The organism is Sphingomonas sp. Leaf10 (assembly GCF_001421245.1).
GTDB lineage: Bacteria > Pseudomonadota > Alphaproteobacteria > Sphingomonadales > Sphingomonadaceae > Sphingomonas.
Window position 1 is genome coordinate 48,069 of sequence record NZ_LMKE01000031.1, and the last position, 55,504, is coordinate 103,572.

56 protein-coding genes (1 of these 56 running past the window's edge) are annotated in these 55,504 nt (G+C 67.3%); 22 read left to right on the forward strand and 34 right to left on the reverse strand.

Translation table 11 applies throughout. The features are described from left to right. Positions 1-35: 35 nt before the first annotated feature. Both hmgA and ASE59_RS15505 read left to right on the forward strand, forming a co-directional pair. Positions 36-1,319: a homogentisate 1,2-dioxygenase gene (hmgA, locus tag ASE59_RS15500; protein ID WP_056458276.1), complete on the forward strand. Its 1,284-nt coding sequence runs from the start codon at positions 36-38 to the stop codon at positions 1,317-1,319. After that, positions 1,316-1,675: a Rieske (2Fe-2S) protein gene (locus ASE59_RS15505; protein WP_056458279.1), complete on the forward strand. Its 360-nt coding sequence runs from the start codon at positions 1,316-1,318 to the stop codon at positions 1,673-1,675. Before hmgA ends, ASE59_RS15505 begins: the two co-directional genes overlap by 4 nt. Here the strand turns inward: ASE59_RS15505 and ASE59_RS15510 are convergent, their stop codons facing one another. From ASE59_RS15510 to coxB, 4 genes are read right to left on the reverse strand one after another with little or no spacing between them, the layout of a single operon-like run. Further along, positions 1,676-2,707, reverse strand: a complete 1,032-nt coding sequence (locus ASE59_RS15510) for a patatin-like phospholipase family protein (protein WP_056458281.1) — start codon at positions 2,705-2,707, stop codon at positions 1,676-1,678. 53 nt (positions 2,708-2,760) lie between these two features. Beyond that, positions 2,761-3,075 (reverse strand): hypothetical protein, encoded by a 315-nt coding sequence (locus ASE59_RS15515; RefSeq protein WP_056458283.1) that lies wholly within the window; start codon positions 3,073-3,075, stop codon positions 2,761-2,763. Beyond that, the gene (ctaD, locus tag ASE59_RS15520) at positions 3,072-5,525 is read right to left on the reverse strand and encodes a cytochrome c oxidase subunit I (protein ID WP_056458288.1); all 2,454 of its coding nucleotides are present in this window, start codon (positions 5,523-5,525) and stop codon (positions 3,072-3,074) included. The genes ASE59_RS15515 and ctaD overlap by 4 nt, the downstream gene beginning before the upstream one ends. Then, positions 5,522-6,151, reverse strand: a complete 630-nt coding sequence (gene coxB / locus ASE59_RS15525; protein WP_235515810.1) for a cytochrome c oxidase subunit II — start codon at positions 6,149-6,151, stop codon at positions 5,522-5,524. Before coxB ends, ctaD begins: the two co-directional genes overlap by 4 nt. A gap of 42 nt (positions 6,152-6,193) precedes the next feature. On the opposite strand from coxB, the gene ASE59_RS20415 reads away from it, so the two are divergent. Next, positions 6,194-6,712, forward strand: coding sequence for a DUF2231 domain-containing protein (locus ASE59_RS20415; RefSeq protein ID WP_056458681.1), 519 nt, complete (start codon positions 6,194-6,196; stop codon positions 6,710-6,712). On the opposite strand, the gene ASE59_RS15535 is transcribed toward ASE59_RS20415, so the two are convergent. Then, positions 6,682-7,173 (reverse strand): CopD family protein, encoded by a 492-nt coding sequence (locus ASE59_RS15535; protein WP_056458291.1) that lies wholly within the window; start codon positions 7,171-7,173, stop codon positions 6,682-6,684. The genes ASE59_RS20415 and ASE59_RS15535 overlap by 31 nt on opposite strands. Continuing rightward, positions 7,170-7,886: a cytochrome c oxidase assembly protein gene (locus ASE59_RS15540; RefSeq protein ID WP_056458293.1), complete on the reverse strand. Its 717-nt coding sequence runs from the start codon at positions 7,884-7,886 to the stop codon at positions 7,170-7,172. The genes ASE59_RS15535 and ASE59_RS15540 overlap by 4 nt, the downstream gene beginning before the upstream one ends. 158 nt (positions 7,887-8,044) lie before the next feature. Between ASE59_RS15540 and ASE59_RS15545 the strand changes: the two genes are divergently transcribed. Next, a complete protein-coding gene (locus ASE59_RS15545) occupies positions 8,045-8,662 on the forward strand; it encodes a YbhB/YbcL family Raf kinase inhibitor-like protein (protein WP_056458297.1) in 618 nt (205 codons plus the stop codon). A 118-nt stretch (positions 8,663-8,780) separates the two neighbouring features. Here the strand turns inward: ASE59_RS15545 and ribH are convergent, their stop codons facing one another. From ribH to ASE59_RS15580, 7 genes are all read right to left on the reverse strand, one after another. After that, the gene (gene ribH, locus ASE59_RS15550) at positions 8,781-9,203 is read right to left on the reverse strand and encodes a 6,7-dimethyl-8-ribityllumazine synthase (RefSeq protein WP_056458300.1); all 423 of its coding nucleotides are present in this window, start codon (positions 9,201-9,203) and stop codon (positions 8,781-8,783) included. Position 9,204: 1 nt separating this feature from the next. After that, positions 9,205-10,335 carry a 3,4-dihydroxy-2-butanone-4-phosphate synthase gene (gene ribB / locus ASE59_RS15555; RefSeq protein ID WP_056458303.1) on the reverse strand — a complete coding sequence of 377 codons (1,131 nt, stop codon included), beginning with the start codon at positions 10,333-10,335 and terminating at the stop codon, positions 9,205-9,207. Further along, positions 10,322-10,927 carry a riboflavin synthase gene (locus ASE59_RS15560; protein WP_056458306.1) on the reverse strand — a complete coding sequence of 202 codons (606 nt, stop codon included), beginning with the start codon at positions 10,925-10,927 and terminating at the stop codon, positions 10,322-10,324. The genes ribB and ASE59_RS15560 overlap by 14 nt, the downstream gene beginning before the upstream one ends. Before the next feature lie 153 nt (positions 10,928-11,080). Next, entirely contained in the window at positions 11,081-12,034 is a 954-nt protein-coding gene (gene ribD, locus ASE59_RS15565) for a bifunctional diaminohydroxyphosphoribosylaminopyrimidine deaminase/5-amino-6-(5-phosphoribosylamino)uracil reductase RibD (RefSeq protein ID WP_056458309.1), read from the reverse strand. Positions 12,035-12,060: 26 nt separating this feature from the next. Then, on the reverse strand, positions 12,061-12,408 hold the full coding sequence (locus ASE59_RS15570) for a hypothetical protein (protein ID WP_056458312.1): 348 nt from the start codon (positions 12,406-12,408) through the stop codon (positions 12,061-12,063). Between the two features lie 232 nt (positions 12,409-12,640). Continuing rightward, a complete protein-coding gene (locus tag ASE59_RS15575; protein ID WP_056458315.1) occupies positions 12,641-13,312 on the reverse strand; it encodes a TonB family protein in 672 nt (223 codons plus the stop codon). 91 nt (positions 13,313-13,403) lie between these two features. After that, positions 13,404-14,723, reverse strand: a complete 1,320-nt coding sequence (locus ASE59_RS15580; protein WP_056458318.1) for a glutamate--tRNA ligase — start codon at positions 14,721-14,723, stop codon at positions 13,404-13,406. Between the two features lie 119 nt (positions 14,724-14,842). Between ASE59_RS15580 and ASE59_RS15585 the strand changes: the two genes are divergently transcribed. After that, positions 14,843-15,778, forward strand: a complete 936-nt coding sequence (locus tag ASE59_RS15585) for a ribose-phosphate pyrophosphokinase (protein ID WP_056458326.1) — start codon at positions 14,843-14,845, stop codon at positions 15,776-15,778. Between the two features lie 27 nt (positions 15,779-15,805). Here ASE59_RS15585 and ASE59_RS15590 read toward each other — a convergent pair whose 3' ends face one another. From ASE59_RS15590 to ASE59_RS15610, 5 genes are all read right to left on the reverse strand, one after another. Further along, positions 15,806-16,306, reverse strand: coding sequence for a DUF962 domain-containing protein (locus tag ASE59_RS15590; protein ID WP_056458327.1), 501 nt, complete (start codon positions 16,304-16,306; stop codon positions 15,806-15,808). A gap of 213 nt (positions 16,307-16,519) precedes the next feature. Continuing rightward, the gene (locus ASE59_RS15595; RefSeq protein ID WP_056458329.1) at positions 16,520-17,599 is read right to left on the reverse strand and encodes a hypothetical protein; all 1,080 of its coding nucleotides are present in this window, start codon (positions 17,597-17,599) and stop codon (positions 16,520-16,522) included. A 159-nt stretch (positions 17,600-17,758) separates the two neighbouring features. Continuing rightward, entirely contained in the window at positions 17,759-18,505 is a 747-nt protein-coding gene (locus tag ASE59_RS15600; protein WP_235515811.1) for a sulfite exporter TauE/SafE family protein, read from the reverse strand. Positions 18,506-18,509: 4 nt separating this feature from the next. Beyond that, positions 18,510-18,899, reverse strand: a complete 390-nt coding sequence (locus ASE59_RS15605; RefSeq protein ID WP_056458331.1) for a hypothetical protein — start codon at positions 18,897-18,899, stop codon at positions 18,510-18,512. After that, positions 18,896-19,420, reverse strand: coding sequence for a sterol desaturase family protein (locus ASE59_RS15610; RefSeq protein WP_056458687.1), 525 nt, complete (start codon positions 19,418-19,420; stop codon positions 18,896-18,898). Before ASE59_RS15610 ends, ASE59_RS15605 begins: the two co-directional genes overlap by 4 nt. A gap of 228 nt (positions 19,421-19,648) precedes the next feature. On the opposite strand from ASE59_RS15610, the gene sucC reads away from it, so the two are divergent. The 3 genes from sucC (at position 19,649) to ASE59_RS15625 (ending at position 22,728) form a co-directional block, all read left to right on the forward strand. Continuing rightward, a complete protein-coding gene (sucC, locus tag ASE59_RS15615; protein WP_056458333.1) occupies positions 19,649-20,848 on the forward strand; it encodes an ADP-forming succinate--CoA ligase subunit beta in 1,200 nt (399 codons plus the stop codon). A 204-nt stretch (positions 20,849-21,052) separates the two neighbouring features. Further along, positions 21,053-21,802: an electron transfer flavoprotein subunit beta/FixA family protein gene (locus tag ASE59_RS15620; RefSeq protein ID WP_056458335.1), complete on the forward strand. Its 750-nt coding sequence runs from the start codon at positions 21,053-21,055 to the stop codon at positions 21,800-21,802. Further along, on the forward strand, positions 21,799-22,728 hold the full coding sequence (locus tag ASE59_RS15625) for an electron transfer flavoprotein subunit alpha/FixB family protein (protein ID WP_056458337.1): 930 nt from the start codon (positions 21,799-21,801) through the stop codon (positions 22,726-22,728). The genes ASE59_RS15620 and ASE59_RS15625 overlap by 4 nt, the downstream gene beginning before the upstream one ends. A 363-nt stretch (positions 22,729-23,091) precedes the next feature. On the opposite strand, the gene ASE59_RS15630 is transcribed toward ASE59_RS15625, so the two are convergent. Continuing rightward, entirely contained in the window at positions 23,092-23,610 is a 519-nt protein-coding gene (locus ASE59_RS15630) for a hypothetical protein (RefSeq protein ID WP_156360119.1), read from the reverse strand. Positions 23,611-23,704: 94 nt separating this feature from the next. On the opposite strand from ASE59_RS15630, the gene ASE59_RS15635 reads away from it, so the two are divergent. Further along, positions 23,705-24,934: a dipeptidase gene (locus tag ASE59_RS15635; RefSeq protein WP_056458341.1), complete on the forward strand. Its 1,230-nt coding sequence runs from the start codon at positions 23,705-23,707 to the stop codon at positions 24,932-24,934. Positions 24,935-24,950: 16 nt separating this feature from the next. Here the strand turns inward: ASE59_RS15635 and dapD are convergent, their stop codons facing one another. The 3 genes from dapD to mnmA form a co-directional block, all read right to left on the reverse strand. Continuing rightward, positions 24,951-25,769, reverse strand: a complete 819-nt coding sequence (dapD, locus tag ASE59_RS15640; protein ID WP_056458344.1) for a 2,3,4,5-tetrahydropyridine-2,6-dicarboxylate N-succinyltransferase — start codon at positions 25,767-25,769, stop codon at positions 24,951-24,953. Then, entirely contained in the window at positions 25,766-26,428 is a 663-nt protein-coding gene (locus tag ASE59_RS15645) for a pyrimidine 5'-nucleotidase (RefSeq protein ID WP_056458347.1), read from the reverse strand. Before ASE59_RS15645 ends, dapD begins: the two co-directional genes overlap by 4 nt. A gap of 180 nt (positions 26,429-26,608) precedes the next feature. Further along, positions 26,609-27,703, reverse strand: a complete 1,095-nt coding sequence (gene mnmA, locus ASE59_RS15650; RefSeq protein ID WP_056458350.1) for a tRNA 2-thiouridine(34) synthase MnmA — start codon at positions 27,701-27,703, stop codon at positions 26,609-26,611. Positions 27,704-27,815: 112 nt separating this feature from the next. Between mnmA and ASE59_RS15655 the strand changes: the two genes are divergently transcribed. The 3 genes from ASE59_RS15655 (at position 27,816) to ASE59_RS15665 (ending at position 28,849) form a co-directional block, all read left to right on the forward strand. Continuing rightward, positions 27,816-28,085 (forward strand): hypothetical protein, encoded by a 270-nt coding sequence (locus tag ASE59_RS15655; protein WP_200913309.1) that lies wholly within the window; start codon positions 27,816-27,818, stop codon positions 28,083-28,085. 100 nt (positions 28,086-28,185) lie between these two features. Then, on the forward strand, positions 28,186-28,488 hold the full coding sequence (locus ASE59_RS15660) for a DUF1153 domain-containing protein (protein ID WP_056458351.1): 303 nt from the start codon (positions 28,186-28,188) through the stop codon (positions 28,486-28,488). A 109-nt stretch (positions 28,489-28,597) separates the two neighbouring features. Further along, positions 28,598-28,849 carry a GlsB/YeaQ/YmgE family stress response membrane protein gene (locus tag ASE59_RS15665; protein ID WP_056458690.1) on the forward strand — a complete coding sequence of 84 codons (252 nt, stop codon included), beginning with the start codon at positions 28,598-28,600 and terminating at the stop codon, positions 28,847-28,849. Between the two features lie 104 nt (positions 28,850-28,953). Here ASE59_RS15665 and ASE59_RS15670 read toward each other — a convergent pair whose 3' ends face one another. Together ASE59_RS15670 and msrA are read right to left on the reverse strand one after the other, a co-directional pair. Then, positions 28,954-30,924, reverse strand: a complete 1,971-nt coding sequence (locus ASE59_RS15670) for a GAF domain-containing protein (protein ID WP_056458354.1) — start codon at positions 30,922-30,924, stop codon at positions 28,954-28,956. A 144-nt stretch (positions 30,925-31,068) separates the two neighbouring features. After that, complete coding sequence (gene msrA / locus ASE59_RS15675) at positions 31,069-31,611, reverse strand: peptide-methionine (S)-S-oxide reductase MsrA (RefSeq protein WP_056458357.1); 543 nt, start codon at positions 31,609-31,611, stop codon at positions 31,069-31,071. A gap of 66 nt (positions 31,612-31,677) precedes the next feature. On the opposite strand from msrA, the gene galE reads away from it, so the two are divergent. Then, positions 31,678-32,679, forward strand: a complete 1,002-nt coding sequence (galE, locus tag ASE59_RS15680) for a UDP-glucose 4-epimerase GalE (RefSeq protein ID WP_056458360.1) — start codon at positions 31,678-31,680, stop codon at positions 32,677-32,679. Here galE and ligD read toward each other — a convergent pair whose 3' ends face one another. Together ligD and ASE59_RS15690 are read right to left on the reverse strand one after the other, a co-directional pair. Then, on the reverse strand, positions 32,680-35,088 hold the full coding sequence (gene ligD / locus ASE59_RS15685) for a DNA ligase D (protein ID WP_056458364.1): 2,409 nt from the start codon (positions 35,086-35,088) through the stop codon (positions 32,680-32,682). Between the two features lies 1 nt (position 35,089). Then, positions 35,090-36,004: a Ku protein gene (locus ASE59_RS15690; RefSeq protein WP_056458366.1), complete on the reverse strand. Its 915-nt coding sequence runs from the start codon at positions 36,002-36,004 to the stop codon at positions 35,090-35,092. A 206-nt stretch (positions 36,005-36,210) separates the two neighbouring features. Between ASE59_RS15690 and pdxH the strand changes: the two genes are divergently transcribed. From pdxH to ASE59_RS15710, 4 genes are all read left to right on the forward strand, one after another. Further along, the gene (gene pdxH / locus ASE59_RS15695; protein WP_056458693.1) at positions 36,211-36,786 is read left to right on the forward strand and encodes a pyridoxamine 5'-phosphate oxidase; all 576 of its coding nucleotides are present in this window, start codon (positions 36,211-36,213) and stop codon (positions 36,784-36,786) included. After that, positions 36,783-37,739: a cation diffusion facilitator family transporter gene (locus tag ASE59_RS15700; protein WP_056458369.1), complete on the forward strand. Its 957-nt coding sequence runs from the start codon at positions 36,783-36,785 to the stop codon at positions 37,737-37,739. The genes pdxH and ASE59_RS15700 overlap by 4 nt, the downstream gene beginning before the upstream one ends. After that, complete coding sequence (locus ASE59_RS15705; protein ID WP_082458507.1) at positions 37,739-38,521, forward strand: PhzF family phenazine biosynthesis protein; 783 nt, start codon at positions 37,739-37,741, stop codon at positions 38,519-38,521. Before ASE59_RS15700 ends, ASE59_RS15705 begins: the two co-directional genes overlap by 1 nt. A gap of 66 nt (positions 38,522-38,587) precedes the next feature. Next, complete coding sequence (locus ASE59_RS15710; protein ID WP_056458376.1) at positions 38,588-39,574, forward strand: LLM class flavin-dependent oxidoreductase; 987 nt, start codon at positions 38,588-38,590, stop codon at positions 39,572-39,574. A 153-nt stretch (positions 39,575-39,727) separates the two neighbouring features. Here the strand turns inward: ASE59_RS15710 and ASE59_RS15715 are convergent, their stop codons facing one another. From ASE59_RS15715 to ASE59_RS15725, 3 genes are read right to left on the reverse strand one after another with little or no spacing between them, the layout of a single operon-like run. After that, positions 39,728-41,113: a sensor histidine kinase gene (locus ASE59_RS15715; protein WP_056458379.1), complete on the reverse strand. Its 1,386-nt coding sequence runs from the start codon at positions 41,111-41,113 to the stop codon at positions 39,728-39,730. Between the two features lie 10 nt (positions 41,114-41,123). Beyond that, positions 41,124-41,813, reverse strand: a complete 690-nt coding sequence (locus ASE59_RS15720) for a response regulator transcription factor (RefSeq protein ID WP_056458383.1) — start codon at positions 41,811-41,813, stop codon at positions 41,124-41,126. 18 nt (positions 41,814-41,831) lie between these two features. Next, positions 41,832-42,134, reverse strand: a complete 303-nt coding sequence (locus tag ASE59_RS15725; protein ID WP_056458386.1) for a PepSY domain-containing protein — start codon at positions 42,132-42,134, stop codon at positions 41,832-41,834. A gap of 98 nt (positions 42,135-42,232) precedes the next feature. Between ASE59_RS15725 and ASE59_RS15730 the strand changes: the two genes are divergently transcribed. Beyond that, complete coding sequence (locus tag ASE59_RS15730; protein WP_056458389.1) at positions 42,233-44,002, forward strand: ATP-binding cassette domain-containing protein; 1,770 nt, start codon at positions 42,233-42,235, stop codon at positions 44,000-44,002. Positions 44,003-44,300: 298 nt separating this feature from the next. Here the strand turns inward: ASE59_RS15730 and ASE59_RS15735 are convergent, their stop codons facing one another. Genes ASE59_RS15735 through ASE59_RS15755 form a run of 5 tightly spaced genes read right to left on the reverse strand, consistent with a single transcriptional unit; the run spans position 44,301 to position 51,962 of the window. After that, positions 44,301-45,110, reverse strand: coding sequence for a DUF815 domain-containing protein (locus ASE59_RS15735; RefSeq protein WP_056458392.1), 810 nt, complete (start codon positions 45,108-45,110; stop codon positions 44,301-44,303). A gap of 20 nt (positions 45,111-45,130) precedes the next feature. After that, complete coding sequence (locus ASE59_RS15740; RefSeq protein ID WP_156360120.1) at positions 45,131-47,185, reverse strand: tetratricopeptide repeat protein; 2,055 nt, start codon at positions 47,183-47,185, stop codon at positions 45,131-45,133. After that, the gene (gene prsR, locus ASE59_RS15745) at positions 47,169-48,524 is read right to left on the reverse strand and encodes a PEP-CTERM-box response regulator transcription factor (RefSeq protein ID WP_056458395.1); all 1,356 of its coding nucleotides are present in this window, start codon (positions 48,522-48,524) and stop codon (positions 47,169-47,171) included. Before prsR ends, ASE59_RS15740 begins: the two co-directional genes overlap by 17 nt. Then, positions 48,521-50,569, reverse strand: a complete 2,049-nt coding sequence (gene prsK / locus ASE59_RS15750) for an XrtA/PEP-CTERM system histidine kinase PrsK (RefSeq protein WP_056458398.1) — start codon at positions 50,567-50,569, stop codon at positions 48,521-48,523. The genes prsR and prsK overlap by 4 nt, the downstream gene beginning before the upstream one ends. A 4-nt stretch (positions 50,570-50,573) precedes the next feature. After that, entirely contained in the window at positions 50,574-51,962 is a 1,389-nt protein-coding gene (locus ASE59_RS15755) for a TIGR03013 family XrtA/PEP-CTERM system glycosyltransferase (RefSeq protein ID WP_056458401.1), read from the reverse strand. A gap of 179 nt (positions 51,963-52,141) precedes the next feature. On the opposite strand from ASE59_RS15755, the gene ASE59_RS15760 reads away from it, so the two are divergent. The 4 genes from ASE59_RS15760 to ung form a co-directional block, all read left to right on the forward strand. Further along, a complete protein-coding gene (locus ASE59_RS15760) occupies positions 52,142-53,197 on the forward strand; it encodes a mannose-1-phosphate guanylyltransferase/mannose-6-phosphate isomerase (RefSeq protein WP_082458508.1) in 1,056 nt (351 codons plus the stop codon). 127 nt (positions 53,198-53,324) lie between these two features. Continuing rightward, positions 53,325-54,761: a S41 family peptidase gene (locus ASE59_RS15765; RefSeq protein ID WP_082458511.1), complete on the forward strand. Its 1,437-nt coding sequence runs from the start codon at positions 53,325-53,327 to the stop codon at positions 54,759-54,761. A 41-nt stretch (positions 54,762-54,802) separates the two neighbouring features. Further along, on the forward strand, positions 54,803-55,111 hold the full coding sequence (locus ASE59_RS15770) for an alkylphosphonate utilization protein (RefSeq protein WP_056458406.1): 309 nt from the start codon (positions 54,803-54,805) through the stop codon (positions 55,109-55,111). Continuing rightward, on the forward strand, positions 55,108-55,504 hold the 5' portion of the coding sequence (ung, locus tag ASE59_RS15775; RefSeq protein WP_082458509.1) for a uracil-DNA glycosylase. 332 nt of this gene lie beyond the right edge of the window; only the first 397 of its 729 coding nucleotides appear in the window; it begins with the start codon at positions 55,108-55,110; its stop codon lies beyond the right edge, outside the window. The genes ASE59_RS15770 and ung overlap by 4 nt, the downstream gene beginning before the upstream one ends.

Sequence of the window (55,504 nt, forward strand, 5' to 3'; positions counted from 1 at the left end):
CCCTCCCCGTTTCGGGGAGGATTGATGAGGTGACCATGACCTACCACCCCGGTTTCGCCAACCACATCGCCACCGAAGCCGTACCGCACGCGCTGCCGATCGGCCGCAACAGCCCACAGCATGTCCCGTTCGGCCTGTATGCCGAGCAACTGTCCGGCACCGCCTTCACCGCGCCGCGCGCCGAGAACCGGCGCTCGTGGCTTTACCGCCTCCGCCCCACCGCCAATCACGTCGCCTTCGTGCCCTATGCCGGCGCAAACCGTCTCGAAACCGCCCCGCTCGCCGGCCCGCCGCCCAGCCCCAACCGTCTGCGCTGGGACCCGCTGCCGCTGCCGACCGTACCGACCGACTGGGTCGACGGCCTCGTCACCTATGGCGCGACCGGCGACGTCGCCGCGCAAAGCGGCGTCGGCATTCACCTCTATGCCGCGAACAGCGACATGGAGCGCGCCTTCTTCTCGGCCGATGGCGAATTGCTGATCGTGCCCCAGCAGGGTGCCCTCGCGATCGACACCGAACTCGGCCGAATCGACCTCGGCCCGCTGCAGATCGCGCTGATCCCGCGCGGGGTCCGGTTCCGCATCAAACTGCGCGACGGAACGGCACGCGGCTATGTCTGCGAAAACTACGGCAGCCTCTTCCGCCTGCCCGATCTCGGCCCGATCGGCGCCAACGGACTCGCCAACCCCCGCGACTTCGAAACGCCGTCCGCCTGGTTCGAAGACCGCGACACCCCGTGCGAGGTCATCCAGAAGTTTCAGGGCGGGTTGTGGACCACCACCCTCGACCACAGCCCGTTCGACGTCGTCGCGTGGCACGGCAATTTGGCGCCGTGCCGCTACGACCTGACCCGCTTCAACACCATCAACACCGTCAGTTTCGACCATCCCGATCCGTCGATCTTCACCGTGCTGACCAGCCCCAGCGACACGCCGGGCACCGCCAATTGCGACTTCGTGATCTTCCCCCCGCGCTGGATGGTTGCCGAGGATACGTTCCGTCCGCCATGGTTCCACCGCAACGTCATGAGCGAGTTCATGGGCCTCATCACCGGCGCCTATGATGCGAAGGAGGGCGGGTTCGCGCCGGGCGGCGCGTCGCTGCACAACCAGATGAACGGCCACGGCCCCGATCAGGCAAGCTATGACAAGGCGGTCGCCGCCGACCTGAAACCGCACAAGATCGCCGACACGATGGCGTTCATGTTCGAAACCCGCCACGTCGTGAAACCCAGCCGCTGGGCAATGGCATCGCCGACCATGCAGCTCGATTACGACGACGTCTGGACCGGCTTCGCGAAGGCGCGCCTGCCCGAATGAGCGACGCCCGCGTCTTCGCCACCCCGGCGGGGGTGAAGCTTGGGGCCTTGACCGACGTCGCCGATGGCCGCGCGCGCAACTACGTGCTGCAACTGCGTGCCGGGCGGTTCCACGGCTTCGTCGTGCGGCGTGGCGAAACGGTGGTCGGCTATGTCGATCGCTGCCCGCATATGGGCCTGCCGCTCGCGCAAACGCTCGACGCTTATCTGACGCCCGATGGCAACGCGATCACCTGTAGCTGGCATGCCGCGCTGTTCAGGATCGACGATGGCAAATGCCTTGGCGGCCCCTGCCCCGGCCAGTCGCTGACGCCGTGGCCGGTAACGGTCGACAACGGCGCGATCATCACCGCGTGATTACGCCGCCACCGCTTCGGGCAGTTCGGTCAGCGTCGATCGCTGTCCCAGCCGCGCGCCATGTTCGGTCAGCCACGCATCGGCGGTCGCACGACCCAGTTCGCGCAACTGCTCCAGCTGCGACCGGCGCGTATCGCTCTTGCCGGTCGGTCCGCGCTCGGACAGCGCCGGTGCCGCCTCCATCAGATGCAGATTGGTCCGTGCCAGCGCCGTGAAATTCTCGTCGATCGGCGGCGCACGCCGTGCGATCGCCTGCACCTCGGTCAGCGCCTTCAGGTCGCGCAACAGGCAGGCGTTGAACCCGATATCGCTCATCCGCGCCATCACCTCGACCAGAGTGTCGGGTGTCTCGCGGGTGGCGAACGGCGTGATCTGTACGATCAGCATGTCGGTCTGACCATGCCCACCGAAGATCAACGGCTCCAGCGCCGGATTGGCCGAAAACCCGCCATCCCAATAGCATTCGCCATCGATCGTGACCGGTCCGAACAGCTCGGGCAGGCAGGCCGACGCCATCAGCGCGTCGAGCGTGATCTCGTCATTATGGAACAGCCGCGCCGCCCCGGTCGCAACCCGCGTTGCCGCGATCGACAGCGGGATCGCGTGCCGCGCGGTCAGCGCCGTCAGATCGAGGCTGTCACCGACCACCCGTCGCAGCGCACGCATGTCGCGCAGGCCCGGCGATAACGGTGCGATATAGCGGCTGACCAGCTTGCTCAATTCCAGCGAGCGACGCAGCAACGGCTCGAACGCCGGCATCATCCAGAAATCGGTATCGAACGCCTGCAACGGCGAATTGCGCGACACGCTGTCCCACAGCCGCGCCAGCGCGTCCTTCGCCCCCTGCCGCCCGTCGATCGCCATGCCGCTGACCAGCGCCGCGCCGTTCAGCGCGCCTGCCGACGCGCCGCTGACCGCGACGATCGACAAATCCTCCTCCAGCAGCCGTTCGAGCACGCCCCAGCCATAGGCGCCATGCGCACCACCGCCCTGCAGCGCGAGCGCAAGTCGGGGTCGATTGGATGCGGCCATGTCTATCTCCGTTGAATTCCGTATGTTGCAACGCAGCAGATACGTTTCGTATCCTATAGACAGGTTGGCAGCGTCACGATCGGCAGTCCGGTGACGATGATCGCCGCAACCCCGACCCAGCCGAGCACCACACCGATCTGGTCGGTCGGCGCGTCGCTCCGCGTCCGGTACAGCCATCCGGTCAGCGCGATGCCCGCCGCTACCCCGCCGATCCATGCGATCGACAGCACCAGCCGCTGCACACTGATCGGCCCGACCATCGTCGTCGCCCACACACCGGCACACCCGATGCCATGCAGGCCATACAGCACGCAGAACGCCACCGCCCAATGCGTCAGCCCGGCGGTCATCCTCAGCAACGCGATCATGCGAACCATCCGGGCAACGCCACGACCAGCATCGCTACCACGCCGCTGCCCGCCGCATGATCGCTCCACAATCGTACGATGCGCGGCTCGCCCTGCCGCGCCCCGCCGATAAAGCCGGCCTTCGCCCGCGCGCGCAGGAACGCCAGCATCACTCCGGCCAGCGCGGCATGGAAGATCGCATAGGCCGCCACCGTCGCCCCGGTCGCGGCATAGGCATGGGTCGCTGGTCCGGGCAGCCGCACCGCCACCAGCAGGATTATCGCCGCTACGATCGCAACCTGCCCGGCCAGTGCCCCCGCCCATCGCCCCCGACGCATCGCGACGACGGCGATCGCCGCCCCGGCCAGCGCCAGCACCAGCTCGAACGGCGCTCGCGCCACCCGCACCGGCGGCGGCCAGTCGGGCGCGACCGTCCACAAAAACGCATAGCCGAACAACAGCGAAGCAAAGAGCGTCGCGCTGGCCGACAGCGCGAACACGCTGCCCCACCAGCCGGTCGTGCCCGTAACCTCGCTTGCGATCGGCAGCATCGCTCCACCGGGTCCGGCCGGCAACGGGCCGAAATCGCGCCGCTGTCCGTTGCTCCACGCCCAGCGCCAGCCGAGAAAGACGACCGCGATCAGGAACACCGGTGCGACCGGGTAAAGCCCGAACAGCATCGACAGGAAAAACCCGCCGAGCACCGCTGCGGTCGTGATCGGCAGCCAGCTATTGGACGGCAGGATCGCGACGTGATCGGGTGCCCCGCTGACCATGTCGACGGCCATCGTCTCGCGCCAGCCATGCCGGGCATGGCCCAGCCACCCCTCGCCCCGCGCCAGTTCTACCGCTAGGTTCGGCCGGTCCTCGACCGGATCGCGCCCGGCGACGCGTGGCAGGCTGGCGAAATTATAGGCGGTGGGCGGGGTCGGCATCGCCCATTCCAGCGTCGACGCGTTCCACGGATTGCGGCGATGGAAGCGGCCGAGCCAGATCTGCAACCCGACATCGATCGCGAACAATGCGAAGCCGAACGCCATCAGGAAGCTGCCGACCGACGACAACAGGTTCAGCCACGTCCACCCCATCTCGGCCGGATAGGTATCGATCCGCCGCGGCATCCCCAGCAATCCGGTCAGGTGCATCAGGAAGAAGGTCATGTTGAAGCCGACGAAGATCAGCCAGAACGCCGCCTCGCCCAGCCGCATCACCCGCCCGCGCCCGGTGAAATGCGGCAGCCAGTAATAGGCGGCGGCCAGCATCGGGAACACGAACCCGCCGACCAGCACGTAATGCAGGTGCGCGGTCACGAACGCGGTGTCGTGCGCCTGCGCGTCGAACGGCACCACCGCCAGCATGACCCCGGTCAGCCCGCCCAGCACGAACACGATGAAGAACCCGATCAGATACAGCATCGGCAGTTTCAGCTGCGGCCGCCCCGCCCATAACGTACCGAGCCATGCGAAGATCTGCACCGCCGTCGGGATCGCGACCAAAGTCGACGCGGCGGAAAAGAAGCCCAGCGCCATGTGCGGGATGCCGGTCGTGAACATGTGGTGGACCCACAGCCCGAAGCTTAGGAACGCCAGCGCCATGACCGCTGCGACCAGCGCGCCGTACCCCAGTATCTTGGTCCGGGCCATGACCGGCAGGATCGTCGACACTGCGCCTGCGGCGGGCAAAAAGATGATGTAGACTTCGGGGTGCCCGAACAGCCAGAACAGATGCTGCCACAATAGAGGCGACCCACCCAGTTGCGGATCGTAGAACGGCCAGCCGAACGCCCGCTCGACCTCCAGCAGGATCGACCCCAGGATCAGCGGCGGGAATCCGAACAGCATCATGCCGGCGGTCGCCAGCATATACCATGCGAACAGCGGCATCTGGTCTAGCCGCATACCCGGCGCGCGCAGCTTCAGGATCGACACCGCGATCTCGATCGCCGCGCACATCGCCGAAATCTCGACGAAGGTGACGCCCAGCAACCAGACGTCGGAATTGATGCCCGGCGTATAGGTCCGCCCCGACAGCGGCGGGTACAGGAACCATCCGGCATCGGGCGCGACCCCGGCCAGCATCGCGACGATCAGGATGCTGCCGCCGAACACATAACACCACCATCCCAGCGCGGAGAGCCGTGGATAGGCGAGATCGCGGGCGCCCAGCATCTTGGGGAGCAGGTACATCGCCAGCCCTTCGAACATCGGGATGGCGAACAGGAACATCATGATGCTGCCATGCATCGTGAACAGCTGGTTATAGACCGCCGGCCCCACGAACGCGCTGTGCGGCGTGGCAAGCTGCGCCCGGATCAGCATCGCCAGCACGCCGCCGACCGCGAAGAAGAAGAACGCGCCGAGGATGAAGCGCCGCCCCATGTCCGAATGGTTGACCGATCGCAGCTGCCCGCGCAGCCCCGGTTCGGTCCGCCAGATCGCGGTCAGTTCATGATGGAGTTTTAGCGCCTTCATCGATCCTGCCCCAGCGCCGCCCAACCGGCGGCATCATGCGCGATCACCGTAAAGCCATGCTCCCGGTGGCCGGTGCCGCAATATTCGGCGCATTCGCCGCGATAGGTGCCGGGCCGCGCCGCGGCGATCCGCAACCGGTTGGTATGTCCCGGTATCGCGTCCATCTTGCCGGCCAAGCGCGGCACCCAGAAACTGTGGATGACGTCGGTCGCGGTGATGACCAGATCGACCGGGCGCCCGGCGGGGATGTGCAGCACCCCTTGCGTCACCTGCCCGCCCGGATGACGGAACGCCCACGCATAGCGCCGCGCCTCTACACCGATCGTCACGGTATCGGGCGCGGGCGTCGGCAGGATGCGCCCGCCCAGGAACAGCGCGTAGCCGAGCAGCGCCAGCAGCACCGCACTCGGCATCACCAGCCCCAGCCCGATGATCCAGCGCCGCTCGACCACCTCCCGCTTGCTGTGCCGCCGCACCATTGCCAGCGCAAGCAATGCGAAGACCAACCCCGCAAGCAGCACCGCCCCCGCCAGCATCACCCACCACAAGGTCGCGACCGATGCCGCATGCGGCCCGGCGGGATCGAGCACCGACAACGGCCCGGCGCAACCACCGGCGGCCAGCACCGTTGTCCCCCCGACGATAAAACGCCGCAGGGGGAATGCCGCATGACCGAACCGGATGCCGTGGTCGACGAACGACTGGTCGACCCGATCCGCGCCAATCCGGCGTTCCACCGCACCGAATCGAAGGTCGCGGTCGCCGGCCACCCGATCCATGCGATGCTCGTAGCCTTTCCGGTGGCGCTGACCGCCTGCACCTTCGGCGCCGATGCCATTTACTGGTGGACCGGCGACGGCTTCTGGGCGCGTGCCGCCTTGTGGGCGTCGGGAGCGGGGTTCCTGCTCGGCGTATTGGCCGGAGTTGCCGGGACCGTCGAACTGCTCGCCGTCCCCGGCATCCGTGCGCGCGCCGCCAGCTGGACGCATTTCGTGATCGCGGTCATGCTGCTCTCGATCCTCGGTGCGAACTGGGGCTATCGCCTGACCACGGGCTATGAGACGGCGGTGCTGCCCTACGGCATCCTCCTGTCGCTGTTCGCGCTCGGCTTCACCGGGTTCACCGGCTGGCATGGCGGCAAGTTGGTGTTCGAATATCAAGTCGGGGTCGCCTCCAGGGGGAGTTGACGTTCCTGCGGCGCCTTAAGCCATGCCGGGACCAGATCGGGGATCACCGGCTTGCCCAGCACCAGCGTCAGCACCACAGCCATCGTTGCCAGCGTCACGACCAGCAGCGGCTTGGACGAGGGCGGCGCATATTCGCCGCGCCGCTCGCTCATCAGCACCACGACATGGCCGGTCAGCGCGTGGACGACGACCAGCAGCCCGACCGCGACCAGCTTCGCGAACATCCACGGCTCGAACACCCCGCGCAGGAAGATCAGCGCGGTCCCCGCGGCGATGGCGATGACCGCGGCGGGCGTGACGATACGGGTATAGCCATAATGCGTGATCCGCCGCAGCCGCGCATAATCGGCCTGCCGCTCGCCCACGTCATGCTTCGACAGCACCAGCGGCAGCGCGATCAGCCCCGCGCACCACAGGATCAGCGCGGCGATATGCAGTCCCTTGACCCAGGTCAGGATCATGCCGCCGCCCGCCCGGTCGCAAAGCCCTGCCAGCGCCGCACCGCCTGCGCCGCCGCCGCGACCGCATAGGGCGCCATGCCCGGCACCCACATGATCAGCCCGGCCATCTGCTGGTCGGTTAGCGGCCCGATCCCGAACGGGAACGTCGTCGCCAGATGCGATTCGTACAGCGGCCGCCCGGCAAAGGTCAGCAGCGCGCCCAGAAATCCCATCTGCACCGCGCCACCGGCGATACCCGCCACCGCCTCCATCGCCGATGCCCGCCGGATCGACGCCCAATAGGCCCAGCTACTCGCCAGCAACGTCGCCTGCATCAGCCAATAGACACCGACATGCGCCAGCGCCGCATCGTACAGCGCCGGCAAATGCCACGCCCACAACACCGCCGTCGACAGCGGCAGCGTCACCGCCACCCGCCCACGCACCGGCCACGCCATCGCCAGCAACGGCGCGGCAACCCCAATCAGCAACAGATGATGCACCGCCCGCACCGAAAACAGCGCGACGCTCAAGGCACAGAGCGGCGAGACGAACGTGATCGCCAGCACCGCGACACCCGCCAGCCCGGCACCACGCCGCCCGACCGGCAGACGCATGGCCAAGGCCGCCGCAACCAGCAGCAGCACGATCAACACCGGATCGCCATTCCACCGCCCCAGCCAGTCACCGGCCACGGGCGCGGACCCGCAGTAACTTCGCCACCAGTCGATCATCGCCACCCTTATCGATTGGTCGGTTTTTTCCTGTCCCCGCTTGCCAACGCATCAACCGGCCGGATCGCCGCATCCGGGATACGATTTATAGGCGCGCCGCGGACCCCTCCGGCGGTCTCACCGGTTATCGACTGGGACACCGCGACGAAAGGACCATCATGCTCGAACATGTTCCGGGTTGGCTCGGCGCCCTGCTGCACAATGTCCGCGCCGGCGCGTCGAAGCTGACGATCGTCGATCCGGCGCTGGGCAGCTTCGCCAGCCTCGACCTTGCCAGCCTCGCCTTTGCCGACGGACAGCGCCTGCCCGAACGCTTCACCGCCGATGGCGAGGGATCATCGCCGCCGCTCCACTGGCGCGGCGTGCCAGCGGACGCAACCTCGTTGGCGCTGATCGTCGAAGACCCCGACGCGCCCTCGACCCAGCCGCTGGTCCACGCGATCCTGTGGGACATCGCGCCGGGCGACGGCCAGCTTGCCGAAGGCGCGATCCGCCCCGATGGCGACGGTGACGCGGTCCACGGCGATGTCGGCCGCAACAGCTATCTTCGCGAAGGCTGGCTGCCGCCCGATCCTCCCACCGGCCATGGCGAGCATCGCTACGCGTTCCAGCTCTTCGCGCTGAAGGACGCCCCGCATCTCGACCCCAATCCCGGTCGCAGCGCGGTGGTGGAGGCGATAGCGGGCCGGGTGCTGGCCGCAGGGCTGCTCACCGGCGTCTATTCGCGCGGTGAACCGGCGGAGGTAGGGCCGGTCGGAGGCGTGGTACCAATCTAGGCCGGATCGACATTCACGCGAAACGCGACGAATTGCTCCCCTCCCTGGAAGGGAGGGGATAGGCTGAATGTCGATTGGGCCTAAAATCCTCCCCGCGGAGCGGGGAGGAGCTACATCGTCAAACCGAAAACCGCTCGCGCAATTCGAGCATCGCCAGCGCCGCCTTGGCCGCCTCGCCACCCTTGTCCTTTTCGTCGCGCCGGGCGCGGGTCAGCGCCTGCGCCTCGTTCTCGACGGTCAGGATGCCGTTGCCGACCGGCACACCCTCCAGCGACAGGTTCATGATCCCGCGCGCGCTCTCGTTCGACACCACCTCGAAATGATAGGTTTCGCCGCGGATGATGACGCCCAGCGCGACGAACGCGTCATAGGTTTCGGCGGCATCGGCGATGGCGATCGCGCCGGGCACTTCCAGCGCGCCGGGAACGGTCACCGTCTCATGTTCATGTCCCGCCGCCTCGATCGCCGCCCGCGCGCCTTCCAGCAGCAAATCGTTCAGATGGTCATAGAACCGCGCCTCGACGATCAATACCTTCGCCATATCAATTCTCCGTGATCGGCCGTTCGCCGACGATCTTCAGCCCATATCCGTCGAGTCCCACCAGCGTATGGTGGGTGTTGGTCAGCAGCACCATGTCCTCGACGCCCAGTTCGTTGAGGATCATCGCGCCGACACCATAGTCGCGCAGTTCCTCCATGTCGGGCACCGGCGCACCGCTGCGCGCATGGATCGCCAGCGTCAGCCCATCGGGGCGCGGCCGGTTGATGACGACGACGACGCCAGCACCTTCCTCGCCGATGATCCGCATCGACTGTCGCAGCAGCCCGCCCCGGTCGCCGCCCTCGCCAAACAGGTCGGCGAACGGCGACAGCGCGTGCATCCTGACCAACGTCGGCTTGCCCGGATCGATCAGCCCCTTGACCAATGCGACCTGCTCGCTGCCCGTCGCCTTGTTCCAGAAGGTCATGGCGCGCCATTCGCCGCCCCATTCGCTGTCGAACACCGTCTCCGCGCGCTTTTCGACCAGATGGTCGTGACGTCGGCGATAGGCGATCAGGTCGCGGATCGTCCCGATCTTCAACCCGTGCAGCTGCGAAAAGCCGACCAGGTCGTCCATCCGCGCCATCGTCCCGTCCTCGTTCATGATCTCGCAGATCACGCCCGAGGGGTTGAGGCCGGCCAGCCGCGACACGTCGACCGCCGCCTCGGTATGGCCCGCGCGCACCAGCACGCCGCCCTCGCGCGCGACCAGCGGGAACACATGGCCCGGCGTCACGATCTCCGACGCTTCCTTCGAGGCATCGATCGCGACCGCGATCGTCCGCGCGCGATCGGCGGCGGAGATACCGGTCGTCACCCCCTCACGCGCTTCGATCGAGACGGTGAAGGCGGTTTCGTGCCGCGTGCCGTTGTTGCGCGCCATCAGGTCGAGGCCCAGCTGCTCGACCCGCGCCCTGGTCATGGCGAGGCAGATCAGCCCCCGCCCGTGCCGCGCCATGAAATTGACCGCATCGGGCGTCGCCATCTGCGCCGGGATGACCAGATCGCCTTCATTCTCGCGGTCTTCGTCGTCAACCAGGATGAACATCCGCCCGTTGCGGGCCTCGTCGATGATCTCTTCGGGGGACGACAGGAATGCGTGGCGGAGACCCGCCAGTTCAGCGTTGGCCACGGACTTGTTCCATTCGCATCAGATAACGGGCGAGCACGTCGATCTCGATATTGACCGACTGCCCTTGCGTGAGGGTCCCAAGCGTCGTGACCGCCTGGGTATGGGGGATCAGGTTGACGGTGAAGCGGGTGCCTTGTCGGTCGTCGACGACGTCGTTGACGGTCAGCGACACGCCGTCGATCGTCACCGACCCCTTGGTCGCGACGAACGGACTGAGCGCACGATCGATCGCGAACGTCACGCGCGTCGAATCGTGATCGGCGGTGACATCGACTACCTGCCCGACGCCGTCGACATGGCCGGTGACGATATGCCCGCCCAGCTCGTCGCCCAGCTTCAATGCCCGTTCGAGGTTCAGCGGACGTCCCGCGACCCATTGATCGGCGGTGCGCGACACCGTTTCGCCCGACACGTCGACCGCGAACCAGCCCGGCCCCTTCTCGACCACGGTCAGGCACACCCCCGAGCACGCGATCGACGCGCCCATGTCGATGGTGGCCGTGTCATAGGCGCAACCGATCCGTACGCGCAGGTCGCCCGGCCCGTCGATCGATTCGATGCGCCCTACGTCGCTGACTATCCCGGTGAACACGTTTCGCTCCTTCTCCCGGATCGATCGATATCTAGCCCAACCACGTCGTCGTTCCCGCGCAGGCGGGAATCCATAGCCGCTGACGGTTCGGCACTTTCCCCGTCGACAGCGTGTATGGATCCCCGCCTGCGCGGGGATGACGATCGGGCCAGCCTATCGCTCGATCCTGACGCGCTCGTAGACCTCCAACCGGTCGCTGCCAAGCATCCGGGCGTCGTACAGCCGCCAGCGCCCATGCGCCGCCGCCAGATCGGGCAGCCCGATATCGGGCAGCGTCCGCCCATGGCCGATCAGGATCGGCGCACGGTACAGCAGCAGCCGGTCGACCGCATCGGCGCGCAGGAACGCCGCCGCCGTCGCCGCCCCACCCTCGACCAGCACATGGTCGCCCGGCAGGTCGCCCAGCGCCTCGACGCCGGCGATCATCGTGAACCCGTCCAGCGCCGCGCAATCCGCCGACAGCACCACCCGCTGCGGACTACGCCCGCCCAGACCGGCCAACCGCACGTCCAGCTTCGGCCGGTCGATCTCCGCCGTGCCGCGCCCGACCAGAATCGCCTCGTGACGGCTGCGCTCCAGATGACCGTGCGCGCGCGCCTGTGGTCCGGTGATCCACTGGCTCTGCCCATCGGCACGCGACACCGCCCCGTCCAGGGACATCGCCAGTTTCAGCGTCACGAACGGCCGCCCCAGCGCGCGCCGGGTCAGAAACCCCGCCATCGCCCGCGCCGCTTCCTCGCCGCGCACGCCGGCCACCACCTCGATCCCCGCCGCCCGTAACCGGGCGATCCCCTGCCCGTTGGTCCGCGGATCGGGATCGGTCAGGCCGATCACCACGCGCGCCACGCCGCTAGCTACCAGCAAATCCGAACAGGCTGGCCCTCGCGCCGAAACATGCGCGCACGGCTCCAGCGTGACATAGGCGGTCGCCCCCCCCGCCTGGTTGCCCGCCTGTGCCAGCGCAGCGGCCTCGGCATGCGGCCGCCCGCCCGCCCGGGTCCAGCCGCGCCCGACCACCCGGCCCTCCGCCACGATCACGCATCCGACATTGGGATTGGGCGCGGTGCTCCCTCGAGTCCGCGCCGACAGCGTCAGCGCCGCGCCCATCCAGCGCGCATCGTCGGCAGGCTGGTTCAGATGCCCCAGCTTTTCAGCTTGTCGTCGATCTTCTTCCACTCGGCCTGCCGCTTGGCGCGTTCGCGTTCGAACTCGGCCTCGGCGGCTTCCTGCTTGGCCTGATCGATCTTCTGCTGCGCGATGATCTCCGCATCGGTGCGGTTCGCCGGCCAGCTTTCGACATAGATGATGTTCGGCTTGTACGCCCGTTCGAAATAGGAATCGTGGACGAACGCCCAGCCGATCACCAGCACGACGCAGATCGACGCCAGCAGGAACCACCATTCATGCTTTTCGCGGGAGCGGGCAAAATTCGCGAAATCGCGAATCGCGTGGATCGGCGAGAAGAGATGGCGGAGCTTCACGGGGGTCAAGATAGGCGTGGGGGCGTCCGATCGCCAGCCCCCGGCGCTGTGTCCCAAGAAGGATGATTCACGCGAAGGCGCGGAGACGCGAAGGGGTCGCGCCTGCGGCGACCCGATGCGCGTCAGCGGCCTCGCTCCCTTTGGCAACCAACGAAACGGTCTCCCGCTCGCGAAAGGGTTCGCCCGGAACGCACCCCCTCCGCGCCTCCGCGTGAACCAATTCTTCTAGCCTTCAGCTATCCTGCATTGTGAACCGCACCGTCATCTGCCGCCAGCTTTCGACCGCCACCCCGTCGCGCGTCGCCGGGCGGAACCGCCATTTCGATAAGGCGCGCTTCCTGGTCGCCTCGAAGAACGCGTCGCTGGTCGACCGCACCGGTTCGATCGCGCTCACCCGGCCGTTGCTGCCGACCAGCACGCGGACGACAACCACCCCGTCGCGACCGATATTACGTTCGAACGCCGGATAGTCGGGCTGGAAATCGCCGCGATAGCGCGGGTCGACGCTGGCCTCGACCAGCACCGGCAGCGGCGTCGCAACCGTTACCGGCGTGCCCGTCCCGACCCCGCTGGGCGTCGTCGGCAGCGGCACCGGCGGGGGCGGCGCGGGGGGGATCACGTCGGTGCTCTCGATCGCCGGCCCCGGCACCGGATAGGGCGCGGGCGGCACGACCGGCAACGGCGCGGGCGCGGGATCGGTGACGACCCGCTCGTCCGGCTTCACCTCATCGATCGGCGGCGGCGGCGGGTCGATCGGGATGGCTTCGGTCTCGAGCGGCTTGTCGACCGGCCCGCGCATGACGGTCGTCGCCGTCATCATCGCCAGCGCCAGCAGGCCGCCATTGATCGCAATCGCTACCCCCAAGCCCACCGGGCTCAGGCCACGTTGTCCCTGATATGCCATGCCACCGTCCCTTCGATTCGTATCTCCTGCCGTCCAGTCGGCTCGTGCGATGAGATACCCTATCGAGGGGCCTGTAAAGCTGACGTGCGCGTCAGCTCCGCAGCCGTTCGACCGCGCGCTCGCGTCCGATCAGCGGCAACAGCGCCGCCATGTCCGGCCCATGATCCATCCCCGTCAGCGCGCGGCGCAGCGGCAGGAACAGCGCCTTGCCCTTGCGCCCGGTCTCGGCCTTCAGCGCGGCGGTCAGTTCCGCCCACGGATCGCTCCATTGCAATCCGCCCGCGACCTCCGCGGCGCGGGTCAGGAACGCCCGGTCCTCATCCGCCACCGGCAGCGCCTCGACCGGCCCGGTCACCACCCGCCACCAGTCGGCGGCATCGCTTACCCGCTCCAGATTGCCGCGCACCGCGTCCCACGCCGCCGCATCCATCCCCGCCGGCAGCACGTCCGCCACCCGCTCGAACGGCAGCTGATGCACGATCCGCGCATTCACCTGCCCCAGCTCGCCCTCGTCGAACCGCGCCGGCGCCCGTCCGAACCGCCCAAAATCGAACGCCGCGATCAGCGGCGCCGGATCGACCACCGCCTCGACCGGATCACTGGTCCCCAGCCGCGCCAGCAGCGCGACGACCGTTTCCGGCTCGATGCCCTCCCCCCGGAAATGCTCGACGCCCAGCGAGCCCAGCCGCTTCGACAGCTTGCCCTCGTTCCCGACCAGCAGCGCCTCATGCGCAAAGGCCGGCGGCACCGCCCCCATCGCCCGAAACATCTGCATCTGCGTCGCGGTGTTGGAAACGTGATCCTCGCCACGCACGACATGGGTCACCCCCATATCGGCATCGTCGATGACCGACGGCAGCAGATACAGCCACGACCCGTCGGCCCGCCGCACCACCGGATCGGACAGCAGCGCCCCGTCGAAGCGCTGCGGTCCGCGCACCATATCGTCCCACTCGATCGGCTCGGCCTCCAGCCGGAAGCGCCAGTGCGGCCGCCGCCCCTCACCCTCCAGCCGCGCGCGATCGTCGTCGGTCAGCTTCAGCGCCGCGCGATCATAGACCGGCGGCAATCCCCGCCCTGCCAAAATCTTGCGCCGCAGATCGAGTTCCTCGGGCGTCTCATAGGCCGGATAGATCCGCCCGCTCGCGACCATGTCCGCAAACACCGCCTCATAGCGATCGAACCGCGCCGACTGGCGCTCCTCGCCATCGGGCACCAGCCCCAGCCACGCCAGATCGCGGCGAATTGCCTCGACGAACCGTTCCTCGCTGCGAGCACCATCGGTATCGTCGATCCTGAGCATGAACCGCCCGCCATGCTTGCGCGCAAACATCCAGTTGTGGAGCGCGGTGCGCAGATTGCCGATGTGCAGGAAGCCGGTCGGGCTAGGGGCGAAACGGGTGACGGTCATGCCCGCCCTCTCGCCCATTTGTCGCATCGGCGCAAACACGGGCGTCACATGGGTTTCACAATTCGTCCGCGCACTCTATGGCGCACCCATTCTTTTCCATCATGGATACGGGCGCACCCATGAAGCTGCTGGCGGGCAATTCGAACCTTCCCCTGTCGACCGCGATCGCGGACTATCTGGAGATTCCGCTGACCAAGGCCAGCGTGCGCCGCTTCGCCGACGAGGAAATCTTCGTCGAGGTGCTGGAGAATGTCCGCGGCGAGGACGTGTTCGTCGTTCAATCGACCAGCTACCCGGTCAACGATAATCTGATGGAAATGCTGATCATGATCGACGCGCTGAAACGCGCGTCGGCACGGCGCATCACCGCCGTCATCCCCTATTTCGGCTATGCGCGGCAGGACCGGAAGCCCGGCCCCCGCACCCCGATCTCGGCCAAGCTGGTCGCCAACATCGTGACCGAGGCCGGCGCCGACCGCGTGCTCTGCGTCGATCTCCACGCCGGACAGATCCAGGGCTTCTTCGATATCCCGACCGACAATCTCTATGCCGCGCCGGTCATGTCGGAGGATATCAAGACCCGCTTCGGCGAGCACAACCTGATGGTCGTGTCGCCCGACGTCGGCGGCGTGGTCCGCGCGCGCAGCCTCGCCAAGCGCCTCCACAACGCGCCGCTCGCCATCGTCGACAAGCGTCGCGAGCGCGCCGGCGAATCGGAAGTCATGAACATCATCGGCGACGTCGAGGGGCGCTTCTGCGTGCTGATCGACGATATCGTCGATTCGGCCGGCACGCTGTGCAACGCCGCCGCCGCCCTGAAGCAGGCCGGCGCGGTCGGCGTGGTCGCCTATTGCACCCACGGCGTCCTGTCGGGCGGCGCGGTCGCCCGGGTCGAGGCTTCGGCGCTGGAAGAACTGGTCATCACCGATTCGATCGGCAACCATGACGTGATCGCGCAGGGGAAGAAGATCCGCCACCTGACCATCGCCCCGCTGCTCGCCGAAGCGATCCGCCGCATCGCCGACGAATCGTCGGTGTCGAGCCTATTCGACTGATCCGGGCGGGGCACCGCCCCGGTCGCGTCAATGCGTGCGGAGGGCACCCTCCATCGCGCGGCGCACCGGTTGCCGCATCCCCAGCAGGAACGCAGCCTCGGCCACCACGAACAACGGCCCGATGAACAGGCTGGACAGGTCGTCGACGAAGGCGGGTTTGCGGCCTTCGAAATAATGGCCGACGAACTGCAGCGTCCACCCGATCACGAAGCTGCCCAGACCGATCGCGAGCCACAGCGCCGTTGATCCTGTCGCGATGAGGCTGCCCGCCCACGCGATCAGCGCCAGAAACACCGCCAGTACCGCGCCGAACATCAGGTCCAGCCGCAGATAGCCAACCGCCGCCACCGCCGCGACGATCATCATCGGCGTCACCGCCACCCCATCGCCCAACGAAATCGCCGGTCGCGACAGCAGCACGGCGATGGCGAACAGGATCAGCGGGATACCGATCATGTGCGTTGCGACATTATGTCCGTTGCGATGATATTCGGCATAGGCCGACAACTGCCTGACCAGACGCGACATAGACCCTCTCTTTTGGTCCGCTGTCGCCGGGCGAGTCGTCCGCCCATTACGACAGCGTCACCGCCGATCCTGTCACGTCCGACCGCTCCCGTCACCCGGCGCAGTTACGTTCTCACACAGCCGACAAAGCTGCCCCAAAATCCTCCCCGTTCACGGGGAGGGGGACCGTCCGCAGGACGGTGGAGGGGGCGGCCCCAACCACAACGCCCACACCTACTCCCCCGCCGCCACCCTCGGCACATCGACCACCTTCAACTGATACCGCCCCGGCGGCAGCAGCAACGCGACATCCTCGCCCGGTCGGATCGCCACCCGGTCCATCGGCACCGACGCATCGCTTTCCCCGACCGGCCGCGCCTCGACGATCCGCCAGCCTTTGCTCGGACGCAACGCCCTGGGGATCGACACTACCCGATCCCCCGCCGCGATACGCCACTTGGGACGCCCGCGCACGAACTGCGCCGTGGGGTGATCGACGACTAGATCGAACGTGCCCGTCGGCTGATCTGCCGGCAATTGAGCCAACCGATCTTTCGTTCTCCCGCCCCGGCACGTCGTCTGCGACACGGTCAGCGGATCGATCCCGGTCAACGCCTTCAGTCGCGTGGCCATCCATTTCTGTCCATCGGCGCGCGCCACTTCGGTCGCGTGCGAATAACCGACATGGACCAGCAGCTTGGCCTTGGGGTGCGCCGCCATATAAGCGGCAAGTTGCTCGGCCTGCGCCGTCTCCCGCCGCGTAATGCTCTCCTCCGGCGACAGCGTCGGCGTCGCAGGGTCGAATTGCTCCTCATACGCAAGGAGCCGATAGCCGAGCGCCTTCGCCTCTCGACCCAGCCGCCCGAACCCTGCTTCGGACAGATAATAACCGTCCTGATCCTCGAAGAACGGCTGATCCGGTCGCTGCTGATAGGGCGGCAGGAACTTGTCGGGCGTTCCGAGTGCAGGGTTCGATAGCGTTTCCATCGCCAACACGTCATAGCCCAACGGACGCAACGCGCGGGCAACCTCCGTCGCAAATCCGCGATGTTCGGACCGTTGATGACTCTCGTTGACGATGACCACCGACGTCTGCCGGGCGCGTGCAACAATCGTGTCGATCGGATCGCCTGCGCCTGCGATCGGCTGGCAAGCTTGCGGTTTGTAATCGCTGCTGGTCGCGGCGATCAGGTCCTCGCGACCGAACATGCTCAGCGTCTGCCCGGCCATTTCCGCGGTCAACGGCTTTGCCGGATCGATCTCGGCCAGCGACCGCAGCTTGTAATCGTCTTTCGCGATAGGCGTGGCGACCATCGTGGTCGGGGGGATTAATGTCACCCTCCCGGCGCATCCGCCCGCCAGCAAACAAAGGGTCAGGGCGAGCGGGCGGTGGCGGGCAAAGACCATACCGGAGGCTAGATCGCCGGGCCGTCGTATACCATAGCCATATGGCACCACCCCGGACCGAATCGTTCAGCCCACCCCGTCCAGCACCAGCTTTACCCCCACCACGATCATCAACACATAGATCGCGCGATAAAAGCGCTTCGCCGACACCCGCCGCACCAGCCACACCCCCGCCACCGTCGAAACGATCGCCATCGGCAGCAACACCGCCGACGTCGCCAGGTTCGCCGCCGTGAACTGCCCGAGCGCGAGATAGGCCGGCACCTTGAGCCAGTTGACCGCCGCGAAGAACAGCGCCGTCGTCCCCACCAGCACGTCGCGCGGAAGTTGGCGTGGCAACACCCATAGCTGGAACGGCGGCTGCCCGGCATGGGCGATCTGGCTGGTAAAGCCCGACGCCACCCCGAACAGCGTGCCGACCCAGCCGGGCGAGCGCCGCGCGATCGGCATTCCATGGCGTTCGGTCCACAGCCGCCACAGCCCGAACGCGATCGAAATGCCCCCGACCGCCGCCAATACCGCCGAAGGTTGCACCGCGCTCGCAAAGCGATAGCCGAGCAGGATGCCGATGCCCGCACCCGGCAGCATCCACCCGATCACCCGCCAGTCGATCGTCCGCCGGAACGCCCATACGCCGACCACGTCCTGCACGATCAGGATCGGCAACAGGATCGCCGCCGCGCGCACCGGATCGACCGCCATTGCCAGCATCGGCAGCGACAGGGCGCCCATGCCTGAAAAGCCGCCCTTGGCGAGGCCCAGCATCACCACCGCCGGCACCGCCAGCGCATAGAAGAACGGGTCGTCGATCACGGGTTCAGTCGCGCCGCTCGCCCAGCGCCTGCGCGATCCGGAACAGCGCCAGCACGCCGACCGCCAGCACCGCGACCAGCGCCAGCACGGCATAGGTCAGCACCTCCAGCCAGCGCGATACCGCGCGCGTTGCATCGGCCTGTCGCGCCGCCGCGATGCTCTGCGGCGTCTCGACGCGCGGCGCGCCGGTGGTGAACGGCGCGGGCGGAGGGGTCGATACCGGCTCGCCGGTGCGCGGATCGACGCGCTGCACGGCGCCGGTGTCAACTTCCGCGCCGGAACGCGACGTTCCGCCATCGGTCGACATGGTCGCGACCGCCCCGACCATCGCCAGCGTGGCAAAGATCGCCAGCGCCCATGACAGCGCGCGTGCCTGCCAGCCTTCGGGGGTCATGGATGCTCGACGGGGTCGCGGGTCTTGGCGGTGGCGGCCCGCACCCCCGCATTGCCGCGCCGCTTCAGTTCGGCTTTCAGATCCTCGGGCTTGGGCGCCCACAGAAACCCGAAGCTGACCGTGCCCTGCTTCGTCTCCACCGCATGGTGCAGCCGGTGGGCGGAGATGATCCGCTTCATATAGCTGGATTTGGGCAGATAGCGGTGCTGCAACCGGCGATGGACGATGATGTCGTGGAACCCGAAATAGATCGCGCCGTATGCGGCGATGCCCGCACCGATCCAGATCGTGCCCGGCCACCATCCCCATTGCACCCCGCCCAGCAGCAGGACGATCGACGGCACCGCAAAGATCGCGGCGTACAGGTCGTTCCACTCCCAATTGCCATGGCGCGGCGCATGATGGCTGGCATGCAGGAACCAGCCCGGCCCATGCATCAGCCAGCGATGCGCGACATAGGCGAACCCTTCCATGAAGATCACGGTGGCGACGAAGATCAGGATGCCGATTGCCCAGTGCATGGCGCGCATATAGCGGCTCGGGATCGACTTTGCGACGCCATACCGGCCATCGGCGCCGGTCGCGATCAACGGATTCCGCCCGCCCTTCACGACCGGTGTCCGGTAAGGCATTTGCGACGCAATTGCATTAAGATCGATTTAGGCTGGATTCGGCGGTCGGCATGTGCTCTAGGCGTGGCAACTTTGCCAATTTAACAGACACCCACCCGAGAGGCGGAAGGCGAATCCATGAACATTCACGAATATCAGGCCAAGGAACTGCTCGCGAAGTTCGGCGTGCCGGTGCCCGCCGGCTTCTCGGCAATGACCGTCGACGAAGCGGTCGAAGCATCGTCGAAGCTGCCCGGACCGCTCTATGTCGTGAAGGCGCAGATCCACGCCGGCGGCCGCGGCAAGGGTAAGTTCAAGGAACTCGGCCCCGATGCCAAGGGCGGCGTCCGCCTCGCCAAGACCGCCGACGAAGTCCGCGCGGCGGCGACCGACATGCTCGGCAACACGCTGGTCACGATCCAGACCGGTGATGCCGGCAAGCAGGTCAACCGCCTGTACGTGACCGACGGCGTCGACATCGCGAAGGAATTCTACCTCGCGCTGCTCGTCAACCGCGCGACCGGCCGCGTCTCGATGGTCGCCTCGACCGAAGGCGGCATGGACATCGAAACCGTGGCGCACGACACGCCCGAGAAGATCCATTCGATCGACATCGACACCGCGACCGGCTTCATGCCGCATCACGGCCGCGCCGTCGCCGCCGCGCTCGAACTGTCGGGCGACCTCGCCAAGCAGGCCGCCAGCGTCGCGTCGAAGCTGTATGACGCGTTCCTCGGCACCGATGCCGAGCAGATCGAGATCAACCCGCTCGCCGTCACCGACGATGGCAAGCTGGTCGTGCTCGATGCCAAGGTCGGCTTCGACGGCAACGCCATGTTCCGTCACAAGGACCTGATGGAACTGCGTGATACCACCGAAGAAGATGCGATGGAGCTGGAAGCGTCGAAGTACGACCTCGCCTACATCAAGCTCGACGGCGATATCGGCTGCATGGTCAACGGCGCCGGCCTCGCCATGGCGACGATGGACATCATCAAGCTGAACGGCATGTTCCCGGCCAACTTCCTCGACGTCGGCGGCGGCGCGAACAAGGAAAAGGTCACCGCGGCGTTCAAGATCATTCTCGCCGATCCGGCGGTGAAGGGCATCCTCGTCAACATCTTCGGCGGGATCATGAAGTGCGACATCATCGCGGAGGGCATCGTCGCCGCCGCGAAGGAAGTGAACCTGTCGGTGCCGCTGGTCGTCCGCCTCGAAGGGACGAACGTGCAGGCCGGCAAGGACATTCTCGCCAATTCGGGTCTGGCGATCGTTCCCGCCAACGACTTGGGCGATGCCGCCAAGAAGATCGTCGCGGAAGTGCAGAAGGCCGCCTGATCGCCCTCTGCCTGCGACCGATAAAGGGGTCCGGACGGAAACGTCCGGGCCCTTTTTCGTTGGGGTGGCAGGGCGATTCGCGCTAGGGTCGCCGCCTGCCGCTACGGCGTCCCGGCGTTTCCATACCGGACTTGCGAAACCCACGCAGAACCGCCACAGAAACCCGCGATGCCACCGCGCAAAACGTTCTGAGAGGGAGTGCCCATGAAGGTGCTGGTGCCAGTCAAGCGTGTGCTTGATTACAATGTGAAGCCCCGCGTGAAGGCGGACGGGTCGGGCGTCGACCTCGCCAACGTCAAGATGAGCATGAACCCGTTCGACGAGATCGCGGTCGAGGAAGCGATCCGCCTGAAGGAAAAGGGCGTGGCGACCGAGATCGTCGTCGTGTCGATCGGCGAACAGAAGTCGCAGGACACGCTGCGCACCGCCCTCGCAATGGGTGCCGACCGCGCGATCCTGATCACCAGCGAGACCAAGGTCGAGCCGCTGGGCGTCGCCAAGCTGCTGAAGGCGGTGATCGACGAGGAAGCGCCGCAGCTGGTGATCCTCGGCAAACAGGCGATCGACGACGACAACAACCAGACCGGCCAGATGCTGGCCGCGCTGACCGGCTATCCGCAGGGCACCTTCGCCAGCAAGGTCGAGGTGTCGGGCGAGACGGTCAACGTCACCCGCGAGGTCGATGGCGGGCTGGAGACGGTCGCGCTCAACCTGCCGGCGATCGTCACCACCGACCTGCGCCTCAACGAACCGCGCTACGCCTCGCTGCCCAACATAATGAAGGCGAAGGCGAAGCCGCTCGCGGCCAAGACCGCCGCCGATCTGGGCGTCGACGTCACCCCGCGCCTGACGACGGTCAAGGTCGAGGAACCGGCCAAGCGCCAGGCAGGCGTGACGGTCGCCGATGTCGAAGAATTGGTCGGCAAGTTGAAGACGCTGGGAGTGGTCGCATGAAGACGCTGGTTTGGGTCGAACATGACGGACAGGCGGTCAAGGACGCCACCTATGCCGCCGTCACCGCCGCCGCCAAGCTGGGCGAGGTCGAGGCACTGGTCGCAGGACAGGGCGTCGATGGCGTCGCCCAAGCAGCGGCAAAGATTGCCGGCGTGACCAAGGTGCTGGTCGCCAACGATGCCGCCTTTGCCCACAACCTCGCCGAAAACGTCGCGCCGCTGGTGGTCGAACTGATGGGCAGCCACGACGCCTTCGTCGCGGCTGCGACCACGACGGGCAAGAACATCGCACCGCGCGTCGCAGCGTTGCTCGACGTCATGCAGATCAGCGAGATCCTGTCGGTCGAGGGGCCGGACAGCTTCACCCGCCCGATCTATGCCGGCAACGCGATCGCGACGGTCAAGACCAGTGATGCCAAGCTTGTGCTGACGGTCCGCGGCACGGCGTTCGACAAGGCCGAAGCGACCGGCGGATCGGCCGCGGTCGAAGCCGTCACCTCGACCGGGGACAAGGGCGTATCGAAATTCGTCGGCGCCGAAATCGCCGCATCGGAACGCCCCGAGCTGACCAGCGCCAAGATCATCGTCTCCGGCGGTCGCGCGCTCGGATCGGAAGAGCAGTTCCATGCGCTGATCGATCCGCTCGCCGACAAGCTGAACGCCGCGGTCGGCGCATCGCGTGCGGCGGTCGATGCCGGCTATGCCCCCAACGACTATCAGGTCGGGCAGACCGGCAAGATCGTCGCCCCGGAAGTCTATATCGCGGTCGGCATTTCGGGCGCGATCCAGCATCTGGCGGGCATGAAGGATTCGAAGGTCATCGTCGCGATCAACAAGGACGAGGACGCGCCGATCTTCCAGGTCGCCGATGTCGGGCTGGTCGGGGATTTGTTCACCGTGGTGCCGGAGTTGACGCAAAAGCTGTGAGGCGCGCAGCATAGCTGCACGCCGGTGCGCAAGGGGAAAAGCCCAAGAGCACACAGCGACTGCCGGCCGGCGTCGCCATAGCGACGACCGACGACGCGGGATTTACTCCCGCGTCGCCCCCCGCAGCGAACGCCGAACATTACTGAAACATACAGATCAATCTTGGACCGCTCGACGTTCCGTTGAAATGTCACCCAAACTGCCGCCCCTCCCTGACAAGGGAGGGGTTGGGGTGGGTCGGCCCGTGATGGCGTGTTCCGCCAGCCCCAAACCTACCCACCCCCAGCCCCTCCCTTGTCAGGGAGGGGAGCAGTTTCGATAGCTGATCGGCATCGGCCGTTCTTTGCTTTCATCAGCCGCCCCCTACGGCGTCACCGTCACCGGCAACGGCACACCCGGATCGAGCGGGATCGCGACCCGCTTGGCCCGCTCCTTCTTGGAAGCCCCACCCTTCACCCCGCGCACCACGTCACTGAGCAGCTTGCCGACATTGGTCGCCTCGCCCGGCTCCTCGCAACAGCTGTTCGGATCGATCAGCTTACCGACCGCGCGGACAAGGAACGTGCCCCCACCGAGAATATCGACTCCAGTCGTGCATCCTTGCGACAGCGTCGCACACGGGGGAGCCGCCGCCGCCATCGCCCCGCGCCCATCGGCATAAGGGTTCGACGCCAGCGGCCGGTCGGGCGGCGTCCGCTCCGATGGCAGCGGGATACGCGGCGTCCGTGCCGCCTCGCCGCACACCAGAATTTCGTCGTCCCGCGAATTGCGCCGCTGCAATGCGCAGGGATCGACCAAGATAGAGATCCGCTCGGGCGGCGACGGGATCGGGCGGGCCGGCGTCGCAGCCTGACCGGCCAGCAGCAGCAACAGGGCAACCATCGGCGCATCTCCCATCGGCCATGCAGCGAACGCATGGGGGTATCCCGCTGTAGCACTTGTCGGCGTCCCGCGCGACGCGTTAGCTTGGGCGCCGATGCTGCTTCCCCTGCTCCTGCTCGCCGCGCAGGCCCCCGCCCCGACCGCCGCCGACATCGCACGCGCCGAACGGGTGCTGACGCGCACCCCGATCATCGACGGGCATAACGACCTGCCATGGGAAATCCGCGACGGTCATCATGCTGCAGTCGAGACGGTCGACCTGACCGCCGACACCAGCCGTATCGAACCCCCGCTCCAGACCGACCTGCCACGCATGGCGAAGGGGCATGTCGGCGGACAATTCTGGTCGGTATGGATTCCGGCGACGACGACGGGTCCGCAGGCGGTGGAAACGACGATCGAACAGATCGACATCGTCCGCCGCATGATCGCCGCCAATCCGGCGCGCATGGCGCTGGCCCGCGACGCCGCCGACATGGCCCGGATCGCAAAGGGCGGCCGCATCGCCTCGCTGATCGGCGTCGAGGGCGGACATCAGATCGACGGCCGCCTCTCGGTTCTACGACAATTTTACAACCTCGGCGTCCGCTACATGACCTTCACCCATGGCAAGAGCGTGGGCTGGGCGGACAGTTCGACCGACGCGCCGCAGGCGAACGGCCTGACCGAGTTCGGGCGCAAGGCCGTGGCAGAGATGAACCGGCTGGGGATGCTGGTCGACGTCGCGCATGTGTCCGATGCGACGATGGCGACGGCGCTGGCGGTGACCAAGGCCCCCGTGATCGCATCGCATTCCAACGCCCGCGCTATCGCCGACCGGCCGCGTAACATCCCCGATCCGCTGCTGGCGGCGATCGGGCGCAATGGCGGGGTAGTGATGGTCAACGCCTATCCCGCCTTCCTGTCGAGCGCATGGAATGAATGGGACATTCGGCGCGGTGCCTTCGCCAAGGCGCAGGGGTTGCCGGGCAACCGCTATGGCAGGGAGACGCCGGCGGCGGTCAAGGCGTGGGAGGCCACCAACCCCGCCCCCCGTGTGACCGCCGCGACGATGGCCGACCATGTCGACCATATCGCGAAGGTCGCCGGGCGCGCCCATGTCGGCATCGGCGGCGATTATGACGGCATTTCTGGCACCGGACCGGAGGGCATGGGTGGCGTCGACGGCTATCCGCTGCTGTTCGCCGAACTCGCGCGGCGCGGCTGGTCGGACAGCGACCTGAGCGCGCTGGCACAGGGCAATGTCCTGCGCGTGCTGGCACAGGCGGAAGCGGTGGCGAAGTCACTGGCGAACCGGCCGCCGGTCGACGCCACCGCGCCATGACCGGCGGCGCTAGACATCAGTCGCGCAGCAGGTCGTTGATGCTTGTCTTCGACCGGGTCTGCGCATCGACTCGCTTGACGATCACCGCGCAATACAGCGCGGGCTTGCCGTCGCCGCCGCCGATCGAGCCGGGCACGACCACGGCATAGGGAGGTACTTCACCACGGAAGACTTCGCCGGTCGCGCGGTCGATGATCTTGGTCGAGGCACCCAGATACACGCCCATCGACAGCACCGCGCCCTCACCCACGCGGACACCCTCGGCGACCTCGGCCCGTGCGCCGATGAACGCGCCGTCGCCGATGATGACCGGATCGGCCTGTAGCGGCTCCAACACGCCGCCGATGCCCGCCCCACCCGACAGGTGCACGTTCCGGCCGATCTGCGCGCAGCTGCCGACGGTCGCCCAGGTATCGACCATCGTGCCTTCGCCAACATAGGCGCCGATGTTGACGAAGCTCGGCATCAGGATCGCGCCCTTGCCTACGAACGCGCCGCGCCGCACGATGCTGCCCGGTACCGCACGGAAACCGGCCTCGCGGAAGCGATGCTCGCCCCATCCGGTGAACTTGCTCGGCACCTTGTCGAACCAGTTGGTGCCGCCGGGGCCATCCATGATCTGATTGTCGTTCAGGCGGAACGACAACAGCACCGCCTTCTTCAGCCACTGGTTGACCTGCCAGCCGTCACCGACCGGCTCGGCCACCCGCGCCTCGCCCGAATCGAGCAGCGCCAGCGCGGCGTCGACGGCACCCCGGACTTCGCCCTGGGTCTGGACGGTCAGTTCGGCACGGTTTTCCCAGGCGGCGTCGATCTGGGCGGCAAGGTCGGTCATGATTCCTCCACGAAGCGTAGCCACGCGACGATGTCGTGCGTGATGTAATCGATATGGTCGCGGGCCACACCCGGCCCCTGTTCGGACCCGTTGTCGACCCACAATGTCGTCATCCCCGCCGCCTTGGCCGGGACCAGATTGCGCGCCATGTCCTCGGCGAACAGCGCGGTCGCGGGATCGATGTCCCATGCCGCGCACAGCCCCGCATAGGCGCTGGCGTGCGGTTTGGGGCGATAGGCGGTGGCGTGGATATCGTGGATGCCGGCGAAACTGTCCGACAGGCCGAGCCGCTCCAGCACGCGCCCGGCATAGGTCGCATCGCCATTGGTGAAGACCAGCTTGCGCCCCGGCAGCGCGGCGAGCAGCCGTGGCAGATCGGGATCGGGCACCAGCGGCGACAGGTCGATATCATGAACGAAATCGAGGAAATGGTGCGGATCGACCGCCTGTTCGGCCATCAGGCCCGACAGCGACGTGCCGTGATTGTGGAAATGCATCTTCTGCACGCGGTGCGCCTCCGCCGCGTCGCAGCCGAGCAGGTCGCAGATATATTGCCCCATGCGCGCCTCGATTTCCGCGAACAGGTTCGACGACGCCGGATAGAGCGTGTTGTCGAGATCGAAGATCCAGTCGCGGACATGGTATAGCGCGGGCAGCATCGGGTCGGGGCTGTAGGCGGACGCGGCGCAAGCGGCAAGCCGATCCTCCCCATATCATGGGGAGGGGGACCGCCACGAAGCGGTGGTGGAGGGGGTTGGCCGCGCAACGCAACCGTGGTGGATACCGACACCCCCCTCCACCAGCTTCGCTGGTCCCCCTCCCCGCGGAGCGGTGAGGATTCAGGCGGCTTCCGTCCCCTCGATCCAGCCGCCGCCCAGCACGCGGTCGTTGGCGTAGAGTACCGCCGCCTGGCCCGGTGCGACGCCATATTCGGGGGCATCGAATACCAGCCGGTCCCCGTCCAGCCGCGCCGGCACCGGTTTCGCCATCGATCGCACCTTGGCGGTGAGCGGACCGGCATGATCGCCGCCGATCCAGTTGATGTCCGACAGTCGCGCCGCACCCACCGCCAGCGCGCTACGTGGGCCGACGACCAGCCGCTTCGTCTCCGGCTCCAGCCGCACGACATAGAGCGGTTCGGCGAGGCCACCGATTTCCAGCCCACGCCGCTGCCCGACGGTATAGCCGACCAGACCGCCATGACGCCCCAGTACCTGCCCGCCCAGATCGACGATCTCGCCGCCGTCATTGGCCTCGGGGCGCAGCTTGCGGACCAGCCCGGCATAATCGCCATCGGGTACGAAGCAGATGTCCTGGCTGTCGGGCTTGCCGGCGACGCCCAAGCCGAGTTCGGCGGCAATCTCACGCACTCGCGCCTTGGGCATTCCGCCCAGCGGAAAGCGCAGGAAATCGAGCTGATCCTGCGTCGTCGCGAACAGGAAATAGCTCTGGTCGCGCGCCGGATCGACCGCGCGGTGCAATTCGGCACCCTGCGCGCCCATAACCCGCCGGATATAATGACCGGTCGCGAGGCAATCGGCGCCCAGATCGTGGGCCAGCGCGAACAGGTCGGTGAATTTCGGCCCCATGTTGCACTTCACGCACGGGATCGGGGTGCGCCCCGCCAGATAGGCATCGGCGAAGTCGTCGATCACCGTCTCGCGGAAACTGGTTTCGTGATCGAAGACATAGTGCGCGATGCCCAGCCGGTCGCACACCGCGCGCGCATCGCGAATGTCGCGGCCGGCGCAGCAGGAACCGGCCCGCCCGACCGCCGCGCCATGGTCATAGAGTTGCAGCGTGACGCCGATCGTTTCCGCTCCGGTCGCATGGGCGAGGGCGGCGACGACCGAGCTGTCGACCCCGCCCGACATGGCGACGACGATCTTTCGAGCGGAAATCGGTGATTCGAGTTGGAAATCAGCGGCATTCATGGCGCCGCCGATAATCCTTTCGCGGCCGGCTTGCAAAAATACCGCGCCATTTACCGGACCTTCAGGTGTGTGGGGTAACTATGTGGTTGGAAACCCCTGAGGGAACGTTGCATTGGACCTGAGTTTCGCCCGTTTTGACCGTGGGACAGCGGTCACGCCGTTGCCGACCGAGCTGGCCGTGTTGCTGGCTGCGGCGACGGGGCGGCAGGCGGCGACGCCGACGGCCCGGTTGCAGACGCGTCTGGCATGGAAACGCGCGCCGGTATCGCTGCTGACCCCGACCGACGGCGCGTTCAACGGCTGGACGGCGGCGTTGCTCTACCCGTGTATCATGATGGAACACCACTCCATGCCGAAACCCGCATGGGTGCCGCTCGAATGAAGACCATGTTTACCTAGCCGTTTTAGCCCATGTTCAAACGTAAGCCCGCATGACCGCAGAAGTAGGTTTCAGGGGTCTTCACCCCGGCTCGAGGTCCAGTATGATTGAGAACCAGAAAATCCGTCCGGCAAAGGTGATCGGTCCGCTCGGCGAACCGCTCACGATCGACTCGCTGCCCCCGCCCGACACGACCCGCTGGGTCGTGCGGCGCAAGGCGGAAGTGGTCGCGGCGGTCAATGGCGGGTTGATCAGCGTCGACGACGTCTGCATCCGCTACAATCTGTCGGCGGAGGAATTCGCCGGATGGCAGCGCGCGGTCGACCGGTCGGGCATGCCGGGGCTGCGCGTGACGCGGATCCAGCATTACAAGACGCTCTACGAACGGCAGCAACGCAAATATTGACTATCCATTAAATACGGAGGCGGAACAAGCCCGTCCCTTATGAGTCTTTCCCTCAGTACGACCGGTACGAACAGCACCGGGTCGCAGGCACCAAATGGAGGGACATCATATGGGTATCATTCTCTGGCTCATCGTTGGCGGTGTCGTGGGTTGGCTGGCCAGCATCATCATGCGCACCGACGCGCAGCAGGGTATCTTCCTGAACATCGTCGTCGGGATCGTGGGCGCGGTGATCGCGGGCTTCGTCACCGGTGCCAACATCAACAACGGCATCACGGTTACCAGCTTTCTGTATTCGCTGGTCGGTGCCATCGTCCTGCTGGCGATCGTCAACCTCGTCCGTCGCGGTACGGTGCGCTAAGCACCTGTTCCTGACGGAGACGAACGGGCCGCCCCTCACAGGGCGGCCCTTTTGTTATTGAAGATCGCGTTTGGCCGCGGAACGGTTCGCGAGCGAGGCGACGATCAGCTTGCGGTAACGTCGGACAGCGCGGCGTGCATCGTCACCGCGATACCCGCCGGATCGAAGCAGATCTCGCTGTCACCGTTACCGGTCAGCCCCAGCCGCAACAGCTTCGAACCGAATCCGCGCCGGTTGGGTGCCCAGACCGGCGGGCCGCCCGTTTCGCGCCAGTCGAAGCGGAGCGCGCCGTCGACGACGGTCCAGTCGACCGACACCCGGCCGTCGGCGGTGGACAGCGCACCATATTTGACCGCATTGGTACCCAGTTCGTGCAGGATCAGTGCCAGCGACAGCGCCGCCCGCGCATCGAGCGCGACCTCCGGGCCAGACATGGCGATGCGATCGTCGCAACCGAACACCCCCAGCACCTGTCCGATCGTCGCGCGCATGTCGGCACCGACCCAGTTACGGTCGACCAGCACGTCGTGCGCGACGCCCAGTGCCTGCAACCGCCGTTCGAACGCGGCGAGCGGTTCGCGATCGATCGCGCCACGCAGCGTCTGCGACGCGATCGCCTGCACCATCGACAGCGTATTCTTCAACCGGTGCGCCAGTTCCTGGATCAACAGGCTCTGGCGTGCCTCCGATTCGACCTGCCCCATGCCGACCTCGACCCGGTCGGCGACCTTGCGCAGGAACGCGATTTCCTCAGGTCGCCAGCGGCGCGGCGCGGGGTCGTGGACCAGAAATGCCGAAACGGTGCGGCCGTCGCGCCGCACCGGCACCATCACGAACGCCCCGATCGGTATCGCCAGCAAGGCATCGCCCTGGCCGATCGTTCGCGAATCGGTCTGCACGTTGCGCACGACCACCGCTTCCCCCCGCTCGATCGCACCGTGCAGCGCACCGAAATCGGCGAGGCCGTGGCGCCCGGCCAGCATCGGTCCGCCCGCCCGGGTCCAGTCGGGTTCGATCTCGATCTGAGTCGCCGTCGCATCGATGCGTCCGAAGCCGGCCCCGGCGACGTTCAGCGTCTCGCCGACCAGCGCCGATGCGACCCCCGCCACCGCCGCCGCGTCATGGCAGTCGCGCAGCACGTCGCCGAGCTGGATCAGTGCGCTCTGTCGCCCTTCCGCGCTGCGTTCTTCGGTAATGTCCTGCAGGATCGCGCCGAAGCGTTCGCCGTCGATGCGGAAACAATGGCCGCGAAACCAGCGACGCAGCGTCGGGATATGGTGGACGAAGCCGACCGGAGTGCCGTCGCGCAACATGCCGTGCAGATCGTCCGCCCATCGTGGCGGCGCGGCCGGATCGAGCACCCGCCCGGTCTTGGCCAGCATCGCTGCGCGATCGATGCCCCATAGCGCGAACCATGCCGGATTGGCGTCGAAGAACTGCCAGTCGACGACCCGGCCATCCTCGCCACGCAGCGCCTCGCCCAGCGCGAAGCCGTCACCCAGATTTTCGAACAGGCCCTGCCAACGCTGCTCGTTGCCGCTGAGTGCCGTCTCGGCAACGGTGATCCGCGCCAGCGTGGCGTCGCGCTCGACGAGCAGCCGCCGCATCTCTAGCGTGGCGACCACCTGCCGTACCAGGCTGTGCATCATCTCGCGCTGGCTGTCGCTCAACCCCTCCGGCCGCGGCGCGACGTCGAGCACGCACAGCGTCCCGATCGCCACACCGTTCAGGCGCAGCGGCACCCCGGCATAGAAGCGCATCATCGGTCCGGCAGCGACGATCCCGCTGTCGCGCGTGCGCGAATCGATCGACAGGTCGGGGATGACCAGCAGGTCGTCGGCATCGAGCGCATGGACGCAGATCGCATCGTCGAGCGCGGTGCCGGCGGCTTCGGTGCCGACCCGGGCGGAAAACCACTGCCAATCGGCGGCGATGATGGTGACGAGCGCGACCGGCGCCGCACATATCCGTGCTGCCAGCCGTACCAGATCGTCCAGCGCCGCATCGCCGGTCGGCTGTGTCAGGCGATAGTCGCGTATCGCCGCCAGTCGCTCCGCCGTCGCGGGGTCGTCCATCGCCCCCATGTCCCACGCCCCCCAAGGCCATGTTCCGAATAGCAATTCCAAGGGAACGACACAAGGGCCGCACCATGGTTGGCACGGCCCTTGCACCCATCGGCCATGACTGGCCAGTGGCAGTTACATCGATTCCGGTTGCGATCAGGCGGTCTCGGCACTCCGCGTCCGTGCGGCAAAGCTCTTGCGCAGCTTCTGCAACTTGGGCGGGATGACGGCGAGGCAATAGGGATTGCGCTGCCCTTCGCCTTCCCAATATTCCTGGTGATAGTCCTCGGCCGGGTACCAGGTCGTCAGCGGCTCGATCGTCGTCACGATCTTGCCGCGACCTTCGCCCGCACGCTCGATGCCGGCCCGCGCCGCTGCTTCCTGTTCGGCCGACATCGGGAAGATCGCCGAGCGATACTGGGTGCCGACGTCATTGCCCTGCCGGTTGAGCTGCGTCGGATCGTGCGTCGCAAAGAAGATGTCGAGCATTTCGTCATAGCCGATGGCGGCGGGGTCGTAGGTTACCCGGATCGCCTCGGCATGGCCGGTATCGCCGCCGCACACCTGCTTGTAGGTCGGATGCTCGGTCGTGCCGCCGATATAGCCGCTTTCGACCTGTTCGATGCCGATCACATCGCGAAAAACCGCCTCGGTGCACCAAAAACATCCACCGGCGAAGATCGCCTGTTCGGTAGCCATTGCGTAATCTCCTTCTGTCAGGGAGATAGGCGCGCGCTGCGGCGGTACAATCGGGGGACAGACAAGATGAGCGACGGCAAGGTTCTGGTTACGGGTGGGGCGGGATATATCGGCAGCCATGCGGTGCTGGCGCTGCTCGATGCCGGGCATGACGTCGTTGTGATCGACAATCTGGTCACCGGGTTCGACTGGGCCGTCGATTCGCGTGCCGCTTTGGTCGTCGCCGACATTTCCGACGACAATGCCGTCCGCGCCGCGCTGCGCGAGCACAAGGTCCATGCCATCCTCCACTTCGCCGGATCGGTGGTCGTGCCCGAATCGGTCGAGAACCCGCTCAAATATTACCGCAACAACACCGCCGCCTCGCGCAGCCTGATCGAAAGCGCGGTCGCCGAAGGGGTGAAGCACTTCATCTTCTCCTCGACCGCCGCAACCTATGGCATTCCCGAAGTCGTGCCGGTGCGCGAGGACAGCCCGAAACAGCCGATCAATCCCTATGGCATGTCGAAGCTGATGACCGAGATCATGCTGGCCGACGTCGCCGCCGCGCATCCGATCAATTACGCCGCGCTGCGCTACTTCAACGTCGCGGGCGCCGACCCACAAGGCCGCTCGGGCCAGTCGACCGCTGGCGCCACCCACCTCATCAAGGTCGCGGTCGAAGCGGCGATCGGCAAACGTAGCCATGTCGGCGTCTACGGCACCGATTTCGCCACCCCCGACGGCACCGGCGTGCGCGACTATATCCATGTTAGCGATCTTGCCGACGCGCATGTCCATGCGCTCGACCTGCTGATGGCCGATCCGACCAAGAACCACACGATGAACGCCGGCTATGGCCGCGGCTATTCGGTGCTCGAAGTGCTCGACGCCGTCGACCGGGTCACCAACCTGACCATCGACCGCCGGTTGGAAGGACGCCGCGCGGGCGATCCCGACGCGCTGGTCGCCGACAACAGCACGATCCTGGCGACGCTGCCGTGGCGGCCGCAACATGCCGATCTCGACCAGATCGTCCGTGACGCGCTGGCATGGGAACGCGCGCTGGCGGAGCGTCGCGCCCAGTAATCACCGATCGGGCAAGATCTGATCGGCGACGCCCCAGCCGGCGAGCAGCCGGCTGTCGGCGCGTTTGCACAATTCCCCGGCGTCGCGGATCGTCCACTTCGCGGGGCTGTCGATATCGTCGAGCTCGCGCCACGCGACCGGGGCGGCGACCGGCGCCCCCGCCCGTGCGCGCGCCGAATAGGGGAGCACGGCGGTGCTGCCGCGCTGATTGCGCAGCCAGTCGATGAAGATCCGCCCCTTCCGCTTCGCCTTCGCCATCGTCGCAACGAAACGGTCGGGTTCGGCCTGCGCCAGCGCGCGCGCGAAGCGGTCGGCGAAATCCTTGACCGCCGGCCATTGTGCCTGCGGGGTCAGCGGCACGACGACATGCACCCCCTTGCCCCCCGACAGCATCGCGAAGCTCGCCAGTCCCAGATCGGCCAGATGGCGGTGGATGTCGTGCGCCGCGCGCTTCACATCGGCAAAGTCCAGCCCTTCGTCGGGGTCGAGGTCGAACACCATCCGGTCGGGCCGCTCGACATTGCCAACGCCCGCACCCCAGCCGTGAAACTCGATCGTCCCCATCTGCACGCACGCCAGCAGCCCGGCGGCATCGCGCACGAACAGATAGGGTTCGCGCCCGCCATTCTTCTCCGCGATCTCGACCCGGTCGACCGCGTCGCCGAAGCTGCCCGCATCGTGTTTCTGGAAGAAGCACGCCTTGGCCCGCCCCTGCGGACAGCGCACGAGGCTGATCGGCCGGTTCGCCGCCCATGGCAGCGACAGCGGCGCCACGTCCGTGACATACCGGGCAAGGTCGCCCTTCGTCAGCCGGTCACCCGGAAAGATCACCCGGTCGGCACTGGTGATGCGCGGATCAGGCTTCCGCTCGACCGACACCGGCGTTTCGCGCACGACATCCTTCACCGCCTTGTCGCCGCGCAGCCCCACAAAGCTCGCATGGCGGACGATCTGGTCGGCCGTAAATTCGGCAAAGGCGATCTCGGCGACCAGTTCGGGCTTCACGAACCGCGCCCCGCGCCGCACCGGCGCTGGCAGGTTGAGCGGGGCCGTCTTGCGATCCAGCGGGGCCAGCGCGTCGCGCACCTCCGCCATCGTCGCCGCGTCGAACCCGGTCCCGACCCGCCCGGCATAGCGCAGTCCGTTCTCACCCTGCACCGCCAGCAACAGCGACTTGAACGGCCGCCCGCGCGCTTCGCTGGGCGTCCAGCCGATAATGACGAATTCCTGCCGATGGGTGCATTTGACCTTCACCCATGCCTTGCTCCGCGTGCCGCGATACGGGGCGTCGGCCACTTTCGACACGATCCCTTCATAGCCCTCGCGGCACATCGCCTCGAACAATTGCTCGCCGGAGCCAGTGACATGCTCGGAATAGGCCAGCCGCGCATCGGCGTCGGCCAGCGCCGCCTGCAACCGTTCCTTGCGCCGCACCAGCGGCTCGTCGCGCCGATCGCCCTCGCCATCCACCAGCAGGTCGAACAGGAAACAGCGCATGTCGCCGCCGTCCTTGATCGCCGCCTGCAAGGTCGAGAAATCGGGCTTGCCGTCGTGCAACGCGACGACCTCGCCATCGAGCAGCAACCCCGGAGGCAGGCTTGCCGCCGCCTCGGCAATGCCGGGAAACTTGTCCGTCCAGTCCAGTCCGGTGCGGGTGTAGAGGCGCGGGCCGTCGCCGCCGGTCGCGATCAGGATGCGATAGCCGTCATATTTGACCTCGTGCAGCCAGTTGCTGCCCGCCGGCACGCTGTCGACCAGCGTTGCCAGTTGCGGTTCGGTGAAGTCGGGTCGGCCTGCCTTGGCCTTGGCGCGCTTCTTCGGCTTTGCCGGCGGCTTGTCGGCAGCGATCTCCTCCATCGTTCGCCCCGTTGTGACGCTGGTTAGTAGCGTATCGGTCAGCGTGTCGGTGCCGCCGGCCTCCTCATCGGCGACCTTGCGCAACAGCCAGTTCTCGCGCTTTTCCTTGCCCCTGGGTTTCAGCCGGACCAGCAGCCATTCGCCGCGCATCCGCTGTCCCGCCAGCACGAAATGGAGATGCCCCTTCTCCAGATCGCTGGCCGACTTGCCCTTGATCGGCGACCATGTTCCCTCGTCCCACAGCATCACCGTGCCGCCGCCATATTCGCCGGCCGGGATCACCCCTTCGAACTCCGCATAGGACAGCGGGTGATCCTCGGTCCTGACCGACAGACGCTTCTGATCGGGGTCGATGCTGGGGCCGCGCGTCACCGCCCAGCTTTTGAGCACGCCGTCGATCTCCAGCCGGAAATCATAATGCAGCCGGGTCGCATCGTGTTTCTGAACAATGAAGCGATTGCCCTTGCCTTTCGCCAGCGTGCCGGCCGGTTCGGCGGTACGCGCGAAATCGCGCTTGGCATTATAGCTTGCCAGCGGATCGGACTTCGCCATGTCAGGCGCGCTTGCGCGCCGCCGGCTTGCGGGCGGTCGTCTTGGCGGCGGTGGTCTTTGCCGCCGGCTTGGCCTTCGGCGTGGCGCGCTTCTTCGGCGCCGGCTTGTCGTCGCCGGTCTTGGCCGCGCCGCCCTTCTCCAGCGATTTCTTGAGCGCGGCCATCAGGTCGACGACATTGCCACCGCTCGGGCGTTCCTCTCCGCTGGTATCGACGATCTTGCGCCCCTTTGCCTTCACCTTGCGCTCGACCAGATCCTTCAGCGCATCGACATAGCGGTCGTGAAATTCCTGCGGATCGAACTTTGCGGTCTTCTTTGCGATCAGCGTCTCGGCAAGGTCGAGCAGGTCCTCGTCGGGCTTGGCATCGGGAATGTCGCGGAAATAGCCCTGTGCGCGGTTGACCTCATCGGCATAACGCAGCGTTTCGAGCACCAGCCCGCGGCCACAGGGTTTCAGGCTGACGACATATTCGCGCCCGCGCAGCGCCAGCTGACCCAAGCCGACCTTCTTGGTCCGCTTCAGGGCCTCGCGCAGCACGATGAACGCCTCTTCGGCCAGATCGTCGGCGGGCACCACGAAATAGGGTTTTTCGTAATAGATCACGTCGATCTCGTGCGCGTCGACGAACTGGGTCAGCTCCAGCGTCTTTTTCGACTCCAGCTTGACCGCGTCGATCTCCTCCTGATCGAGCAGGACATATTCGCCCTTCTCGATCTGGTATCCCTTCATGATCTCGTCCGGGTCGACGGGGCCGATGCCGGTCACCGATTTCTCGTAATGGATCGGCTTGCCGCTGGGTTCGTGGATCTGGCGAAAGCTGATGCTCGCTCCCGATTTGGTCGCGCTGTAGATTTCGACCGGGATCGAGACGAGGGCGAGGCGGATCTGCCCCTGCCAATATGCGCGCGCCGCCATGCCGGAGGTTCCCGAATTGTTTCTCAACCGATTCAATTCGCAGGGGAATGACTCGTTCCGTGGGGATCTTGCCCGACCGACATTCGGTGGGACGCCAGTGCACGCTGCTCCCCTCTCTAGGGAGCCGCGCGTGCAGGCGTTTCCTTGAAGATCGACTGGCCTTGACCGGGGTGAAATCCGCCAAGAAAGGGCGTATGGGCCGGCACATGACCGATCCCTTTGCCCTGTTCGATCAGTGGTTCGCCGAAGCGAAGACCAGCGAACCGAACGATCCCAATGCGATGGCGCTCGCCACCGCCGATGCCGATGGACGCCCGTCGGTGCGGATGGTGCTCCTGAAGGGCCACGGCCCCGACGGCTTCGTCTTCTATACCAATCGCGAGGGGCGCAAGGCCGCCGATCTTACCGCCAATCCGAAAGCCGCCTTGCTGTTCCACTGGAAATCGCTGCGTCGGCAGATCCGTATCGAAGGGCCGGTGACGCTGGCGACCGATGCGGAGTCGGATGCGTATTTCGCGTCGCGCAGTCGTGATTCGCAGCTTGGCGCATGGGCATCGGACCAGTCGCGTCCGCTCGATTCGCGCGAGACGTTCGAGGCGCGCTTTGCGGAGATGTCGGCACGGTTCGAAGGGCAGGACGTGCCCCGCCCGCCCTTCTGGGGCGGGTATCGCGTGACGCCGAAGGCCATCGAATTCTGGCAGGACCGTGCGCATCGGCTGCACGAACGCCGCGTGTTTACTGCGACCGCCGGGGGTTGGTCCGAAGGATTGCTGTTCCCATGACCGAGACCGAACGCAAGCGGGTGATCCCGCTCGCCACCCGCGCCGCCATCGCGTCGGTGACGATGGCGCTGTTCCTGCTGGGGCTTAAAGGGTTCGCGGCATGGCATACCGGGTCGGTGGCGATGCTCGGCAGCCTTGCCGACACCGCGCTCGACCTGCTCGCGTCGCTGGTGACGCTGTATGGCGTGCGGCTTGCCGCGACGCCGGCCGACCATGACCACCGCTTCGGCCATGGCAAGGCGGAGGCGCTGGCGGCATTGTTTCAGGTGATGCTCATCACCGCATCCGCGGCGGGCATCGCGTGGCGCGCCATCGCCGCCTTCGGCGCGCCGGGCGAGACGCAGGACGTCGAATTCGGCATCGGTGTGTCGGTGATCGCGATGATCGCGACCTTCGCGCTGCTCGCCTATCAGAAATCGATCATCGACCGCACCGGATCGGTCGCGATCCGCGCCGACAACGTCCATTATCAGAGCGATCTGCTGCTCAACCTTGCGGTGATCGTCGCGATGGTGCTCGATCAGGTCTTCCACATTCGCGGCGCCGATCCGGTGATGGGCATATTGATCGCGCTGTGGCTCGGCTGGGGCGCGTTCCAGGCGTCGAGCCAGGCGATCGACCAGCTGATGGACAAGGAATGGCCGGAGGAGGAACGCCGGGCGTTCCTCGACGTGGCGGCTCGGCAGGAGGGCCTGCGCGGCATCCACGACTTCCGCACCCGCCGTTCGGGCAGCCATGATTTCGCGCAATTCCATATGGAGGTCGCGCGCGACATGACCGTCGCCGATGCGCACGACGTGGTCGAGAATGTCGAACGCGCGCTCCGCCGCGCCTTTCCCAAGGTGGAGGTGCTTATACATCTCGATCCCGAAGGCCATGTCGACACCGACAACCCGCTGGTCGAGGCCGATGTGACGCCGCACTGGTTCGGCAAGCGCGTGGGAAGCTATTGATGGCGATGCCCTTCACCGTCGTCGATGCGTTCACCGACCGGCCGTTCGCGGGTAATCCTGCGGCGGTCATGCTGCTGGGCGAATGGCCCGACGATGCGCTGCTCCAGTCGATCGCGCTGGAGCATAACCTGTCCGAAACGGCGTTCGCCGTGCCGATGGCGGGCGAGGCGGACTATGAACTGCGCTGGTTCACGCCGACGACCGAGGTGGCGATGTGCGGCCATGCGACGCTCGCCAGCGGTCATGTGCTGCTGGGGGATCGGGATGCCGTCCGCTTCGCTACGCGCAAGGCAGGGGTGCTGATCGTCAGGCGTGATGGGGATGGCTATACGCTCGACTTGCCGGTCACCCACGTCGCGCCGGTCGCGGACGCGGCGCTGCTGGCGGCGCTGGGCTGCGAAGGCGAGGTATTCGCCAGCGTCTCGGGTACGGAGGCGACCAGCATCGTCCTGCTGCCCGATGCTGCGGCGGTGCGCGCCTGTGCACCCGACATGGCGGCGCTGTCGGCATGCGAGGTGATGGCTATCGTCACCGCGCCGGGTGACGCCGCTGATATCGTCAGCCGGGCGTTCGTGCCTGCCTGGGGCGTCGATGAGGACCCGGTGACCGGATCGGCGCATGCAGCACTTGCCCCCTTCTGGGTCGAACGGCTCGGCCGCGATCGCTTCACCGCCTATCAGGCGAGTGCGCGGGGCGGGCATCTGACCTGCACGCTCGCCGGGGATCGTGCGGTGCTGGGCGGGCAGTGCGTCACGGTAATGCGGGGCGAATTGCTGCTGTAGCTTTGCTTGGGGCGGGGCAATGCGGCGTTGGGTAGCAATTCGAAACGTGGCGCCCATCTATCCTGAATGACCCGTTATTCGATGCTCGACCTCGTCCCCGTCCGCCAGGGGGGCACCTCCGGCGAAGCGCTGGCCGCCGCCGCCGACCTTGCCGTCCATGCCGAACGCGAGGGCTATCACCGCTATTGGGTCGCCGAACACCACGGCATGCCCGGTATCGCCAGCGCGGCAACGGCGGTGGTGATCGGCCACATCGCCGCCGCGACGAAGGCGATTCGCGTCGGTGCGGGCGGGATCATGCTGCCCAATCACGCGCCGCTGACCATCGCCGAACAGTTCGGGACGCTCGATGCGCTGTTTCCGGGTCGGATCGACCTCGGCCTCGGCCGTGCACCGGGATCGGACCAGATCGTCGCCCGTGCGCTGCGCCGGACGCTCGACAGCGATCCCAACGCCTTCCCGCAGGACGTCGTCGAGTTGCAGCGCTATTTCGCCGATGATGCACGCGGCGGTATCCGTGCGGTGCCGGGCGCGGGGGCCAAGGTCGATCTGTGGATCCTCGGATCGTCGCTGTTCGGTGCGCAGCTGGCGGCGATGCTCGGCTTGCCCTATGCCTTTGCCTCGCACTTCGCGCCCGCCGCGCTTGATCAGGCGCTGGACGCGTATCGCCGCAACTTCCGTCCGTCGGCGGTGCTCGACAAGCCCTATGCGGCGGCAGCGTTCAACGTGCTGGCGGCCGATACCGACGAAGAGGCGCGGCTGCTCGCCAGTTCGACCGAACAGATGTTCGTCGCGATCCGTACCGGCCAGCCGATCGAGCTGCCCCCGCCGGTCGAAGGCTATCGCGAGCGGATCGGTGCACAGGGCAATGCGATCCTCAACCATGTCCTCGAATGTTCGGCGATCGGCGGGCCGAAGACGGTACGGGATGGGCTGGCCCGGTTCATCGAGCGCACGCAGGTCGATGAAGTCATCATCACCGGCGCGATGTTCGATCCCGCAGCCCGCCGGCGCAGCGTGACGATCGCGGCGGAAGCGATGCGGAGGTTGTGACCGCCTTCTCTCCCCGCCCCCGTTTGCTTCGAGCGCAGGTTCGAGCTTGTCGAGAACCGTAGTCGAGCAGGGGTTGCCCCAAGCGACCCAGTTCTCGACGGACGCTTCTCGACAAGCTCGAAGCTGCTCGAACCGAACGGAATGGCGCTAAGTTCACGCCGCCGGCAGCCGTAGCCGCACGAGCAGCCCGCCCAGATCCTCGCTCTCCTCCAACGAGGCCGTGCCTTCGTAAATCTCCGCCACGTCGCGGACGATGGCGAGGCCAAGGCCGGTGCCGGGCTTCCCCGAATCGAGCCGGACGCCGCGGTCGAAGATGCGCAGCCGGTCGGCCTCCGGGATACCCCGGCCGTCGTCCTCGACCAGCAGTTCGACGAAGCCGGCATCGGCGCGCACCGTCACGAACACGCTGCCCCCGCCATATTTGGCGGCGTTCTCGACCAGATTGCCGAGGATTTCGTCGAGATCCTGTCGTTCGATCCGCGCGACCAGATCCTTTTGCCCGTCGATGTCGATGCGGACATTGGGATAGAGGCGGGCGACGGCGCGTTCGACCGCTTCCACCGACGTCCATACCTCCGCCCGGCTGTGTGCCGATCCGCGCCGCCCGACCGCGCGGGCACGGGCGAGGTGGTGATCGACCTGCCGCCGCATCGTCCGCGCCTCCCGGATGACGGTGTCGGCCAGATCGTCCTGCCCCGCTGCGGCGGCGTTCATGATGACGGTCAGCGGCGTCTTCAGCGCATGGGCGAGGTTGCCGGCATGGCGCCGCGCCTCCTCCGCCTGCCGGTCGTTATGTTCGACCAGCGCGTTCAGTTCCTCGACCAGTGGCGCGACCTCGGCGGGCATTGCCCCTTCGACCCGCGCCGACTGCCCCGCGCGCAGCCGCGCGATCGCGTCGCGGACGGCGCGCAAGGGGAGCAGGCCATACCACGTCTGAAGCGCCGCCATGACGATCAGTCCCAGCCCGAGCAGCGCGAACGATCGCACCAGCGTCTTGCGCAGCGCCGCGATCAGCCCGTCGAGCACGTCGCGCGACTCGGCGACCTGGAACCGCCAGACGGTCGGCGATCCGGGCAGCGTCAGGTCACGCTCGACGATGCGCAGCTTCTGTTCGGGGAAGGGCTTGGCGTCATAGACGCGGATGTCGGTATAACGGTGCCCGGTGTCGACCGGCAGCTTGCGGTCCCATAGCGAGCGCGACGGCCACGTCTCGTGCCCCGGGCCGCTCACCTGCCAATACAGTCCCGAATAGGGTTCGAGAAACCGCTGGTCGGACAGCTGGCGATTGAACGTCACCTCGCCACTCGAATCGATCTCCGCCGACACGATTAGCGAGTTGAGCAGATATTCGAGGCCGTCATCGGTGTTGCGAGTGACGGCCGACACCAGCACGCGGTCGAGCGCGAAGCCGCCGCCCGTCAGCAGCAGCATGATCCACAGCGCCGCGACGACGATCATCCGCCGCGACAGCGACCCCGTCACCCGGACATAGGGACGTGGCGCCGGCGCGCGGGGGGCGGGGTCGGCGCCGGTCGCCATCGCGTGTCGCTCAGTCCTCAGCGCCCGCCGGCTTCGGCGCGCCCGGTTCGTCGAGGCTGTAGCCCAAGCCCCGGATCGTCGTGATGACGTCGGCGCCCAGCTTCTTGCGGATGCGCGTCACGAACACTTCGATCGTGTTCGAATCGCGGTCGAAATCCTGGTCGTAGATATGCTCGATCAGTTCGGTGCGGCTGACGACCTTGCCCTTGTGATGGAGCAGGTAGCTGAGCAGCTTGTATTCCTGCGCGGTCAGCTTCACCGGCTCGCCGGCGCGCGTGACCTTGCCCGAACGGGTGTCGAGGCGGATGTCGCCGGCGGTTAGTTCCGCCGAGGCATTGCCCGACGCACGGCGGATCAGCGCGCGCAGGCGGGCGATCAGTTCCTCGGTCTGGAACGGCTTGGCGACATAATCGTCGGCACCGGCGTCCAGCCCGGCGACCTTGTCCGACCAGCTGTCGCGCGCGGTCAGCACCAGTACCGGCGCGCTGCGCCCTTCCTTGCGCCAGCGGTCGAGCACGGTCAGCCCGTCGATCTCGGGCAGGCCGAGGTCGAGGATGATCGCGTCATAGGTTTCGGTGGAGCCCAGAAAATGCCCCTCCTCCCCATCGGTGGCGAGGTCGACGGCATAGCCCGCGCCCTCCAGCGTGGCGCGCAGCTGGCGGCCGAGATTGGGTTCGTCCTCGACGATCAGGACGCGCATCGGCTTCTCTCCCCTAGTTTAACGGCTGCGGCCGGTGATCTGGCCGGTACGGGCATCGACATCGACCCAGATCACCGCCCCATCGCGCAGGAATTTGAGCGTGTAAATCCCGCGATCGGGATCATAGTCGAAGCCGAGATACTGCGCGCCGCGCACCTGCGGCACGACACGGCGCTCGATCTCGCGCAGGGGCAGAATCTTGCCCTCCGCCCGCGCCGTCCGGGCCGCCTGATGATCGCGCAGCAACTGATCGGGCATCGCCTGCGCGACCCCCGATACCGCCAGCAATCCCGGAACGAGGAACCGAACGACCATCGACATGAGGCGTGGCATAGGGGCAACGCGTTGAACAGCCCGTGAATAGGGCAGACAGGCTGGCGTAACTTGCTTCGTTCGCGACTGCGGCTTACCTGCCACACATGGCTGCACCGATATTGTCCTATGAGGGCCTTGGATTGATCCAGGGCAATGGCTGGCTGTTCCGCGGGCTCGACATCCATGTCGGCACTCGCGACCGGCTGGCGCTGATCGGGCGCAATGGGGCGGGCAAGACGACGCTGCTGAAGCTGATCGCCGGGTCGATCGATGCCGACGAAGGGCGCCGCACCATCGTGCCGGGCACCCATGTCGTGCTGCTCGAACAGGATCCGAAGGTCGATGGCTATGCGACTCTGCGCGACTTCGCCCTGCGCGGGCCGCGGGCGCCGGCCGAGCATGAGATCGATGCGATCGCCGACCAGCTGGGCATCGACCTGAACCGCGAGGCGGCGACGGCGTCGGGTGGCGAGCGGCGGCGGGCGGCGATCGCCCGCGCGCTGGCCGAAAACCCGGACGTGCTGCTACTGGACGAGCCGACCAACCATCTCGACCTGTCGGCGATCGAATGGCTGGAGGAATGGCTGAACCGCTTCAACGGCGCGTTCATCGTCATCAGTCACGACCGTACCTTCCTGACGCGACTGACCAAGTCGACGCTGTGGCTCGACCGTGGCGGCATCCGCCGGGCGGAGATCGGGTTCGGCGGTTTCGAGGCGTGGATGGAACAAGCCGCCGCCGAAGAGGAACGCGCGGCGCAGCGGTTGGACGCGAAGCTGAAGATCGAGGAGCATTGGCTCCACCGTGGCGTCACCGCGCGGCGCAAGCGCAATATGGGGCGTCTGGAGAAGCTGCACGAATTGCGGGCGCAGCGCGCGGCGATGCAGGGGCCGCAGGGTACCGCCAAGATCCAGGTCGAGGCCGACGATACCAAGACCAAGGTGGTGATCGACGCCGAGCATGTGAGCAAGGCGTTCGGAGACCGCACGGTGCTGAAGGACTTTTCGCTGCGGGTGCGGCGCGGCGACCGGATCGGTATCGTCGGCGGCAATGGCGCGGGCAAGACGACGCTCTTGCGGCTGCTGACCGGCGACCTCGACCCTGATTCGGGCAAGATCATGCGGGCGCAGACGCTGGACGGGATCGTCATCGACCAGCAGCGCAAGCTGATGGCGCCCGAAAAGCGGGTGCGCGACGTGCTTGCAGACGGTGGCGACTGGATCGAGGTCAACGGCTCCAAGAAACATGTCCATGGCTATCTGAAGGAGTTCCTGTTCGACCCGTCGATCGCCGAGGCGCGGATCGGCACGCTGTCGGGCGGCGAGCGGTCGCGGCTGCTGCTGGCGCGCGAGTTCGCGCGGCCGTCGAACCTGCTGGTGCTGGACGAACCGACCAACGATCTCGACCTCGAAACGCTCGATCTGTTGCAGGAGGTGATCGGCGATTATGCCGGCACGGTGCTGATCGTCAGCCACGATCGCGACTTTCTCGACCGGACGGTGACGGTGACGCTGGGCATGGACGGCAGCGGCCATGTCGATGTCGTGCCGGGCGGCTATGCCGACTGGGTCGCGAAGCGGCGTGAGCGGACCGCGATGAAGGTGAAGGCGAAACCGGCCGAGGCCGCGCTGCCGAAGCCGAAATCGACCAAGATGAGCTACAAGGACCAGCGCGACCTCGACATCCTGCCCAAGCGGATCGAGGAACTGGAGGTGGCGATCGAGCGCGACGAGGCGCTGCTGGCCGATCCGGTGCTCTATACCAAGGACCCGAAGCGGTTTGCCGCGCTGAACGCGCAGATCGAACAGGCACGCGCGGAAAAGGATGCGGCGGAGGAGCGCTGGCTGGCGCTGGCCGAAATGGCGGAGGCGTAATCCTCCCCGGCACGGGGAGGGGGACCAGCCGCAGGCTGGTGGAGGGGGCTTTCCGCAGACGCTTCCTTAGGTCGGATCGACATTCAGACAGGGATGCGCCTCTCCCTTCCCTGGAAGGGAGGGGTTGGGTAGGCCGGTTGCGGCGCGCTTCCGTTCCCTCGCAGGCCGACCCACCCCCGGCCCCTCCCTTCCAGGGAGGGGAGCCGAACAGTCACTCCGCTTAATGTCGATTGGCCCTATTTGAAGCCCCCCTCCACCACCGCTTCGCGGCGGTCCCCCTCGCCGTGCCGGGTAGGATTTAGATGGCCTTGCCGTGCCGCCCGGCCAGTTCGGTTACATATTGCCACGCCACCCGCCCCGACCGGCTGCCGCGCTTCGTCGCCCAGTTGATCGCTTCCTGTCCGTCGAACGGCAGGTCGTAGGCGGCGCAGTAGCGTGCGACGATCGCGACATAGTGATCCTGGTCGACGACGTGGAAGCCGAGCGACAGGCCGAACCGGTCGGCCAGCGCCAGCGCGTCGTCGATGCCGTCGCGCGGGTTGATGGCGCTATCCTGTTCCTTCAGGTCGCGCGGGACCAGATGGCGGCGGTTGGCGGTGACGATCAGCCGGACGTTGGGTGGGCGACCTTCTGCACCGCCCTCCAGCAACGATCGCAGCGCACGGCCATCGGCGGGCGTATCGAAGCCGAGATCGTCGACGAACACGACGAACGCCCGTTCGACCGGTGCCAGCAGCGCGAACAGCGCGGGCAGTCTGGCGAGCGCAGTCGCCGGTGCCTCGACCAGCGCCAGCCGACCGCCGTCCGCCTGCACCTGCCCGACCGCCGCCTTGACCAGCGCCGACTTGCCGGTGCCGCGCGCGCCCCACAGCAGCACGTCGTGCGCCGCTGCACCTGCCGCCAGCCGCGCGAGATTGGCGGTCAGCGCGTCCCGTTGCGCATCGATCCCGACCAGCCGCTCGATCGGCAGCGGCCGGAAGCCGCGCGCCGCCGACAGCACCGCTCCGTCCCAGCCATAGGCCGGATGCGCCAGTGGATCGGCGGCGGGCGGCGGTGGCGGCGACAGGCGTTCGAGCGCGGCGGCGATGCGAAGGAGCGGATCGGTCATGCCGCCGCCCTAGCCAGCCGCTACCCCGCGATCAACGCCTGCGCCGCGGCACGATCGGCGAAGCCCTTGTTTGCCAGCGCCGCGCGGGTATTGGCAATGGCGGCCGCGCGGTCGCCGGCGGCGGCGGCGATCTGCGCCATGTGCCAGCGGATCCCGGCATGGCCGGGCGCGATCCGCACCGCCTTCGCCATCACCGGGATCGCCGCACCGATATTGTCGTTCGCAAACAATGCCCAGCCGAGCGCATCGGCGACCAGCGGGTTGGCCGGCGCGATCCGATAGGCGGCGTCGGCATAATCCTGCGCGATCCCGGGCTGTCCGACCCCCACATAGGCGGTGGCGAGTGCCGCCAGCACCGCCGCATCGCGGTCCCCGACCAGCGCGCGCAGCCGTTCGAGCGTGTCGATCGCCGCGTCGTCATCGCCTGCCGCCGCCTGCCATTGCCCGGCCAGCCGCAGCGCGACGACGCTCGCCGGGTTTTGCGCCAGGTAGAGCGATAGCGTGGCGCTGGCCTGCGGACGCTGTCCGGCGCGGTCGCGGGCATCGACCAGCCGCAGCATCGTCGCTTCGTCGAAGCGGGTCGCGGCGGCGCGGGCATAGGCATCGGCCGCCTCGCCCATCCGTCCGGCGGCGGACAGCGTATCGCCCAGCACCAGTTGCGCGGCGGGCGCACCGGGATTGGCCGCCGCCACCCGCCGTGCGGCCGCGACCGCGTCGGCACTGTTCCCCGCCGCCGCCAGCGCCCGGATATAGGGCACCGCCACCGCCGGATCGCCGGGCGTCAGCCGGGCATCCTCCGCCAGCATCGCCAGATCGTCGTCCGGGGCGAAGGCGGTCGATCGCCCGCGTCCCGGCGATGCGGCACGATCGAGCATCGCCGCCGCCCCGGCCCGGTCGCCCAGCCGCTCCATCGCCCGCGCCGTCAGCGTCAGCGTGTAGCTGTCGGCGTCTCCCCGCGCCGCTGCCGGCCGGATATAGTCGAGCGCGTCCTGCGCGGCGTTGCTCTGTAACAGTGCCAGCGCCAGCAGCTTGCGCGCGGTGACGTTGGTCGGTTGCCGCGCGACCAGTTCGCGCAGCGCGACCGCCGCCTGCCCTTCATTCCCCTGCGCCAGATCGATCGAACCGCTGAGCAGCAATGCCCCTGGCACCCCGGCGACACCGCGTCCGGTCTTGTCGAGGATGCTGCGCGCGGTGTCGTAATCGCCTGCCCGAGCCGCCAGCACCGCTTGCAGGTAATAGCCCTGCGCGCTGCCCGGCCGGACCGCCATCGCCCGCCGCACCGCGTCCAGCATCGGGCCGGCACGACCGGCATCGCCGAGCGTGGCGGCATATTCGATCAGCGTGTCGTAACCGTACGGATCGCGCTTCAGCGCCGCTTCGAACCACGGCAGCGCGGCGACCAGCCCATATTGCGTGCGCACCGTTTCGGCGCGCAGCCGCAACGCGTCGGGGGACGACGGAGCCGCCTTCACCGCCGCCGCCGCGGCGTTGACCGCACCGACCATGTCGCCGGCACCCATCCGGATCTGCCCGAGCGCGACCCATGATGCCGCGTCCTGCGGCGTCCGCGCAACGATCGCCTGCAATGCGTTCAGCCCGGCAGCGACGTCTCCGCCCGCTGCCACAGCCTGCGCGCGGATGCGGTCGGCATAGGGGCGATAGCGCACCGGGGTCTTGTCGGCCTCGGCGACCGCGCCGGTCGCGTCGCCCTGCAACAGCTTGGCATGGGCGCGCAGTTGGTGGACGCGTTCGGGATCGAAGCCCGCCGCCACCGCCCGGTCGATCGCGCCCTGCGCCGCGACACCTTCGCCCAGCACCAGATGGGTGCGCGCCAGCACCGCCTGCGCCAGCCCCCATTTCGGATCGGCGGCGGTCGCCGCCTGTGCCGCTTCGCGTGCCTGCGTCCAGTGCCCGCCCTCATATCGGGCCAGCGCCTGGGCGAGTTTGGTCTTCGCATCAGCGGCGTCGGCCCGTGCCGGCAGCGCCCCGCCGATCGTGGCGAGCATCCCCGCCACGATCGTCAGGCCGCCCATGCCGAGCAGCGCGCGGATCGATCGGTCAGGGTTGCAGGTCATAGCTTTTCATCAGATCGTAGAGCGTCGGGCGGCTGATCCCCAGCAGCCGCGCGGTGCCCGAGATATTGCCCTGCGCCTGCGCCAGCGCCGATCGGATCGCCGCGCGGTCCGCCGCTTCGCGCACCGCCTTCAGATTGATCGGTCCCGACACCGCCTGTGCCGGGTTCAGGTCGAGATCGGCGGCGGTCACCGCCTTGCCATCGGCCATGATCGCCGCGCGTTTCACTCGGTTTTCCAGCTCGCGGACATTGCCCGGCCAGCCCCATGCCTCGATCGCCGCCAGCGCGTCGGGGGAGAAGCGCTTCTGCCCCAGTCCCATCTGCGCCGCATGCCGGTCGAGGAAATGGCGAGCCAGCAACGCCGGGTCACCCGGCCGCTGCGACAGCGACGGGATGCGCACCACGATCTCGGCCAGCCGGTAATAGAGGTCTTCGCGGAAGCGGCCATCGGCGACCATCGCGTCGATATCCTGATGCGTCGCGCAGACGATCCGCGTGTCGACCGGGATCACCTTACGTCCGCCGATCCGCTCGATCACCCGTTCCTGCAGAAAGCGCAGCAGCTTGACCTGCAACGGCAGCGGCACGTCGCCGATCTCGTCGAGGAACAGCGTGCCGCCCGCCGCCTGTTCGATCTTGCCCTCGGTCGTCTTGACCGCGCCGGTGAACGCGCCCTTCTCATGCCCGAACAGCTCGCTTTCGAGCAGCGTTTCGGGGATGGCGGCACAGTTGATGGCAATGAAATTGCCGCGCTTGCGCCGCGACGCGTCATGGACCCCGCGCGCCAGCAATTCCTTGCCGGTGCCCGACGCGCCCAGCAGCATGACCGACACGTCGGCCGGCGCGACACGCTCGATCGTCCGCGTGACCTTCAGCATTTCGGGCGCGGCGGTAATCATCCCGCCCAGCACCGCCTGCCCCTCGATCCGCTCCGCCAGCCGGCGGTTCTCCGCCTCCAGCGCATGGACGTGGAAGGCGCGCGCGACGATCAGGCCCAGCGCGTCGATGTCGATCGGCTTGGCATAGAAATCCCACGCCCCCAGATCGATGGCACGCAGCGCGCTGGCCCGGTCGCCATGGCCGCTGGCGACGACGATCTTGGTATCGGGCTTGATGCGCAGGATCGCTTCCATCGTCGCGAAGCCTTCGGTCACGCCGTCGGGATCGGGCGGCAGCCCTAGGTCGAGGGTCACGACCTGCGGTTCCTCGGCACGGACTGCGGCGATCGCCGCCTCGCGGTCGCCCGCGACGACGATGTCATAGCCTTCATAGGCCCAGCGCAACTGGCGTTGCAGCCCGGCATCGTCCTCGACGATCAACAGGCATTTGCGGTTCGTCATGCCGCTTGCTCCAGCACGGGGACAGCCGCCGCCAGCGTCACGCGGAAGCGCGATCCCCGGCCGGGCTGGCTGTCGACATCGATATGGCCGCCCATGGCGACCGCCAATTGGCGCGCTTCGAACGCGCCGATGCCGAAGCCCGACGGCTTCGACGACACGAACGGACGGAAGAGCTCGTCACGGACGAACTGCCCGGTCATGCCGATGCCGGTGTCGATCACCTCGACCCACACTCGATCAGAAGTTTCTCCCAGCACGATGCGGACCGGGTCGCTGCCGCCCGCGTCGAGGGCGTTGTGGACCAGATGATCGATCACCTGCTGCAACCGGGTCGGGTCCGCCAGGGCGTGGAGCGTCGCCGGCCCCTCGACCACCACCGCCCCCCGCGACCGGAACCGCGCCACCGACCCTGCCGCGACGCTTGCCAGCGCGACGGCACGCAGCGCCTGTTCGCGGGCGGGCTCGCGTTCGGACAGGCGGGCGAGCAGGTCGTTCATCCGCGTGGCGGATTCGTTCAGCGTCGCGACCATGTCGGCACGGAAATCGGGATTGTCGGCGTGACGCACGGCGTTGCGGGCGACGAGGCTCAACTGGCTGACGATGTTCTTCACATCGTGCAGGATGAAGGCGAAGCGGCGGTTGAACTCCTCGAACCGGCGGGCCTCGGCCAGCGCCGATTGCGCGCGTTCCTCGGCCAGATAGCTCGCGACCTGTCGCCCGGCGATGCGCAGCAGGTCGAAATCCTCCCAATCGAGCGCGCGGGCGACCAGCGGACGCGCCAGCAGGATCGCTCCGGCCAACTGCCCGAGATGCGGCAGCGGCACGACCACCCACGCCTCGCCATGGGCCAGCATCGCCGCCGGGACCGCCGCCCCGTCCACGCCCGCCGGCCGGTCGCGCAGCGGGTCGAGTTCGAGGATACGGCCGGTCGCACGCAGGTGGGCCGCCAGCACGGCGCTGTCGACGGCGTCGCCCAGCGCGTCGCCCTCCCAGCGCCAAGACGCTTCTACCGCAAGGGCATCGCCCTGCGCCACCAGCAGCAGTCCGGCCGGCGAATCGGTCAGGTCCGCCACCGCCTTGACCAGCCGTTCGTCGAGCGGTGCCGCACCCTTCGGCTCACCCAGCGTCTCGGTGAAGCGGGTCCATTCGGCGCGATAGTCGTAGCGGTGGGTGAAGAGATGCTTGACCAGCTTGACCTTGACCCATGCCCTGAGCCAGCCCGACGAAGCGGCGGTCAGCACGGCAACGGTCGATCCGAACACGAACGCGGTCTGGCCGATGCGGGCATATTCGCCGCCCAGCGTCGCGATCAGGCTGGTCGCCATGATCGTCACCGCGAAATAGGCGACCAGCCCCAGCACCGACAGCGTGTGGAAGGTCGCGGTCCGCGACAGCTTTACCCCGCCCTCGCCCGGCCGCGACAGCGCCAGTGCGACGATCAGGGCCAGCGCCGCCAGCGCGACGCCGCGTGCCGCGATCAACTCGCCCGGTGCCTGCCCCAGCAGATAGGCGGCGACGCACAGATTGACGTCGATCAGCCAGAAGGCGCCGGCGGCAACCAGCACCAGCCGGGTCGCCGCACTCGTCACCGCCGGGAACATGCCGTGCAGCAGCAGCAGCGCGCCGAGTGCCGCCAGCGCGCCGAGCACCGTCGATACCTGCGCGATCATCGCCGCCGCCTGTGTCGCCGGGGCGGCGGCGGCGGCGAGATCGAGCACCAGCTGCGCGATATCGACCGCCGCGACGCTGCCATAAGCGAGCGTGCGGCCCAGCCCGGCATCGTTCGCCCCGGCACGGTGCTGGATCACGATCAACAGCACCAGCCAGCCCAGGGTGCGCAGCGCGGCGAACAGATGCGAGATCGCCTGCGCATCGCCGATCCCGGCGACCGAGAGCGTCCACAGTGCGGTGAGCGCCAGCGCCAGCGACAGCCAGCCGCGTGGCAGCGCCGCATCGGCCGCACCACGATCGGCGGTCCAGAAGGCGAGCGCACCGAACAGCAGCGCCGCGATCGCATGGCCCCAGACGATGATCCCGATCAGCATCGGCTCACCGCGCGCCGCCCGACCAGATCACGACCCGCAGCGTCTGGAGCAGGATCAGCAGGTCGAGGAACGGCGAATAATTCTTTGCATAATACAGGTCGTATTCGAGCTTCTGCCGGGCATCGTCGATCGACGCGCCATAGGGATAGTTGATCTGTGCCCAGCCGGTGATACCGGGCTTCACCATATGCCGTTCGGCATAATAAGGCAGCTTGTCCTCCAGCGCCGACACGAATTCGGGGCGTTCGGGGCGGGGGCCGACGAAGCTCATCTCGCCGATCAGCACGCTCCAGCATTGCGGCAGTTCGTCGATCCGCGTCTTGCGCAGGATGCGGCCGATGCGGGTGATGCGCGGGTCGTTCTTTTCCGCCCAGATGGCGGTGCCCGCCGCTTCGGCATCGGTGCGCATCGAACGCAGCTTGGGGATGTCGAAACCGGTGCTGTACAGCCCGACGCGGCGCTGGCGGTAGAAGACCGGCCCGCGGCTGTCGAGCTTGACCGCGATGGCGGCGACGACCAGCACCGGCAGCGTCAGCGTCAGCAGCAACAGGCTGGCGGCGATGTCGAACAGCCGCTTGAACGCGCTCGACACCATCCGGCCCGAGGAGAAGCCGTCGGAGAAGATCAGCCACGACGGGCTGACGCTGTCGAGGTCGACCCGGCCCGTCTCGCGTTCGAGGAAGGTCGAGATCTCGTTCACATGCACCCCGGTCGTGCGGATGCGCAGCAGGTCCTTGAGCGGCAGGGCGTTGCGGCGTTCCTCCAGCGCCAGCACTACTTCGGATGCGCCGAGCAGCACGACATGGTCGGCGAGGTTGTAGATCGCGTCGCGGGCGATCGCTTCGGGGATCACCCGGTTCGCCTCGCTCATCGCGACATAGCCGACGACGACGAAACCCGCGCCGGGGGTCTGGCACAGTTCCTTCAGCCGCTGCGCACGCGGCCCCGCCCCCAGCACGATGATCCGCCGCTTGAACGCCTGTCCGCCGAGCAATGCGCCGGTCAGGATGCGCAGCACCAGCAGCAGCACCGCCGCGAAGCCCAGCGCATAGACGAGGTTCGATCGCCAGAAGGTGATCGACGGCGCGAGGAAGAACACGACCGCCAGCAGGATCGCGCCGACGGCGACCGCGACGATCAGCCGGGCCGCGGCGAACTTGATCGATTGCAGCGCATCGGTGCCATAGATGCCGACCGCGACCAGGGCGGTTTCGAGACTGATCGCGAAGCTGAGCAATTGCGGGATGCGGGTGTGGATCGGGTCGATGCCCATGTCGATCTGCATCGCCCGCGTGACCCAGCCGAGTTCGGCCGCGACCAGCAGCGCCAGAAAGTCGAGCAACCCCAGCAGCAAGACGGCGTGCGGGATATAGTGTTTGAACAGCCGAATCATCGCTGGGCTCTCGATACGCTTGTAAGCCAGTCCGACACCCAGCCCGTATCGCGCCAAAGCGCAAAGAAATACTGAACGCGATGGATACGCATTGTCACATCGTTGTTGTATCGCAACAGTCGCTTGCCCGTCCGGGCGGGCGGATTCCGCCTGCCTGATCCTTTCCGGAGATCCGATCCATGCCCGTTTCGTCCGCCATTATCCCCGTCATTCTGTCCGGGGGGGCGGGCACCCGTCTATGGCCGATGTCGCGTCCCGAGCGTCCCAAGCAGTTCCTGGCCCTGACCGCCGCCGAGACGATGTTGCAGCTGACCGCGCGCCGCGCCGCGGGCGACGGCTTTGCCGCGCCGATCGTCGTCGCCAATGCCGCCCATGCCGATGCCGTCGCCGAACAGCTCTCCTCGATCGGTTCGGCCCCGCAGGCGATCATCCTCGAACCGATGGGGCGCAACACCGCGCCGGCCATCGCGCTGGCGGCGATCGCGGCGGGCGGCGGCGACGCGCCGTTGCTGGTCATGCCGTCGGACCATGTCATTCACGACCTCGAAGCGTTCCGCGCCGCGATCGACCGCGCGCTGCCGCTGGTGGAGGATGGCTGGATGGTGACGTTCGGCATCGCCCCCGACGCGCCCGAGACCGGCTATGGCTGGATCAAGGTCGGCGCGCCGCTGACCGAAGGGGTCCACCGCGTCGACCGCTTCGTCGAGAAGCCACCGCTCGATGCGGCGCAGGCGATGCTGGCATCGGGCGACCATGCATGGAATGGCGGCATCTTCCTGTTCCGCGCCGACCGTTTCCTGGGTGCGATCGGCCGGTTCGTGCCGGCGATGCTGGACGCGGCGCAGAGCGCGATGGACCGGGCGCAACGCGACGGCAATTGCATCCGCCCCGACGCCGACGCCTTTGCCGCCAGCCCGTCCGACTCGATCGACTATGCGGTGATGGAGCGCGACGACCGGGTCGCGGTCGCGCCGGTGGCGATGGGGTGGAGCGATGTCGGCAGCTGGGACGCGCTGCACGCGATCAGCGACCGCGACGATGCCCATAACGCGACCGGCGGCGACGTGACGCTGCTCGACGCGACCGGCTGCCTCGTCCGGTCGGACGGGGTGCGGGTCGCGATGGTCGGGGTCAGCGACCTGATCGTCGTCGCCAGCGGCAACGACGTCCTGATCCTGCCGCGCGGCCGGTCGCAGGAGGTCAAGCGGCTGCTCGACGCAATGAAGGGGAACTGAACCGGCGCCGTACGATAGCGGACGGCGAATCCCCCTTCCCTTCGCCCGCACGGCGCCTAGGCTGTCGCGACAAAGTGGAGTGCGCGTTGTGCGGGTACGGTTCGGTGCGGCGTTGGGCGTGTTGGCGATGCTCTCGGCATGTGGCGGGGGCGGCGGCGTTGGCGGGACGATCATCGGCGGCGGCGGATCTACCCCGACCCCGTCGGCGACGCCCACGCCCACGCCGACCAGCACCGCGGGCTGTTCGCTGCGCGAGCGGCAGGACTGGGCATTGGCGCAGCTGCGCGAATGGTATCTGTTCCCCGAAACGCTGCCCGCCAGCCTCGACCCGACGCCCTATGCCACGGTCGATGCGTATATCGACGCGCTGACCGCGACCGCGCGGGCGCAGCGGCGCGACCGGTATTTTACCTATCTGACCTCGATCGCCGAGGAAGACGCCTATTACAGTGCCGGCACCACCGCCGGGTTCGGCGTCCGTTTCGCGCTCGACACCAGCGGCCGCCGCCTGTTCGTCACGGAAGCGTTCGAAGGGGCCAACGCCCTGGCCGCCGGGATCGATCGCGGCACGGAAATCCTGCAGATCGGCACCAGCGCCGCGACGTTGCGCAGCGTCGGGGCGATCATCGACAGCGGCGGCAATGCGCTGAACGACTCCTTCGGTCCCGATACGCCCGGCACCACCCGCACCTTCCAGTTCCGCACCGTCGAGGGCACGACCCGCACCGAAACCGTCACCAAGACCGATTACGCGCTGTTGCCGGTATCGACCCGCTATGGCGCCAAGGTGCTGACCGACGGCGGCAAGCGGGTCGGGTATATCAACCTGCGCACCTTCATCACCACCGCCAACCAGCCGCTGCGCGATGCCTTCGCCAGTTTCCGGGCGCAGGGGATCACCGAGTTCGTCATCGATTTCCGCTATAATGGCGGCGGGCTGATCTCGGTCGCCGACCTGATGGGCGACCTGTTGGGGGGCGGCAAGTCGACCAGCCAGGTCTATAGCTACACCACCTTCCGCCCCGAGAAATCGTCCGAGAACGAGACCCGGTATTTCGCCCCGACCGCGCAGTCGGTGACGCCGACCAGGATCGCCTTCATCGGCACCGACCGCACCGCATCGGCGAGCGAATTGGTCATCAACGCCTTCGTCCCCTATCTCGGCAACAACATGGCGCTGATCGGCACCAACACCTATGGCAAGCCGGTCGGGCAGATCGCGGTCGACAAGGCGGCGTGCGACGACCGGCTGCGCGTCGTCGCGCTGGCGGTGCAGAATTCGGCGCGCTCGGCGGCCTATTATGACGGCCTTGCCTCGGTGGTGCCCAACACCTGTTCGGCGACCGACGACATCAATTATCCGCTGGGCGACCCGCGCGAACAGTCGGTCGCCCGCGCGCTCGACTTCCTTGCCGGGCGGAGCTGTTTGCGGATCGGGTCGGCGGCGGCGACCGCATCGACCCGCGACGCCCTGCGCGCCGGTGGCAACGGGGTCGAGGGCCGGACGCTGCTGCAACCCGACCGCCCGTCGACCGTGCAGCGCGAGGTGCCGGGCTTGTTCTGACCCGTGCCGCTCGGCTACCCCGCAGCCGCAAGGGGGACGGCATGAGCGACGACGACTACATCTATGACGAAACGAGCGGCGAATGGGTGCCCGCATCGCAGGCGGGCACGACACCAGCCGCCGATGACGACGCGGTCGTCGTGCGCGACGCGGTCGGCAACGTGCTGGCCGATGGCGATCAGGTGACGCTGATCAAGGACCTGACCGTCAAGGGCGCGGGCCAGACGCTGAAGCGCGGCACGCTAATCAAGTCGATCCGCCTGACCGGCGACGCGCAGGAGATCGACTGCAAGTATGACGGGATCAAGGGGCTGGTGCTGCGCGCCGAGTTCGTCCGCAAGCGGACATGATCGCCGGGATCGATCCCAGTTGGGAAGCGGCGCTGGCCCCGGTGCTGGCCGGCGACACGATGGCGAGCCTGCGCGACTTCCTGACGGCGGAGAAGGCGGCGGGCAAGCGCATCCTGCCGCATTCGCGCGACTGGTTCGCAGCGCTGGCGCTGACCCCGCTCGACAAGGTGCGGGTCGTGATCCTCGGGCAGGACCCCTATCATGGGCCCGGACAGGCGCATGGCCTGTCCTTCTCGGTCCGGCCGGGGGTGGCGGTGCCGCCATCGCTGCGCAATATCTTCAAGGAATTGCAGACCGATCTGGGGCTGACCCCGCCGGCGCACGGCTTTCTGGAGCATTGGGCGCGGCAGGGGGTGCTGCTGCTCAACAGCGTGCTGACCGTCGAGCAGCATC

Coding starts and splice junctions, on each gene's coding strand:
- ASE59_RS15730 (WP_056458389.1), top strand. CDS start 42,233: ATGGCTGCACCGATATTGTCCTATGAGGGCCTTGGATTGATCCAGGGC.
- galE (WP_056458360.1), top strand. CDS start 31,678: ATGAGCGACGGCAAGGTTCTGGTTACGGGTGGGGCGGGATATATCGGC.
- ASE59_RS15755 (WP_056458401.1), bottom strand. CDS start 51,962: ATGATTCGGCTGTTCAAACACTATATCCCGCACGCCGTCTTGCTGCTG.
- prsK (WP_056458398.1), bottom strand. CDS start 50,569: ATGCTGATCGGGATCATCGTCTGGGGCCATGCGATCGCGGCGCTGCTG.
- ASE59_RS15715 (WP_056458379.1), bottom strand. CDS start 41,113: ATGGCGACCGGCGCCGACCCCGCCCCCCGCGCGCCGGCGCCACGTCCC.
- ASE59_RS15765 (WP_082458511.1), top strand. CDS start 53,325: ATGCTCTCGGCATGTGGCGGGGGCGGCGGCGTTGGCGGGACGATCATC.
- ASE59_RS15635 (WP_056458341.1), top strand. CDS start 23,705: ATGCTGCTTCCCCTGCTCCTGCTCGCCGCGCAGGCCCCCGCCCCGACC.
- ASE59_RS15595 (WP_056458329.1), bottom strand. CDS start 17,599: ATGGTCGCCACGCCTATCGCGAAAGACGATTACAAGCTGCGGTCGCTG.
- ASE59_RS15610 (WP_056458687.1), bottom strand. CDS start 19,420: ATGCACTGGGCAATCGGCATCCTGATCTTCGTCGCCACCGTGATCTTC.
- ASE59_RS15630 (WP_156360119.1), bottom strand. CDS start 23,610: ATGGTTGCCCTGTTGCTGCTGCTGGCCGGTCAGGCTGCGACGCCGGCC.
- ASE59_RS15770 (WP_056458406.1), top strand. CDS start 54,803: ATGAGCGACGACGACTACATCTATGACGAAACGAGCGGCGAATGGGTG.
- ASE59_RS15720 (WP_056458383.1), bottom strand. CDS start 41,813: ATGCGCGTCCTGATCGTCGAGGACGAACCCAATCTCGGCCGCCAGCTG.
- pdxH (WP_056458693.1), top strand. CDS start 36,211: ATGACCGATCCCTTTGCCCTGTTCGATCAGTGGTTCGCCGAAGCGAAG.
- dapD (WP_056458344.1), bottom strand. CDS start 25,769: ATGACCGACCTTGCCGCCCAGATCGACGCCGCCTGGGAAAACCGTGCC.
- ASE59_RS15710 (WP_056458376.1), top strand. CDS start 38,588: ATGACCCGTTATTCGATGCTCGACCTCGTCCCCGTCCGCCAGGGGGGC.
- ASE59_RS15540 (WP_056458293.1), bottom strand. CDS start 7,886: ATGATCGACTGGTGGCGAAGTTACTGCGGGTCCGCGCCCGTGGCCGGT.
- ASE59_RS15725 (WP_056458386.1), bottom strand. CDS start 42,134: ATGTCGATGGTCGTTCGGTTCCTCGTTCCGGGATTGCTGGCGGTATCG.
- ASE59_RS15545 (WP_056458297.1), top strand. CDS start 8,045: ATGCTCGAACATGTTCCGGGTTGGCTCGGCGCCCTGCTGCACAATGTC.
- ligD (WP_056458364.1), bottom strand. CDS start 35,088: ATGGCGAAGTCCGATCCGCTGGCAAGCTATAATGCCAAGCGCGATTTC.
- ASE59_RS15515 (WP_056458283.1), bottom strand. CDS start 3,075: ATGATCGCGTTGCTGAGGATGACCGCCGGGCTGACGCATTGGGCGGTG.
- ctaD (WP_056458288.1), bottom strand. CDS start 5,525: ATGAAGGCGCTAAAACTCCATCATGAACTGACCGCGATCTGGCGGACC.
- ASE59_RS15580 (WP_056458318.1), bottom strand. CDS start 14,723: ATGACCGTCACCCGTTTCGCCCCTAGCCCGACCGGCTTCCTGCACATC.
- ASE59_RS15670 (WP_056458354.1), bottom strand. CDS start 30,924: ATGGACGACCCCGCGACGGCGGAGCGACTGGCGGCGATACGCGACTAT.
- prsR (WP_056458395.1), bottom strand. CDS start 48,524: ATGACGAACCGCAAATGCCTGTTGATCGTCGAGGACGATGCCGGGCTG.
- ASE59_RS15665 (WP_056458690.1), top strand. CDS start 28,598: ATGGGTATCATTCTCTGGCTCATCGTTGGCGGTGTCGTGGGTTGGCTG.
- ASE59_RS15660 (WP_056458351.1), top strand. CDS start 28,186: ATGATTGAGAACCAGAAAATCCGTCCGGCAAAGGTGATCGGTCCGCTC.
- hmgA (WP_056458276.1), top strand. CDS start 36: ATGACCTACCACCCCGGTTTCGCCAACCACATCGCCACCGAAGCCGTA.
- ASE59_RS15620 (WP_056458335.1), top strand. CDS start 21,053: ATGAAGGTGCTGGTGCCAGTCAAGCGTGTGCTTGATTACAATGTGAAG.
- ASE59_RS15605 (WP_056458331.1), bottom strand. CDS start 18,899: ATGACCCCCGAAGGCTGGCAGGCACGCGCGCTGTCATGGGCGCTGGCG.
- ASE59_RS15760 (WP_082458508.1), top strand. CDS start 52,142: ATGCCCGTTTCGTCCGCCATTATCCCCGTCATTCTGTCCGGGGGGGCG.
- ASE59_RS15740 (WP_156360120.1), bottom strand. CDS start 47,185: ATGACCTGCAACCCTGACCGATCGATCCGCGCGCTGCTCGGCATGGGC.
- ASE59_RS15510 (WP_056458281.1), bottom strand. CDS start 2,707: ATGGCCGCATCCAATCGACCCCGACTTGCGCTCGCGCTGCAGGGCGGT.
- mnmA (WP_056458350.1), bottom strand. CDS start 27,703: ATGAATGCCGCTGATTTCCAACTCGAATCACCGATTTCCGCTCGAAAG.
- ASE59_RS15645 (WP_056458347.1), bottom strand. CDS start 26,428: ATGCTGCCCGCGCTATACCATGTCCGCGACTGGATCTTCGATCTCGAC.
- sucC (WP_056458333.1), top strand. CDS start 19,649: ATGAACATTCACGAATATCAGGCCAAGGAACTGCTCGCGAAGTTCGGC.
- ASE59_RS15735 (WP_056458392.1), bottom strand. CDS start 45,110: ATGACCGATCCGCTCCTTCGCATCGCCGCCGCGCTCGAACGCCTGTCG.
- ASE59_RS20415 (WP_056458681.1), top strand. CDS start 6,194: ATGACCGAACCGGATGCCGTGGTCGACGAACGACTGGTCGACCCGATC.
- ribD (WP_056458309.1), bottom strand. CDS start 12,034: ATGGGCGCGGCGCTGACGCTGTCGGCGCGGACTCGAGGGAGCACCGCG.
- ASE59_RS15575 (WP_056458315.1), bottom strand. CDS start 13,312: ATGGCATATCAGGGACAACGTGGCCTGAGCCCGGTGGGCTTGGGGGTA.
- ribH (WP_056458300.1), bottom strand. CDS start 9,203: ATGGCGAAGGTATTGATCGTCGAGGCGCGGTTCTATGACCATCTGAAC.
- ASE59_RS15690 (WP_056458366.1), bottom strand. CDS start 36,004: ATGGCGGCGCGCGCATATTGGCAGGGGCAGATCCGCCTCGCCCTCGTC.
- ASE59_RS15505 (WP_056458279.1), top strand. CDS start 1,316: ATGAGCGACGCCCGCGTCTTCGCCACCCCGGCGGGGGTGAAGCTTGGG.
- ASE59_RS15625 (WP_056458337.1), top strand. CDS start 21,799: ATGAAGACGCTGGTTTGGGTCGAACATGACGGACAGGCGGTCAAGGAC.
- ASE59_RS15705 (WP_082458507.1), top strand. CDS start 37,739: ATGGCGATGCCCTTCACCGTCGTCGATGCGTTCACCGACCGGCCGTTC.
- ASE59_RS15590 (WP_056458327.1), bottom strand. CDS start 16,306: ATGTCGCGTCTGGTCAGGCAGTTGTCGGCCTATGCCGAATATCATCGC.
- msrA (WP_056458357.1), bottom strand. CDS start 31,611: ATGGCTACCGAACAGGCGATCTTCGCCGGTGGATGTTTTTGGTGCACC.
- ASE59_RS15700 (WP_056458369.1), top strand. CDS start 36,783: ATGACCGAGACCGAACGCAAGCGGGTGATCCCGCTCGCCACCCGCGCC.
- ASE59_RS15585 (WP_056458326.1), top strand. CDS start 14,843: ATGAAGCTGCTGGCGGGCAATTCGAACCTTCCCCTGTCGACCGCGATC.
- ASE59_RS15535 (WP_056458291.1), bottom strand. CDS start 7,173: ATGATCCTGACCTGGGTCAAGGGACTGCATATCGCCGCGCTGATCCTG.